Annotated in this window: 60 protein-coding genes (2 of these 60 running past the window's edge); 42 read left to right on the top strand and 18 right to left on the bottom strand. The window is 59.5% G+C overall.

Features of this window, described 5'->3' with window-relative positions; all coding sequences use genetic code 11:
* The 3 genes in view from tmpA to ACR0NW_RS20145 are tightly spaced (each overlapping or abutting the next) and all read left to right on the top strand, a layout consistent with a single transcriptional unit that may run on beyond the window.
* On the top strand, nucleotides 1-349 hold the 3' end of the coding sequence (gene tmpA, locus ACR0NW_RS20155) for a 2-trimethylaminoethylphosphonate dioxygenase (protein WP_480452396.1). The gene continues 788 nt to the left of window position 1, outside the view; only the last 349 of its 1,137 coding nucleotides appear in the window; the start codon falls outside the window, past its left edge; it ends in the stop codon at nucleotides 347-349.
* Nucleotides 346-936, top strand: coding sequence for a (R)-1-hydroxy-2-trimethylaminoethylphosphonate oxygenase (gene tmpB, locus ACR0NW_RS20150; RefSeq protein ID WP_170655902.1), 591 nt, complete (start codon nucleotides 346-348; stop codon nucleotides 934-936). Before tmpA ends, tmpB begins: the two co-directional genes overlap by 4 nt.
* The gene (locus ACR0NW_RS20145; RefSeq protein WP_480452395.1) at nucleotides 933-1,601 is read left to right on the top strand and encodes an ureidoglycolate lyase; all 669 of its coding nucleotides are present in this window, start codon (nucleotides 933-935) and stop codon (nucleotides 1,599-1,601) included. The genes tmpB and ACR0NW_RS20145 overlap by 4 nt, the downstream gene beginning before the upstream one ends.
* Here ACR0NW_RS20145 and ACR0NW_RS20140 read toward each other — a convergent pair.
* Both ACR0NW_RS20140 and dapB read right to left on the bottom strand, forming a co-directional pair.
* On the bottom strand, nucleotides 1,588-2,250 hold the full coding sequence (locus ACR0NW_RS20140; RefSeq protein WP_480452394.1) for a DUF2306 domain-containing protein: 663 nt from the start codon (nucleotides 2,248-2,250) through the stop codon (nucleotides 1,588-1,590). The two genes, ACR0NW_RS20145 and ACR0NW_RS20140, sit on opposite strands and share 14 nt — an antisense overlap.
* Before the next feature lie 59 nt (nucleotides 2,251-2,309).
* On the bottom strand, nucleotides 2,310-3,119 hold the full coding sequence (gene dapB / locus ACR0NW_RS20135; RefSeq protein WP_480452393.1) for a 4-hydroxy-tetrahydrodipicolinate reductase: 810 nt from the start codon (nucleotides 3,117-3,119) through the stop codon (nucleotides 2,310-2,312).
* A gap of 92 nt (nucleotides 3,120-3,211) precedes the next feature.
* Here dapB and rbfA point away from each other — a divergent pair, with 92 nt between their 5' ends.
* From rbfA to ACR0NW_RS20070, 13 genes are all read left to right on the top strand, one after another.
* On the top strand, nucleotides 3,212-3,607 hold the full coding sequence (rbfA, locus tag ACR0NW_RS20130) for a 30S ribosome-binding factor RbfA (protein ID WP_170655910.1): 396 nt from the start codon (nucleotides 3,212-3,214) through the stop codon (nucleotides 3,605-3,607).
* Nucleotides 3,604-4,344, top strand: coding sequence for a phosphodiester glycosidase family protein (locus ACR0NW_RS20125; protein WP_480452391.1), 741 nt, complete (start codon nucleotides 3,604-3,606; stop codon nucleotides 4,342-4,344). The genes rbfA and ACR0NW_RS20125 overlap by 4 nt, the downstream gene beginning before the upstream one ends.
* 91 nt (nucleotides 4,345-4,435) lie before the next feature.
* On the top strand, nucleotides 4,436-5,347 hold the full coding sequence (gene truB, locus ACR0NW_RS20120) for a tRNA pseudouridine(55) synthase TruB (protein ID WP_480452390.1): 912 nt from the start codon (nucleotides 4,436-4,438) through the stop codon (nucleotides 5,345-5,347).
* A 122-nt stretch (nucleotides 5,348-5,469) separates the two neighbouring features.
* Nucleotides 5,470-6,036 (top strand): hypothetical protein, encoded by a 567-nt coding sequence (locus ACR0NW_RS20115; RefSeq protein ID WP_480452388.1) that lies wholly within the window; start codon nucleotides 5,470-5,472, stop codon nucleotides 6,034-6,036.
* A gap of 109 nt (nucleotides 6,037-6,145) precedes the next feature.
* The gene (locus tag ACR0NW_RS20110; RefSeq protein ID WP_480452387.1) at nucleotides 6,146-6,652 is read left to right on the top strand and encodes a DUF1643 domain-containing protein; all 507 of its coding nucleotides are present in this window, start codon (nucleotides 6,146-6,148) and stop codon (nucleotides 6,650-6,652) included.
* A gap of 96 nt (nucleotides 6,653-6,748) precedes the next feature.
* Nucleotides 6,749-7,777, top strand: coding sequence for a calcium-binding protein (locus ACR0NW_RS20105; protein WP_480452385.1), 1,029 nt, complete (start codon nucleotides 6,749-6,751; stop codon nucleotides 7,775-7,777).
* Nucleotides 7,778-7,920: 143 nt separating this feature from the next.
* Nucleotides 7,921-8,190 (top strand): 30S ribosomal protein S15, encoded by a 270-nt coding sequence (gene rpsO, locus ACR0NW_RS20100; RefSeq protein WP_170655922.1) that lies wholly within the window; start codon nucleotides 7,921-7,923, stop codon nucleotides 8,188-8,190.
* Nucleotides 8,191-8,492: 302 nt separating this feature from the next.
* Nucleotides 8,493-9,347, top strand: coding sequence for a hypothetical protein (locus tag ACR0NW_RS20095; RefSeq protein WP_480452383.1), 855 nt, complete (start codon nucleotides 8,493-8,495; stop codon nucleotides 9,345-9,347).
* A gap of 226 nt (nucleotides 9,348-9,573) precedes the next feature.
* A complete protein-coding gene (gene pnp, locus ACR0NW_RS20090) occupies nucleotides 9,574-11,724 on the top strand; it encodes a polyribonucleotide nucleotidyltransferase (RefSeq protein WP_480452381.1) in 2,151 nt (716 codons plus the stop codon).
* Nucleotides 11,725-11,832: 108 nt separating this feature from the next.
* The gene (locus ACR0NW_RS20085; RefSeq protein WP_480452379.1) at nucleotides 11,833-12,336 is read left to right on the top strand and encodes a hypothetical protein; all 504 of its coding nucleotides are present in this window, start codon (nucleotides 11,833-11,835) and stop codon (nucleotides 12,334-12,336) included.
* 12 nt (nucleotides 12,337-12,348) lie between these two features.
* The gene (locus ACR0NW_RS20080) at nucleotides 12,349-12,708 is read left to right on the top strand and encodes a hypothetical protein (RefSeq protein WP_170655929.1); all 360 of its coding nucleotides are present in this window, start codon (nucleotides 12,349-12,351) and stop codon (nucleotides 12,706-12,708) included.
* A gap of 211 nt (nucleotides 12,709-12,919) precedes the next feature.
* Complete coding sequence (locus ACR0NW_RS20075) at nucleotides 12,920-13,609, top strand: outer membrane protein (protein ID WP_480452377.1); 690 nt, start codon at nucleotides 12,920-12,922, stop codon at nucleotides 13,607-13,609.
* A 70-nt stretch (nucleotides 13,610-13,679) separates the two neighbouring features.
* Nucleotides 13,680-14,411, top strand: a complete 732-nt coding sequence (locus ACR0NW_RS20070) for a glycosyltransferase family 25 protein (RefSeq protein ID WP_480452376.1) — start codon at nucleotides 13,680-13,682, stop codon at nucleotides 14,409-14,411.
* 69 nt (nucleotides 14,412-14,480) lie between these two features.
* On the opposite strand, the gene ACR0NW_RS20065 is transcribed toward ACR0NW_RS20070, so the two are convergent.
* Nucleotides 14,481-15,131 carry a peroxiredoxin gene (locus ACR0NW_RS20065; RefSeq protein ID WP_170655935.1) on the bottom strand — a complete coding sequence of 217 codons (651 nt, stop codon included), beginning with the start codon at nucleotides 15,129-15,131 and terminating at the stop codon, nucleotides 14,481-14,483.
* 252 nt (nucleotides 15,132-15,383) lie between these two features.
* Between ACR0NW_RS20065 and ACR0NW_RS20060 the strand changes: the two genes are divergently transcribed.
* Nucleotides 15,384-16,823: an aldehyde dehydrogenase family protein gene (locus ACR0NW_RS20060; RefSeq protein ID WP_480452375.1), complete on the top strand. Its 1,440-nt coding sequence runs from the start codon at nucleotides 15,384-15,386 to the stop codon at nucleotides 16,821-16,823.
* A gap of 132 nt (nucleotides 16,824-16,955) precedes the next feature.
* Here the strand turns inward: ACR0NW_RS20060 and ACR0NW_RS20055 are convergent, their stop codons facing one another.
* From ACR0NW_RS20055 to ACR0NW_RS20040, 4 genes are read right to left on the bottom strand one after another with little or no spacing between them, the layout of a single operon-like run.
* Nucleotides 16,956-17,744 carry a heme ABC transporter ATP-binding protein gene (locus tag ACR0NW_RS20055; protein WP_480452373.1) on the bottom strand — a complete coding sequence of 263 codons (789 nt, stop codon included), beginning with the start codon at nucleotides 17,742-17,744 and terminating at the stop codon, nucleotides 16,956-16,958.
* A gap of 3 nt (nucleotides 17,745-17,747) precedes the next feature.
* On the bottom strand, nucleotides 17,748-18,797 hold the full coding sequence (locus tag ACR0NW_RS20050) for a FecCD family ABC transporter permease (RefSeq protein WP_480452458.1): 1,050 nt from the start codon (nucleotides 18,795-18,797) through the stop codon (nucleotides 17,748-17,750).
* A 23-nt stretch (nucleotides 18,798-18,820) separates the two neighbouring features.
* Nucleotides 18,821-19,699: a heme/hemin ABC transporter substrate-binding protein gene (locus tag ACR0NW_RS20045; protein WP_480452371.1), complete on the bottom strand. Its 879-nt coding sequence runs from the start codon at nucleotides 19,697-19,699 to the stop codon at nucleotides 18,821-18,823.
* A complete protein-coding gene (locus tag ACR0NW_RS20040; protein ID WP_480452370.1) occupies nucleotides 19,699-20,754 on the bottom strand; it encodes a hemin-degrading factor in 1,056 nt (351 codons plus the stop codon). Before ACR0NW_RS20040 ends, ACR0NW_RS20045 begins: the two co-directional genes overlap by 1 nt.
* Before the next feature lie 230 nt (nucleotides 20,755-20,984).
* Here ACR0NW_RS20040 and ACR0NW_RS20035 point away from each other — a divergent pair, with 230 nt between their 5' ends.
* The 16 genes from ACR0NW_RS20035 to rarD all read left to right on the top strand — a co-directional run bounded on the left by ACR0NW_RS20035 (nucleotide 20,985) and on the right by rarD (nucleotide 37,175).
* Complete coding sequence (locus tag ACR0NW_RS20035; RefSeq protein WP_480452367.1) at nucleotides 20,985-22,997, top strand: TonB-dependent receptor domain-containing protein; 2,013 nt, start codon at nucleotides 20,985-20,987, stop codon at nucleotides 22,995-22,997.
* Between the two features lie 20 nt (nucleotides 22,998-23,017).
* On the top strand, nucleotides 23,018-23,464 hold the full coding sequence (locus ACR0NW_RS20030) for a hypothetical protein (protein WP_480452366.1): 447 nt from the start codon (nucleotides 23,018-23,020) through the stop codon (nucleotides 23,462-23,464).
* Nucleotides 23,465-23,468: 4 nt separating this feature from the next.
* Nucleotides 23,469-24,137, top strand: coding sequence for a MotA/TolQ/ExbB proton channel family protein (locus ACR0NW_RS20025; RefSeq protein ID WP_480452365.1), 669 nt, complete (start codon nucleotides 23,469-23,471; stop codon nucleotides 24,135-24,137).
* Complete coding sequence (locus tag ACR0NW_RS20020) at nucleotides 24,127-24,498, top strand: ExbD/TolR family protein (protein ID WP_480452363.1); 372 nt, start codon at nucleotides 24,127-24,129, stop codon at nucleotides 24,496-24,498. The genes ACR0NW_RS20025 and ACR0NW_RS20020 overlap by 11 nt, the downstream gene beginning before the upstream one ends.
* The gene (locus ACR0NW_RS20015; RefSeq protein WP_480452362.1) at nucleotides 24,495-24,890 is read left to right on the top strand and encodes an ExbD/TolR family protein; all 396 of its coding nucleotides are present in this window, start codon (nucleotides 24,495-24,497) and stop codon (nucleotides 24,888-24,890) included. Before ACR0NW_RS20020 ends, ACR0NW_RS20015 begins: the two co-directional genes overlap by 4 nt.
* Complete coding sequence (locus tag ACR0NW_RS20010) at nucleotides 24,887-25,711, top strand: TonB family protein (protein WP_480452360.1); 825 nt, start codon at nucleotides 24,887-24,889, stop codon at nucleotides 25,709-25,711. Before ACR0NW_RS20015 ends, ACR0NW_RS20010 begins: the two co-directional genes overlap by 4 nt.
* Nucleotides 25,712-25,998: 287 nt before the next feature.
* Nucleotides 25,999-26,568, top strand: a complete 570-nt coding sequence (locus ACR0NW_RS20005) for a helix-turn-helix domain-containing protein (protein ID WP_480452358.1) — start codon at nucleotides 25,999-26,001, stop codon at nucleotides 26,566-26,568.
* Complete coding sequence (locus ACR0NW_RS20000) at nucleotides 26,568-27,191, top strand: LysE family translocator (RefSeq protein WP_170655951.1); 624 nt, start codon at nucleotides 26,568-26,570, stop codon at nucleotides 27,189-27,191. Before ACR0NW_RS20005 ends, ACR0NW_RS20000 begins: the two co-directional genes overlap by 1 nt.
* Nucleotides 27,192-27,195: 4 nt before the next feature.
* Nucleotides 27,196-27,576 carry a GFA family protein gene (locus tag ACR0NW_RS19995; protein WP_170655953.1) on the top strand — a complete coding sequence of 127 codons (381 nt, stop codon included), beginning with the start codon at nucleotides 27,196-27,198 and terminating at the stop codon, nucleotides 27,574-27,576.
* 15 nt (nucleotides 27,577-27,591) lie between these two features.
* Nucleotides 27,592-30,039, top strand: coding sequence for a GcvT family protein (locus tag ACR0NW_RS19990; RefSeq protein WP_480452356.1), 2,448 nt, complete (start codon nucleotides 27,592-27,594; stop codon nucleotides 30,037-30,039).
* Between the two features lie 19 nt (nucleotides 30,040-30,058).
* Nucleotides 30,059-30,535, top strand: coding sequence for a cupin domain-containing protein (locus ACR0NW_RS19985; RefSeq protein ID WP_480452355.1), 477 nt, complete (start codon nucleotides 30,059-30,061; stop codon nucleotides 30,533-30,535).
* Nucleotides 30,536-30,538: 3 nt separating this feature from the next.
* On the top strand, nucleotides 30,539-31,591 hold the full coding sequence (locus tag ACR0NW_RS19980; protein ID WP_480452353.1) for an alcohol dehydrogenase family protein: 1,053 nt from the start codon (nucleotides 30,539-30,541) through the stop codon (nucleotides 31,589-31,591).
* A 13-nt stretch (nucleotides 31,592-31,604) separates the two neighbouring features.
* Complete coding sequence (locus ACR0NW_RS19975; RefSeq protein WP_480452351.1) at nucleotides 31,605-32,498, top strand: homocysteine S-methyltransferase family protein; 894 nt, start codon at nucleotides 31,605-31,607, stop codon at nucleotides 32,496-32,498.
* A 13-nt stretch (nucleotides 32,499-32,511) separates the two neighbouring features.
* Entirely contained in the window at nucleotides 32,512-33,468 is a 957-nt protein-coding gene (locus tag ACR0NW_RS19970) for a helix-turn-helix domain-containing protein (RefSeq protein WP_170655963.1), read from the top strand.
* An 89-nt stretch (nucleotides 33,469-33,557) separates the two neighbouring features.
* Entirely contained in the window at nucleotides 33,558-36,011 is a 2,454-nt protein-coding gene (locus ACR0NW_RS19965; RefSeq protein ID WP_480452350.1) for a GcvT family protein, read from the top strand.
* A gap of 258 nt (nucleotides 36,012-36,269) precedes the next feature.
* Nucleotides 36,270-37,175, top strand: coding sequence for an EamA family transporter RarD (gene rarD / locus ACR0NW_RS19960; protein WP_480452348.1), 906 nt, complete (start codon nucleotides 36,270-36,272; stop codon nucleotides 37,173-37,175).
* On the opposite strand, the gene ACR0NW_RS19955 is transcribed toward rarD, so the two are convergent.
* Nucleotides 37,166-37,879, bottom strand: a complete 714-nt coding sequence (locus tag ACR0NW_RS19955) for an SGNH/GDSL hydrolase family protein (RefSeq protein ID WP_480452347.1) — start codon at nucleotides 37,877-37,879, stop codon at nucleotides 37,166-37,168. The two genes, rarD and ACR0NW_RS19955, sit on opposite strands and share 10 nt — an antisense overlap.
* A gap of 2 nt (nucleotides 37,880-37,881) precedes the next feature.
* Nucleotides 37,882-38,292 carry a nuclear transport factor 2 family protein gene (locus tag ACR0NW_RS19950; RefSeq protein WP_480452345.1) on the bottom strand — a complete coding sequence of 137 codons (411 nt, stop codon included), beginning with the start codon at nucleotides 38,290-38,292 and terminating at the stop codon, nucleotides 37,882-37,884.
* 96 nt (nucleotides 38,293-38,388) lie between these two features.
* Here ACR0NW_RS19950 and ACR0NW_RS19945 point away from each other — a divergent pair, with 96 nt between their 5' ends.
* From ACR0NW_RS19945 to ACR0NW_RS19935, 3 genes are all read left to right on the top strand, one after another.
* Complete coding sequence (locus ACR0NW_RS19945; protein WP_480452344.1) at nucleotides 38,389-39,036, top strand: RluA family pseudouridine synthase; 648 nt, start codon at nucleotides 38,389-38,391, stop codon at nucleotides 39,034-39,036.
* A gap of 184 nt (nucleotides 39,037-39,220) precedes the next feature.
* Entirely contained in the window at nucleotides 39,221-39,655 is a 435-nt protein-coding gene (locus ACR0NW_RS19940) for a glyoxalase superfamily protein (protein WP_480452343.1), read from the top strand.
* Between the two features lie 227 nt (nucleotides 39,656-39,882).
* Nucleotides 39,883-40,299 (top strand): VOC family protein, encoded by a 417-nt coding sequence (locus ACR0NW_RS19935; RefSeq protein WP_170655977.1) that lies wholly within the window; start codon nucleotides 39,883-39,885, stop codon nucleotides 40,297-40,299.
* A gap of 39 nt (nucleotides 40,300-40,338) precedes the next feature.
* Here the strand turns inward: ACR0NW_RS19935 and ACR0NW_RS19930 are convergent, their stop codons facing one another.
* Together ACR0NW_RS19930 and ACR0NW_RS19925 are read right to left on the bottom strand one after the other, a co-directional pair.
* Nucleotides 40,339-40,794: a GAF domain-containing protein gene (locus tag ACR0NW_RS19930; RefSeq protein ID WP_170655979.1), complete on the bottom strand. Its 456-nt coding sequence runs from the start codon at nucleotides 40,792-40,794 to the stop codon at nucleotides 40,339-40,341.
* A 97-nt stretch (nucleotides 40,795-40,891) separates the two neighbouring features.
* Entirely contained in the window at nucleotides 40,892-42,064 is a 1,173-nt protein-coding gene (locus ACR0NW_RS19925) for a thiolase family protein (protein WP_480452341.1), read from the bottom strand.
* Between the two features lie 102 nt (nucleotides 42,065-42,166).
* On the opposite strand from ACR0NW_RS19925, the gene ACR0NW_RS19920 reads away from it, so the two are divergent.
* The 3 genes from ACR0NW_RS19920 to ACR0NW_RS19910 all read left to right on the top strand — a co-directional run bounded on the left by ACR0NW_RS19920 (nucleotide 42,167) and on the right by ACR0NW_RS19910 (nucleotide 44,765).
* Nucleotides 42,167-42,505, top strand: a complete 339-nt coding sequence (locus ACR0NW_RS19920) for an STAS domain-containing protein (protein ID WP_480452340.1) — start codon at nucleotides 42,167-42,169, stop codon at nucleotides 42,503-42,505.
* Nucleotides 42,495-42,989 carry an ATP-binding protein gene (locus ACR0NW_RS19915; protein WP_480452339.1) on the top strand — a complete coding sequence of 165 codons (495 nt, stop codon included), beginning with the start codon at nucleotides 42,495-42,497 and terminating at the stop codon, nucleotides 42,987-42,989. Before ACR0NW_RS19920 ends, ACR0NW_RS19915 begins: the two co-directional genes overlap by 11 nt.
* 198 nt (nucleotides 42,990-43,187) lie before the next feature.
* Complete coding sequence (locus ACR0NW_RS19910) at nucleotides 43,188-44,765, top strand: gamma-glutamyltransferase family protein (RefSeq protein WP_480452337.1); 1,578 nt, start codon at nucleotides 43,188-43,190, stop codon at nucleotides 44,763-44,765.
* 35 nt (nucleotides 44,766-44,800) lie between these two features.
* Here the strand turns inward: ACR0NW_RS19910 and hspQ are convergent, their stop codons facing one another.
* A complete protein-coding gene (gene hspQ / locus ACR0NW_RS19905) occupies nucleotides 44,801-45,127 on the bottom strand; it encodes a heat shock protein HspQ (RefSeq protein WP_170655988.1) in 327 nt (108 codons plus the stop codon).
* Between the two features lie 80 nt (nucleotides 45,128-45,207).
* Between hspQ and ACR0NW_RS19900 the strand changes: the two genes are divergently transcribed.
* Complete coding sequence (locus tag ACR0NW_RS19900) at nucleotides 45,208-46,089, top strand: AEC family transporter (RefSeq protein ID WP_480452335.1); 882 nt, start codon at nucleotides 45,208-45,210, stop codon at nucleotides 46,087-46,089.
* Between the two features lie 63 nt (nucleotides 46,090-46,152).
* Nucleotides 46,153-46,734 (top strand): transglycosylase SLT domain-containing protein, encoded by a 582-nt coding sequence (locus ACR0NW_RS19895; protein WP_170655992.1) that lies wholly within the window; start codon nucleotides 46,153-46,155, stop codon nucleotides 46,732-46,734.
* 15 nt (nucleotides 46,735-46,749) lie between these two features.
* Here ACR0NW_RS19895 and ACR0NW_RS19890 read toward each other — a convergent pair whose 3' ends face one another.
* The 4 genes from ACR0NW_RS19890 to ACR0NW_RS19875 form a co-directional block, all read right to left on the bottom strand.
* Nucleotides 46,750-47,346, bottom strand: coding sequence for an outer membrane lipoprotein carrier protein LolA (locus ACR0NW_RS19890; RefSeq protein ID WP_170655994.1), 597 nt, complete (start codon nucleotides 47,344-47,346; stop codon nucleotides 46,750-46,752).
* Between the two features lie 40 nt (nucleotides 47,347-47,386).
* Complete coding sequence (locus ACR0NW_RS19885) at nucleotides 47,387-50,317, bottom strand: DNA translocase FtsK (RefSeq protein WP_480452334.1); 2,931 nt, start codon at nucleotides 50,315-50,317, stop codon at nucleotides 47,387-47,389.
* A gap of 14 nt (nucleotides 50,318-50,331) precedes the next feature.
* Entirely contained in the window at nucleotides 50,332-51,513 is a 1,182-nt protein-coding gene (locus tag ACR0NW_RS19880; RefSeq protein WP_480452332.1) for an aminotransferase class I/II-fold pyridoxal phosphate-dependent enzyme, read from the bottom strand.
* Nucleotides 51,514-51,621: 108 nt separating this feature from the next.
* Nucleotides 51,622-52,950, bottom strand: coding sequence for an amidase (locus ACR0NW_RS19875; RefSeq protein WP_480452331.1), 1,329 nt, complete (start codon nucleotides 52,948-52,950; stop codon nucleotides 51,622-51,624).
* 88 nt (nucleotides 52,951-53,038) lie between these two features.
* On the opposite strand from ACR0NW_RS19875, the gene ACR0NW_RS19870 reads away from it, so the two are divergent.
* Nucleotides 53,039-54,265: an FAD-dependent monooxygenase gene (locus ACR0NW_RS19870; RefSeq protein ID WP_480452457.1), complete on the top strand. Its 1,227-nt coding sequence runs from the start codon at nucleotides 53,039-53,041 to the stop codon at nucleotides 54,263-54,265.
* Here ACR0NW_RS19870 and ACR0NW_RS19865 read toward each other — a convergent pair.
* The gene (locus tag ACR0NW_RS19865) at nucleotides 54,262-54,447 is read right to left on the bottom strand and encodes a Trm112 family protein (protein ID WP_170656004.1); all 186 of its coding nucleotides are present in this window, start codon (nucleotides 54,445-54,447) and stop codon (nucleotides 54,262-54,264) included. The two genes, ACR0NW_RS19870 and ACR0NW_RS19865, sit on opposite strands and share 4 nt — an antisense overlap.
* Nucleotides 54,444-54,617, bottom strand: the 3' end of a protein-coding gene (locus tag ACR0NW_RS19860; RefSeq protein ID WP_170656006.1) for an LON peptidase substrate-binding domain-containing protein. Its footprint extends 468 nt past the window's final position; 174 of the gene's 642 nt are visible here — the last part of the coding sequence; its start codon lies beyond the right edge, outside the window — the gene reads right to left on this strand; the stop codon is at nucleotides 54,444-54,446. The genes ACR0NW_RS19865 and ACR0NW_RS19860 overlap by 4 nt, the downstream gene beginning before the upstream one ends.

Below are 54,617 nucleotides of genomic sequence, written 5' to 3'. Positions count from 1 at the left end.
GCGCTCGCGCCGCCCGATGATCGAGCTGTCGCCGGACGGTGAACTGGTCGGCATCCGCTTTAACAATCGCTCGTCGGCCCCATTCGTGGACATCCCCTTTGACCAGATGGAGGCCTACTACGCCGCCTATCGCCAACTGGGCGAGATCATCGACGATCCGGCCATGGGCGTGTCGTTCAAGCTGGAACCGGGTGAAAGCTTTATCGTGGACAACACCCGCGTATTGCACGCGCGTCTGGGCTATTCCGGCGCAGGCTCACGCTGGTTGCAGGGGTGCTACGCCGACAAGGACGGGTTGCTGTCGACGCTGGCCGCGATGGAGATGGTACAGCCGGAGGCAGCGGAATGAAGCCGGATTTCTCAACCCTGAACCGCGACAACATCGTGGCCTTCATCGGAGACATTTTCGACCGCCGCGGTGGTGAGGAATATCTGGGCGAACCTGTCACCATGGCCGAACACATGCTGCAAGGCGCCACAATCGCCGAACAGAACGGCCAGCCCGAGGAAATCATCGTCGGCGCGTTGCTGCACGATATCGGCCATTTCACCTCCGAGTTTGGCACCTATCACCCCGACGACACCGAAGACCGTCATCACGAGGACGCGGGCGCTGAAGTGTTGGAACAGTTCTTCCCTTCGGTCATCACCGACTGCTGCCGTTATCACGTGGCCGCCAAGCGGTATCTCTGCGCCACCAAGCCCGAATACTTCAATCGTCTGTCTACGGCTTCGGTCCATACACTGGAACTGCAAGGCGGTCCGATGAATGCCGAGGAGGTCGCCGAATTCGAAGCCAATCCGAACCTGAAAGAGATCATTCAGGTGCGCTATCTGGACGAGGCGGGCAAACGCGCAGACATGGAAACACCCGATTTCGCGCATTTCGCACCGATGGTGCAACGCATGGTCGACAGACATCTGGGTGCAGCATGAACGCACCGGAGTACATCTTCGAGGCCAGCTCGAAACCGTCGCTGCCCTGGCATGAGGTTCCCCTGATCCGGGCAACGGACGATTCAGTCAAGGGCTATGGCTGTCTGGTCGATGACCCCGAGGGGTTCGAGATCGAAATCGCCCGCTGGCCGCAGCAGGGCTGGCGGCCAATCGACGAGGGTACCGGCGACGAAGGCGGCTGGGTCGAGGGTACGTTCAAATGCGACTGGCAGGGCGATGTGCTCTATGGCGAAAACGAAGCGGTCAAAGGCCATTATGTCCTCGGCTGGTCTGCTGATCCTCAGCAGGCACAAACGGACCGGCAAACCGCGCCGCGCGATCAGGTGCTGTTGTGGCACATGAACTATCACCCGGATGGCGGGCAGATGTTCTGGCCGCTGGACAACAAACCCTTCATCGTGCCCGCCGCCCTGCCTGGCGACAACCTGACCCCTGAAAAGGTGGTGGCGTTCTGGTGCGACGGCTCACGCGGCCTCTATATCCATCCCGGCATCTGGCATGAGGGGATTTTCCCGGTCGAGGACAACCAGCGTTTTCTGGATCGTCAGGGCCGGGTCCACGCGCGGGTCAGCGCCGATGTCGGCAAAGAGTTCGGCGTTTATCTATCCTGCCCGCTACGCGCGGATAAGGTCAGGGATTTGTGACCAACGCCCCCTGATGACCCGGGCGCTTGCGCGCAATCCAGATCTGCACGGCCAGCAGATAAGGCACAAAGAACGCGAAATTCTGCACCAGATCAAAAGGGCCCGAGAAATCGGGCTCTGACCCCACCCCTCCGGTCAGCAGATACCAAATCGTATAGTGGACGCGGTAAAGCCACGACCCCAACGCCAGCCAGAACAGCCGCAATCCCCAAGCCCAATGGCCTGCGCGGTCGCCAGTCAAAGCCATCCGCGCCAGCATCAGTGCCGCAGTAAACAGGCACAACCCATAAATGAAAAAGCCCACGGACATCACCGGTCCGCCAATCGTTCCACGCAGGGGTATATAAGTTATCCCGGTCAAACCGGTGACCAGCGCCAGTGTGATCAACACCGTACCCAGCGCACGATGAAAGCGGTTGTAGTACTGCCGAAGCCCTCTGATCAGTTGCAGCGGCACCAATGACACCAGAACCGTTCCGGTCAGGATATGCAGCAGCATGGCTGCGTTACCGACTCTTTGACCATCCACAAACAAATAACTTTGTTTGGCCGCATCATCAGACAGCCCAGTGCCGATCATACCAAATCCATGCGCAACAAAAGGCAGGAGTGTCAGATAAAACACTGCCAGCAATACTCCGGTTGCCACGCGAGATTTCAGGGTCCGCATACCCGAACTGTAGCGTCGACTGACGGGCCGTCTACGGCTTAAAGGCCCAGCACATCCACCATATCATACTGGCCGGGGGCCTTGCCCTGTCCCCACAGCGCCGCCTTCAGCGCGCCGCGGGCAAAGATGGCGCGGTCCGAGGCCAGATGGCGCAGTACGATACGTTCTCCGGGGGCGGCGAACAGCACGTCATGTTCGCCGACGATGTCGCCTCCGCGAATGGCGTGGAACCCAATGTCCCCACGTTTTCGGGCGCCGGTAATGCCGTCACGGCCCCGATCAGACACATCGTCCAGCTTGACACCTCGGCCTTCGGCAGCGGCTTCGCCCAACATCAGCGCGGTGCCCGAGGGCGCATCGACCTTGTGATGGTGGTGCCCCTCGATGATCTCGATATCGAAATCCTCGTCCAATGCGGCCGCGACCTTTTTGGTCAGTTGCACCAGCAGGTTTACGCCAAGGCTCATGTTGCCCGCCCGCACAATGACGGCATGGCGTGATGCCGGTTCCAAAGCCGCTATCTGCTCATCCGTCATACCTGTGGTGCCGATTACATGCACACAGCGCGCCTGCGCAGCCAGCGCCGCGAATTCCAGCGTTGACTCGGGCGCGGTGAAATCAATGACAGCCTGCGCCTGAACGAACGCCTCCAGCGGATCGTCGGTCACGGTCACGCCCAGTGCCTGACCGCCCATCGCTTCGCCTACGTCCTGTCCGATCCAATCATGGCCCTTGCGTTCGACCACGCCAACCAGCCTCGCCTGATCGCTGTCCGTGACAGTCTTGATCAGCATCTGCCCCATACGGCCCGAAGCCCCTGTGATGACGATCCCCGGAATATGGGTCATTGCGCTGGTCCTTTTGTTGAATTCGGCTCAAAGCCTCCTACCCCGTTCGCGCCCGCTTGGCAAAGCCCCGCTTTGCGCTTAGATCGGGGGTTATGGCTAAGAACAAATTCCACGATGGCCCCGGCCCTTCCCAAAGACAACTCCGCGTCGGCGAACTGATCCGCCGCACCCTGTCCGAGGTTCTGGCGCGCGGCGATGTGCACGACCCCGACCTGAACCGTATGTCGATCACCGTGGGTGAGGTACGCACCTCTCCTGACCTCAAGATCGCCACTGCCTATGTGCTGCCGCTTGGCGGCAAAGGGCAGGAAAACGTGATCGAACTGCTTGCCCGTAACAAAAGCGAGTTGCGGCGTATGGTGGGCAAGAAAGTCGGCCTGAAATTCTCGCCCGATCTGCGGTTCCGTCTGGATGACACGTTTGACCGGCTGGACGACACCCGCCGCATGTTCGAACAGGACGCGGTGCGCCGCGATCTGGACGAGTGATCCGTACGGCTCTGACGCTATGCGCGGCCCTGTGGGCGGCGCAAGCCTCTGCGGTCACCTGTGAAAAACTGACCCATGAGGACAAGCGGTATACCATCTGCGAGGTGGATGCCGCCAATGAAGACCTGCGTCTTTTTCTGAACGACGACGATGGCGAGGTTCTGGGTTACTTCTCTTCCGTAAACAACGCGCTGAACCCGGATGGCGAACGGCTGGCCTTTGCGATGAACGCCGGGATGTATCACGACGACCGCTCGCCCGTTGGCTATTATGTTCAAGACGGGCGGGAGATTATGCGCGTGATCCCCAATGCAGGGCCGGGCAATTTTGGTCTACTGCCCAATGGGGTGTTCTGCATCCGCGACGGACGCGCTGATGTGTTTGAAACGCTGAAATTCGTCGAAGATGCCCCCGAGTGCCGCTTTGCAACGCAATCCGGCCCGATGCTGGTGATCGACGGCGAATTGCATCCGCGCTTTCTGGTCGATTCGACCTCGCGCTATGTGCGCAACGGGGTGGGCACCAGCAAGGACGGCGCAAGAGCGGTCTTTGCAATATCCGATGACTACGTGACATTTCATGAATTCGGCAGCCTTTTCCGGGATGTTCTGAAAACCCCGAACGCCCTGTTTTTCGACGGCAATATCTCTCGCCTTTACGCCCCATCTCTGAACCGGTCTGACGTTGGCTTTACCTCTCTGGGTCCCATCGTCGGCGTCGTCGAAAGCCTGGAATAAGCCGCGCTGTTACGCATTCGGCATTCTGTTAGTTTGACAGCGCCCGACCGATCCGTTAGGTCGCGCGCCTCGATAAAATTCAAGGTGAAAAATGGGACGCAAACGCAAGGGTCGCGACATTTCCGGCTGGCTGGTTGTGGACAAGCCCGCAGGCCTGACCTCGACCGCCGTTGTGAACAAGGTCCGCTGGGCCATGGACGCCAAAAAGGCCGGGCACGCAGGCACGCTGGACCCTGAGGCGACCGGCGTACTGGCCGTCGCCCTTGGCGAGGCAACCAAGACCGTTCCCTACATCACCGATGCGCTCAAGGCGTATACCTTCACCGTGCGCCTTGGTCAGGCCACCAACACCGATGACGCCGAAGGCGAGGTGATCGCCAGCAGTGACGCACGCCCGACCGACGATCAAATCAAAGAGGCCCTGCTGCCTTTCGTGGGTGAGATCATGCAGGTCCCGCCGAAATTCTCAGCCGTCAAGATCGACGGTCAGCGCGCCTATAAGCTGGCCCGCGATGGAGAGGATGTCGAAATCGCCGCGCGTCCGCTCTGGGTCGAGGAACTGATTCTGGTCGACCGGCCCGATCCGGATCATGTCGTACTTGAAATGACGTGCGGCAAGGGTGGTTATGTCCGTTCGATCGCTCGCGATCTGGGCGCGGCGCTGGGATGTCATGGCCATGTAAAGGAGCTCCGCCGCATCTGGTCCGGACCTTTCGAGGCCGAAAACGGCCTGAGCATCGAGCAGATCGACGAAATGGCCAAGACCTCAGCGCTGGACGAATACCTGCACCCGCTGGAGGCCGGTCTGGCCGATCTGCCTGAGGTGAAATGCACACCCGAAGGCGCCACCCGCCTGCGCAACGGCAATCCGGGCATGGTTCTGACCTCGGATGTGGAATATGGCGACGAAGCTTGGGCCTCGCTGGATGGCCAAGCCGTGGCCGTGGGCGTCTATAAATCCGGCGAATTGCATCCCAGCCGAGTGTTCGTGCAAAGCACTTGACCGACGACGGGCCCACAGTTCAAACCCAGTGTATCAACGGGATGTTGCCGGGGTGAAATTGGACTGACCACCCGATTTTTGCTATAATAGCATCATTGGTTTAGTTGTCTGGAGGGTCGGTTATGTTTAATTCCTTACGCAGCAAAGCGTTGAAAGCGCTGGCCCTCTCAATCACCGCAGGTATCCTTTCGGCACCAATGGCGAATGCCATAACCGTTGGCTACAATATCACAGTCGGTACCTCGGTTGGCACATTTGAGGCGCCGGATACCGGAGGACTACTTACCAGTTTCAACATCACCATCGACGGCGTCACATTCGACACACTTGGGACTGGCGTTGGCGCGCCTGTTTACGATGCGGTAAGCAATGACATTCGCGGCAACCCCTCCACGGAAGGGTTCATCACGAACTCTGCAGCTGGGTCAGGTTGTCTGGCGATGGAGTGCATCCTGTCCCTGGAGGATTCCGTTAACCCCGGCGTGCAGCCACCTCTTTACGCGATTTTCCCGTTGGTCGGCGGATTTCCGGGCGGTGTAACCAACTCTGGCGAATATTCGATAACTCTAGCCCCACCGATGAGTCCCGTCCCACTCCCAGCGCCACTTGCGATGCTGGCAAGTGCCCTCGTACTCATAGTTATACTAGGTTGGCAGAGGCAAAGGCGCCCTGTCACGCAACCGATTTGATTCCGTCAGAACCGGCTCACTTCGCCCAATAAAACGCATGGCGTGCGCCTGTCACAAACTCCAGTCAGTCGTTATGGCCCCATCTGGTGAAGCATGGTAAGCCAGCGGAATGATTACCCGTTCCCACACCAAGGGCGATGCGCCCTCGACCGCCGTTTACTCGGATTGCGAATGCTATCGCTACAGCCTGACCCGGGTCTGGGATCCGGCCGGGCGCAAGGCTCTGTTTGTAATGCTGAATCCCTCGACAGCAACCGAGGTTCAGAACGACCCCACCGTTGAACGCTGTGAACGGCGCGCGCGGACGCTGGGATTTGGCGCATTCCAGGTCACCAATATCTTTGCCTGGCGCGATACCGACCCGCGAAAGATGCGCGCAGCCGCCGATCCCATTGGCCCCGAAAACGATGATGCCATTCTGGCCGGGGTTGATTGGGCCGACCAGATCGTTGCCGCATGGGGCACCCACGGCACCCATCTGGAACGCGGCCCCGCGGTCGAGCAGCTTTTGCGCGGAACAAAACAGCCCCTGTTCCATCTGGGATTAACCAAGGACGGGCATCCAAAACACCCGCTTTACATTGCTTATTCCCAACAGCCTCAGCATTGGGGCTAAAGACCTATCGTTAACCAACAAAGCGGTTCGGCTTTGACCAACCCCTTGATTCACAGGATATTCTGACCTCACGCACTACTTTGGCAGAGGTGTCCCATGTTTCTGATCGGGTTGCTCAGCATGGCAGCAGTCGGCGGCGCAGCCTATGCGTTGGGCGACGTGTTTTCCGATGAGGAAGACGAACCAGACGTAATTGATGACGGCATCACCGAAGGCAACTACTCCGAAGGAACTTTCATTGAGATCGGGGAGGACGTCGATGAACCGTCCGAGGTATCAGCTGATCAGCCTGTTGACGGGCTGATAAGTGACTACGACGGCAATCTGGTCATTGCTGGTGAGGGCGGTGACGACACTCTTGCCGGGCAGGATGGCAACGATCAAATCAACGGATATGGCGGCGATGACACGGTTGTTGGCAACGGTGGGAATGACGTTCTGCTGGGCGGGGCAGGTGATGACATCCTGAAGGGCGGGAACGGCAAAGATATCCTGCATGGCGAGGACGGCGAGGACCAGCTTTTCGGTGATGGCGAAGACGACAGGTTGTTCGGTCATTTCGGTGACGACCAGTTGAACGGCGGCGATGGCGATGATGAACTGGTGGGCGGTCAGGGCGACGACATTCTGGCCGGAGAACAAGGTCAGGATTCACTTCTAGGCGGGGATGGCGACGACATTCTGGATGGCGGTGCGGGGACTGACACGCTGTTCGGCGGCAGCGGCGATGATGTTCTGTCCGGTCAGGACGCTGACGAGGAAGGACAAGTCACGGACTTCCTCAATGGCGGTGAGGGGGATGACGTGATCGTCGCCGGAGGGGGCGATGTCGTGACCGGAGGGTCCGGCGCAGACGAAATTATCCTGGGCGAAAATGCTGCTGAAAGTGAGGTCACCGTGATGGACTTCACACCGGGCGAGGACAAGTTGCTCGTGACCTGGGAAGACGCAGAGAACCCCGATCCGGACATCGAAATCCAGCCCGACGCACAAAACAGCGACCTTATGCGCGTGCTGGTCGACGGGCAGGAAGTGGCGCATCTGTTTGGTGCGGACGGCCTGTCGGCGGACGACATCGAACTGGTGCGCGAAACCGAATTGCCAACTTTGGGCCTAAGCGGATAAATCCGCAGATTCCCTTTGCAACTTAACAAAATTGCGCCTATACGCGCCCATCCGCATCGGATTCGGTGCGGTTATCTCCATGGGCCTGTGCTGGACGACATCCCGGCCTGCGCCATTCACTCTAACCCTTAAAGGAGACCCCGATGTCGATTACTGCTGACGAAAAAGCACGCGTGATGAAAGAATTCGCAACCAAGGACGGCGACACCGGTTCGCCAGAAGTTCAGGTTGCGATCCTGACCTCGCGCATCAACACCCTGACCGAGCACTTCAAAACCCACAAAAAAGACAACCACGGTCGTCGTGGTCTGTTGAAGATGGTTGCTCAGCGCCGCAAGCTGCTGGACTATCTCAAGGGCAAGGAAGAGGCCCGTTATCAGGACCTGATCAAAAAGCTGGGTATCCGCCGCTAAGCGCTTTTTGCACGGGTTTCCAGGCCCGGGACTCAGATTTGAACGCCCGCCATTTTGGTGGGCGTTTTTTTCGTTCATCCACAGGCAACGTAACAGCTTGCCCGCCTTGTTTCAATTTTTAAGAGAGCTTGCCATTGACAACTCTCGCACCCGCGCCAATATTGAACCCAAGGCGCGCAGCCGAGGCACTCGCAGGCCTAAAACGCGATCACTGAACCCAGAATATTCGAGACTGCCTTCTAACTGAAAGGCTCCCGTCCAACTTGCGAGCATGTGGAGTCGTTTTCAATCAGGAGAAGAGCATGATCCTCGATATGCACACATACCGACAACTGAAAGACTCATTGCGGCCGATCAGAGGCCCTATCAAGTCATCCCATCTGGATCAGGGTCTGGCGCGTGGGTTCGGATTTCCGGATTACCACGCTTTGAAAACCACGCTGGAAAAACAGGCCCCTGACGCATCCGGACAGTTGATGAAACTGAATTTCGACGTCACCGGTTTTCTGAACCGGATGGGTCAGCTTGGCTATATGCCCGGGCCCGACGTAAACGATCCGCACGCGTCGCTTCGCCATGTGGCGGTGACGGCGCTCTCCATCGCTGAACCCGGCACCTTTCTGGAAATCATGAAAGAAACCGGCGTGAGCGGCCCGGTGATACGGCTGGATGTGACCGACGACAACTGGAAACGGCAGGTGGCGGGCTATCGCGCGGCACTGACCCGTCACTGGGGCCCGGGAACATCCGGCTATGTCGAAACCGGTTCCGGAAATCCGTGGGTGTGCTGGACAATCACCCCGCCAATGCGCTGGAAACGCGGCGCGCAGATCGAGATCACGAACACGATGATCAAGGTTCAGCAAGGCCGGGAGTTCGGGCACATTCTTGATGAAAGGGATGCCGGCAGGATCAGGGCGATTCAGGCCGAAACCGGTGAAAGCCCGGATGCGTTCTTCAGTCGGATTCTGACAAAGCTGCGCCCCTGTTTTCCGGGTTTCAACGACACCGATATCGACCCGGTAGACGACATCCTGTTCACGGATGAAGGGCTGATGGTCCGGTGTTCATTCGACAACCGCCGCGCGGTCGATGGGCTGGGTTGTTCTGTTTTCTTTGAAAAAATCCCGTTTCAGCGGCAGAAAACCGCCGCCTGAGGAAAAACAGTTGCTGCCCCGCCCACCAGGTGGGGTAGCACGGCGTTGGGATCGGCGTTCGGTTTCCCTTCCCTTCTGCCGCATTCTCATGTATGCGCGCGGTATCTGAGACGTTGTGCCAAGACCCCGGCACTCGAACGGAAGATAAATGGGGTCGGCGGCAATGGGGCCGCCATGCAAACGGGAGACCCGCAGGGGCGGGAGTGCTCTCATCTAGGATACGCAAATGTTTGATGTAACTAAGAAATCTATGCAGTGGGGCGAAGAGACGCTGACACTGGAAACCGGCAAGGTTGCCCGTCAGGCCGACGGCAGCGTGATTGCCACGCTGGGTGAAACCAGCGTCATGGCGAACGTGACCTTTGCCCGTGCGCAAAAACCCGGTCAGGATTTTTTCCCGCTGACCGTCCACTATCAGGAAAAATACTATGCCGCCGGTAAGGTTCCGGGCGGCTTCTTCAAGCGCGAGGCGCGCCCGACCGAGAAAGAGACGCTGACCGCGCGTCTGATCGACCGTCCGATCCGCCCGCTGTTCGTTGACGGCTTCAAGAACGAAGTTCTGGTGATGTGCACCGTGCTGAGCCACGATCTGGTCAACGACCCCGACATCGTCGCGATGATCGCTGCTTCGGCCGCCCTGACCATCTCGGGCGCGCCGTTCCGTGGCCCGATCGCCGGCGCGCGCGTTGGGTTTGAGGATGGCGAATACGTTCTGAACCCGACCGTCGACGACATGCAGGACCTGCGCCTGAACCCCGAACAGCGTCTGGATCTGGTTGTTGCCGGCACCAAAGACGCCGTGATGATGGTTGAATCCGAAGCATATGAGCTGTCCGAAGCGGAAATGCTGGGTGCGGTAAACTTCGCGCATGAGCAGATTCAGCCGGTCATCGACCTGATCATCTCGCTGGCTGAAGAAGCTGCGAAAGAGCCGTTTGACTTCGAAGCGCCTGATTACTCGGAGCTGTCCGCCGCTGTTAAGGCCGCTGGTGAAGAGCAGATGCGCGCCGCCTTCGCGATCACCGACAAGCAGGAGCGCACCGCCGCTGTTGCCGCTGCCCGTGAAGCAATCAAGGAAGCGCTGACCGAAGAGCAGCTGGAAGACGGCAACCTCGGTTCGGCAATGAAAAAGCTGGAAGCAGGCATTCTGCGCGGCGACGTCGTCAAAGGCGGCAAGCGGATCGACGGTCGTTCGACCACCGATATCCGTTCGATCGTTGCAGAAACCTCGATGCTGCCGCGGACCCATGGTTCGGCCCTGTTCACCCGTGGTGAAACGCAGGCGCTGGCCGTGACCACGCTGGGCACCGGTGACGATGAGCAGTTCATCGACGCGCTGCATGGCAACTTCAAATCGAACTTCCTGCTGCACTACAACTTCCCTCCGTATTCGGTTGGTGAAGTTGGCCGCGTTGGTGGCCCCGGCCGTCGTGAGATCGGCCACGGCAAGCTGGCATGGCGCGCTCTGCAGGCGGTTCTGCCGGCGGCGACTGACTTCCCCTACACGATCCGTATCGTGTCGGAGATCACCGAATCCAACGGCTCCAGCTCGATGGCGTCGGTCTGCGGCGGTTCGCTGTCGATGATGGATGCGGGTGTTCCGCTGAAAGCACCGGTTGCCGGTGTGGCCATGGGTCTGATCCTGGAAGATGACGGTGAATACGCCATCCTGTCGGACATTCTGGGTGACGAAGACCACCTGGGAGACATGGACTTCAAGGTTGCGGGTACCGAAAACGGCATCACCTCGCTGCAGATGGACATCAAGGTTGCGGGCATCACGCCCGAGATCATGGAGAAAGCCCTGGCGCAAGCCAAGGACGGCCGGATGCACATTCTGGGTGAGATGGGTAAAGCCCTGTCCGAGACCAACGAATTCTCGGTCCACGCGCCGCGCATCGAGACCATGAACATCCCGACCGACAAGATCCGCGAAGTGATCGGCTCGGGCGGTAAGGTCATCCGCGAGATCGTGGAAACCTCGGGTGCCAAGGTCGACATCAACGACGACGGCGTGATCAAGATCGCCTCGCCCGATGGTGAATCGATCAAGAAGGCCTATGACATGATCTATTCGATCGTGGCCGAGCCGGAAGAAGGTCAGGTTTACACCGGCAAAGTCGTGAAGATCGTCGATTTCGGCGCCTTCGTGAACTTCTTTGGCAAGCGCGACGGTCTGGTCCACGTGTCCCAGATCGAAAACCGCCGCCTGAACCATCCGTCGGATGTTCTGAAGGAAGGTCAGGAAGTAAAGGTCAAGCTGCTGGGCTTTGACGACCGCGGCAAGGTACGCCTGTCGATGAAAGTGGTCGATCAGGAAACCGGCGAAGAGATCGTTCCCGAGAAAAAAGAAAAGAAAGAGGAAAGCGCGGACTAATCCGCGATCCCTCATGATCACGAAGGCCCCGGTTCTCGACCGGGGCCTTTTTTCTTGCCTGAAAATCAATCGGGATCGTATTCTAGTTGATATTTTCTGGAGAATATTATGCCAAATCCCATTTATCGAACCAGGTCGGTCCTGATTGGCTTCCTACTTGTGGCAACCGCTTGCACGATACAGGCGGTGCCATCGTATGACGCGGAGCTGGAGGAAAAACTGAATGCTACACACGAAAGGACACTTGCCGTATTCAGCGGATTGAGCAGTTGTCCAAACTCTTGCAGTTTCAGCACATACTCGGAAAAATATGATGCGATAATCGGTGCGTTTGGCGCAACGCGGGACAAGGCCAAAGCCCGCCCGACACCTCCGCTGGGTGTTCGGTTCGCGCAGTCACCGCTGCTTGAGGAAGTCTGCCGGGACAGCACACCGCAAAAGTGTCTCAATACCACGCCGGAAAAACTCCAACTGGTTGTCGAAAGTCTTTCTGATCTGCGAGACACCCACCGTCTCGGCACGTTACAATCCGGAACCGTCGAGCTTTTTTTAAAGGATTACACCGCAGCGATCGAACCTACGCTGATCGTTGAAGCAGCATTGAAGCGATAAGGAATTGATCTCATGAAAGTATCTGAAATCGTATCCAACATCTTGGGTGAACTCAGCAACGAACTTGGTAACGGGTTTGCCAGTGTCCGTACATTTGCAAAGAACCAGTCGGAAAACATCGCGGAACTGGCTGTCGTGATTTCGCGCGAGCGGGTTTCTGGAATCCTCAAAACCAACAACCAGATGTTCAATCGTTTCGTCGAGAGGCTCAAAAAACATGTCGAGCTTTTCGCCCGCGACCTGGCACTGTTGACGGTGCTTACCATCGAAAAGGCCTGGAATCTGATTGTGGGCGAAGTATGGGGGGCGATCAACTCGGCAATCAGCAGTGTCGGAGTACCGCTAAAATTGCCGCTGCCGCCGCAGCAATAGCTTTCCGGCAACGGGACAATCGGTCAGGCGCCGGAAAACCGTCAGGAAAGTTTTCATGGTAGCGGCTCACGGTGTCTGAACCGCCACGCCGGACCAGTCCCCTCACACAACCCAAAAAACCTGTGAATCGAAGTGAAGCCTCAGTGGCTTTCCTTCGCGTGTGCGTCGCCCACATGTGCGTCATGTATTTTGCGGAACAAAGGACCTGACCATGCAAACCCGTCTCATTCTCGCCTCTGCGGCCCTGACCCTCAGCGCCTCTACATTGTCGGCGCAAACCCTGCCCGACGGCGTGTATATTCAGGGCTTCGCAGGCTACAGCCAGTTACAGGACAGCGATTTTTCCGGCTCGATCGGGGGCGGAACTCAGTCAGTGGACACCGAATTTGACGGTGGCTTTGGACTGGGTGTGGCCGTCGGTACCGAAATCCCTGCATGGTCGAATGACAGCATCGGCACCCGGATCGAGTTGGAGTTGTCCTATCGCGACAATGACGTGGACGCGGTGAATTTCACCGGCAACGGACCGGGAGCTGAAGGGAATGTATCGGGCGATGTCAGCCAGACCTCGCTGTTCGCCAACCTTCTGTTTGACTTCAAACAAGGCGGCGCGATCACACCCTTTGTCGGGTTTGGTGTGGGTGCGACCTATTCCGATCTGGATTTCGTCTACGGGCCGGGTGTGGCGCTGGACGACAGCGACACAAATTTCGCGGCCCAGCTGATTGCCGGTGTCGCCTATGACATCAGCGACTCGACCGCGTTTACGGTCGACGCCCGGTATTCCCGCGCCTTTGATGTCTCCTCCCAGCGCCTCGCGCCGAATGGTACGTCAACCGGCACGTTTGAAGACGATCTGGATACGTTCAGCCTCAACTTTGGCCTGCGCTACAGCTTCTGAACACAAACGGGGAAGCGTTTCGATCCGGTTTCTCTTCCCCAGCATGTCCCCGTGTTCTATGCACGGGGGCATGCGCTCATTCATCATCCATATGTCGTCCAGCACCAAACGCCGCCCCAACGCCGAGCAGCTATGCGCGGATCTGCCGAATGCCGAATTGTTCGAGGCCGTGAACGGGCGTGATCCCGACCAGATTGCAGGCGTTGAACTCCACTCCGGCAATCTGCACCGGCCCCGCTATCCGTTTCCGCTGCGCCCGGCCGAGATCGGCATCTTTGAAAGCCATCGGCGCATCTGGCGCAAGCTGGTCGAGGACAAGATCGATCTGGCGATTATCACCGAGGACGATCTGCGGGTTGATCCGGCGAAAATCGCCCGGGCGCTGGAACTGCTGCGCCCCCTCGCAACACCGGATCACTATATCCGCCTGCCGGTAAAACAGCGCGAAACCCCGGCCCAGACGATTGCCGGTCAGGACGACATGCGTCTGATCCTGCCGCGCGTGATCGGCCTGCAATGCGTCTGTCAGGTCGTGGGCCGCCACGCCGCCAAACGCCTGCTGGACGCGACTGACCGGATCGACCGCCCTGTGGACACGTTTCTGCAAATGCACTGGATTACAGGCCAGCCCATCCACGCCCTTCTGGGCACAGGCAATCAGGAAGTGGCCGGAGAGATCGGCGGATCAACCATTCAGACTAAACCGCCACTCAGCGACAAGCTGACCCGCGAATTCAAACGCGCGGCCTACCGAGCGCAGCTGCATCTGCATCCGCAGCGCCCGCCTGCTTCATTTGGCTAAAAATACGCTCGGGGGGAATCGTGCCCATGCGCGATGGGGGGCAGACAGCCCCCCTGCCCCGGCCCCGCCTTACGACGGTGCCTTGGTCTTGCGCAGATACGGGAAGATCGTCTCGAACTCACCGAATTTCTCTTTGGCTTCCTCGTTGGACACGGCAGGCGGAATGATCACATCCTCGCCCGGCACCCAGTTCGCAGGTGTCGCCACGCCCTTGGCTGTCATCTGCAGCCCGTCCAGCGCGCGCAGAATCTCGGCAAAATTCCGGCCTACGGTCATCGGGTAGGTCATCGACAGCTTCAGCTGCTTGTCCGGGCCGATAATAAAGACCGAACGCACGGTCGCACTGTCCGCCGGGGTACGACCATCGGGCAGATAGGCCTCGGCTGGCAGCATGTCGAAGGCTTTGGAAACGGCCAGACCATCATCGGCGATGATCGGGAAACCGGGGTTGGCATTGCCATATGCCTCGATATCCTTTTTCCACTTCTTGTGATCCTCAACCCCATCGACCGAGACACCGATCACCTTGGTGTTGCGCTTGGCCCATTCGTCGTTCAACTGGGCCACAGCCGAAAACTCGGTGGTGCAGACGGGGGTGAAATCCTTGGGGTGCGAGAACAGGATCGCCCAGCTGTCGCCGATCCAGTCATGGAACTGAACGGTGCCCTGATCCGTTTCTGCGGTGAAATTCGGGACAGTATCGTTTATACGCAAACCCATGGTTCATCTCCTTTCGCGTGAAATATCCGAGTCGGTTGGTGACAACCTAATCATTCAGACGCCACGTTAAAGCATCCGCACCCGTCTGCGATGAAAAATCGTACTCATTGGCCTAGGAAAAGCCCGATCCCAGTCGGGCATAATATTTGATCATATTCCCAACCCCCACTTGCCCCCTTGTTACGGGGGTGACAGAGTGGCCCCGTAAAACCGACCGCACGGTCGAAAGGATTCTGATCGGGAGGGAGAGCCATGATCGACAAACGCAACTTCTACATCAACGGCAAGTGGGTCGCACCCGCCACACCCAACGACTTTGAGGTCATCAACCCGTCGACCGAGGAACCCTGCGCGGTGATCTCACTGGGGTCGGAAGCAGACACCAATGCCGCCGTTGCTGCCGCCAAGGCCGCCCTGCCCGGCTGGATGGCAACCCCGCCGGAAGAGCGTATCGCGCTGGTCGAAAAGCTGGTCGATATCTACAAGACCCGGGGCGAGGATCTGGCCGGCGCCATGTCGCTTGAGATGGGCGCGCCCATCGACATGTCGCGCACACAACAGGTCGGTGCGGGCATCTGGCACCTGAAAAACTTTATCAGGGCCGCCAAAGAATTTCAGTTCGAGCGCCCGCTTGGTGATCACGCGCCGAACGACCGGATCATCCATGAGGCAGTGGGTGTGGCCGCGCTGATCACACCATGGAACTGGCCGATGAATCAGATCACGCTCAAGGTCGGTGCAGCCGCGATTGCGGGCTGCACGATGGTTCTGAAACCGTCCGAGCAAAGCCCGCTGAACGCGATGATCTTTGCCGAGATGATGGATGAGGCCGGGTTCCCGCCGGGTGTCTTCAACCTTGTGAATGGCGACGGTGTGGGCGTTGGTTCGCAACTGTCGGGCCACAGGGATGTGGATATGGTCAGCTTTACCGGCTCGACCCGCGCCGGCACGGCAATCTCCAAAAACGCCGCCGACACGCTGAAGAAGGTGCATCTGGAACTGGGCGGCAAGGGCGCCAACGTGGTCTTTGCCGATGCGGATGAAAAGGCCGTCAAGCGCGGCGTCCTGCACATGATGAACAACACCGGCCAAAGCTGTAACGCCCCCAGCCGGATGCTGGTGCAGCGCCCGATCTATGATCAGGCGGTCGAGATGGCGGCAGAAGTGGCCGACAAGGTTTCGGTCGGCAACGCGCTGGACGAAGGCCGTCATATCGGACCGGTGGTCAACGAGGTCCAGTGGGGCAAGATTCAGGACCTGATCCAGAAGGGCATCGACGAAGGCGCGCGGCTGGTTGCCGGGGGCACCGGGCGGCCCGAGGGCCTGAACAAGGGCTATTACGTGCGCCCCACCGTCTTTGCAGATGCCAACAACCAGATGACCATCGCGCGCGAGGAAATCTTTGGCCCGGTCCTGACCATGATCCCCTTTGATACCGAGGAAGAGGCTGTCGAGATTGCCAATGACACGCCTTATGGCCTGACCAATTACGTGCAGACACAGGACACCGCGCGGGCCAACCGCATGGCGCGGCAACTGCGGTCCGGCATGGTCGAGATGAACGGCCAGTCCCGCGCTGCGGGATCTCCTTTTGGTGGCATGAAGCAGTCCGGCAACGGCCGCGAAGGCGGTCTCTGGGGGCTTGAGGATTTTCTGGAGGTCAAGGCGGTTGGTGGCTGGGCCGCCGAATAAGCCGAGGGAATTGAATGAATAATTGCAAGGCGTTGTTATACGCCTTGCAAACCTCGTCACCTATGGCGGCAAATCACTGACCTTGATTGTCGCATTCCGATCCTTGCGGGAGTTTTGCGTTCTCGACCGAACTCAGGTGGCACAAACTGCTTTCACTGTTTGCGGCAGCACGAATGGCACATGGGTCGGCGGCAGTTTGTTTATTTTCGCGTTGATCCGATAAACATCTGTCATCATCTCGTCGGTCAGAACATCCGCCGGCGTTCCGAACCCCCAAACCTTGCCCTGAGACAGAACGCAGATCATGTCTGCGAACAATGCGGTCAGGTTTAGGTCGTGCATCACCACAATCACGCCGCCGCCCCGTGCGGCAAAATCCTTGGCGATGTCCAGAACCGTAAACTGATGGGCAATGTCCAGACTGGCGACCGGTTCGTCCAACAGAAGCCATCTGGGCTGGTCATGGCTCTGAGCGTCCCAGATTTGCGCCAGCACTCGCGCCATTTGCACGCGCTGCTGTTCACCTCCGGACAGATCCTGATACGAACGGTGTTCGAACCCTCTGAGGTCAACGTGTGCGAGGGCTCGGGACGGTAGATGGTCGTTTGTCGCGGCCAATCCGTCTGCCAGCCCAAGCCGGACAACTTCTAGAACGTTGAATGGAAAGGCAACAGTCGAGGATTGGGGTAAGACGCCGCGCATTGCCGACAATTGCCACGGCTTCAGCGCCGAAATGTCCCGCCCGTTGAGAAGGACCCTGCCCGAAGTGGCGATTTCACCCGACAAAACCTTGAGGAAGGTAGATTTCCCCGACCCGTTCGGACCAATGATCGCGGTCACCTGTCCGGGCTGCGCTTTGAATTCAATATCACGCAGGATTTCCTTGCCGCCCAGCCGGACGTGAATGTTTTCGGCCTTCATTGCTTACGCTCCCATCATCCCGTGGCGCCGCAGCAGAATCCACAGAAATACCGGCGCCCCGAGTACGGCCGTCACGATACCGATCGGCAACTCGGCGGGTGCGACGACGATGCGGCTGATCATGTCGGCACAGAGCAGCAGACTGGCGCCCAGAAGTGCGGAATTCAGCAGCAGTCTGTGGTGATCGGGGCCCGTTGCGATGCGAAGCAGATGCGGCACGATAATCCCTACGAACCCGATACCGCCCGACACCGCCACGGCGGCACCTGTCGCGGCGGCTACCGCCAGAATGGCAAGGCTTTTGCTGCGTTGGACCGGGATGCCGATATGATGCGCCACGGCCTCTCCCATGGCCATACCGTTCAGCGCGCGTGCCAGAAATTGCGCGGAAATGATGGCGATCAGGATAATCGGCGCGACGGTCACAACCTTGGTCCATGTCGCGCCTGCCAGCGACCCCATTCCCCAAAAGGTCAGATCACGCAGCTGCTGATCATCAGCCATGTAGACCAGAACGCCCGAAACCGCGCCGGACAACGCGCCCAGCGCGATACCGGCCAGCAGCATGGTCGCCACTGATGTCTGACCGCGCCGGGTCGAGACCCGGTAAAGAACAAGGACCGAGGCCCAGCCGCCGAAAAACGCCGCGAAAGCGACCAGCCCGTTGCCGGCCCAGCCCAGTATTGCTGCGGGCAAATAGGCACCAAGTATGATCGCCGAAATTGCCCCCAGACTTGCCCCGGCACTGACGCCCACGATTCCGGGATCTGCCAGCGGGTTTCTGAACAGGCCTTGCATCACCACACCGGACACAGCCAGTGCTGCCCCGACAAGTATACCCATCGCCAGACGCGGCAGTCGGATATCCCACAATACGATCCTGTTCAGATCCGACACATCCCGACCCGCTATCAGGTTCTTTAATGCGTCTCCCAGCGATGCGGATGACGCACCGACGGAAATACTTGCGACACTGACAAGTATCAGCAGCATCACAAGAAATACCGACATCATTCGCGCAGCCGCTCGACGGTCCGCCGAGGGGATGGTCATACCATCATGCCCGGAAACAAGGGTCACAGGCCTTGCCCGTTTCGTTGCAACGCAGCAGACAGTTCAGTGATCGCCGAGGCGGTCCGGGGGCCGAAACCCAGAAGATACAGCCCCTTCATGCGCACCAGTCTTTTGTTCCGACCGGCCGGGGTCAACGCAAGCGCCGGCAACTCGAAAAGCTCGGTCTCGCTGGTTGCATGATCATCGCCCCTGTCCATCATCAAAATGATATCCGGAGCGGCAACGGCCAGAGCCTCGGGGGTGATCGGTTTGAACCCCGAAACATTCGGGACAGCGTTTACGCCACCGGCCAGCCGTATGATGCTGTCCGCCTGTGTCTCGGTACCGCCTACCAGTATCCGGTCATCTCGTGCAGACAGGATAAAAAGAACGCGCATCGGGTTGGACCCGGTCGCAGCCACAGCCGCTGCGTTGGCCGCGTCAATTTCCGCCCCGACCTGATCCGCCAGCGCATTGGCCGCAGACTCCTCATTCAGGGCGGCGCCAACGGCCCTGATCTTGGCCACCACGCCGTCCCGGCTGAATTCATCAGTAATTTCCACGAAGTCCACACCCGCGTCCTTGAGAACGGCAATTGCCTCGGGCGGACCGGCGCCTTCAATCGACAGGATCATGTCCGGGGCGACGGACAAAACGCCTTCGGGTGTCAACGCGCGCATGTAGCCGATGTCCGGCAGGTCCTGCGCCTCGAGGGGGAAGCTTGACGTCCGGTCGCGTCCGACCAGCCTGTCCTGTTGACCCAATGCATAAACAATCTCGGTCACGGATCCGCCAATCGCAATAATGCGATTGGCCTCTGTTTCCTTTGCAGATGCCGCATGTGGTGCAGCCCATCCGGCAACAACAAAGCCGACGCTCAGGACGGTGCGCCACATACCCATCAGGCAACCTCCGACGTTTGAAGCGGCTCGAGACCCGACACGAGCTTGTCCCAGGCAGGGCGGTGGTCCGTCTCACTCGAGCGGCGTCCGAAAATCTGAAAGATCAGGCCCCCATCGGCATCGAAAGCCTCGACCGACACAGCCGGTCCGCGCTGGGTCGGTTTGGTGACGGCCCAGACTTCGGCAATATGATCCGATCTCAGATGCAGGTTGAAACGGGGATCGAGAACATTGAACCAAGGTCCCATCTGTTTGATCGTCCGGACCGGCCCGCCGTGTATCTCGATGCAACCGCGGTTTCCGACAAAGATCATGACCTCAAGTTCCTGAGCCCGCAACTGTTCAAACATCGTTTCAATCGCGCTGACCTCCAGCGCGCGCACCAACGGCTCGCCAGCGATCCGGTATGCGCCCAGGCGATTCATTTTGAGCTTTGAAGTCAGGCGCAGGAATTGGTGGGTATCGGTCATCTTTGCCCATTCGGTGCGCAGGGCGTCGGCCTTTTCGGCGTTGGCCTTTGGCGCTTCGGCCGGTTGGCGGGGCGCGACATCGAGCACCTGTGCCTGATCTTCTGATTTCAGCGCCGCAACAAGGTCGTGCCAATACCCATGGTTTGAATCGTCACGCAGATGAATCTTGTGCACCGCATCGCCCGCGGCATCAAAAAACTGCAAAGACCGCTTTGTTCCCTTGTCGCCGTCGCGTTCAACGGCAAAGGCATGGACCCAGTGTTTTGGGAACATGCGCAGATCAATATCTTCGGTCAGAACCATCGAGGCATGCGCGCCGGAATGATAGCTGTCGTACTGTCCAACTTTTTCGATCACACAGGACGGGTTCCGGGTGAGTGCCAGAACCTCACCCAGCCCGTTGAGGCGCGGGAGAATCTCGTCAAGATCTGCCGACAGCCGAGTCGCACCGTGGCCAACAAACGCGGCAACCAGCTGTGCCTCGGCAAGTCCGAGCGAGTCAGCAAGATCACGGTCACGACGTCCAGGGTTCTCATTGTATGCGGCACGCACCTGTTCTGGTGCCATAAGCGCCTGTTCCATCATGGTTTTCCCATCTTCAAATTTTTGGATTGGATCAGCTGGCGCTGCGAGTGCTGATATCAGCCGCATGCTGGCAGGGGTCGTCAGAACGGCCCCGATTTATTGTTGACTAATTTAGTAAGCTTTATTAACGAACACAAGCCGCCAAATGGTGGATTTAAAAAACAACAAAAAAGACCAGCGCCAGCGCCCTGCCAGCCCTTCCGGTCCTTGTACGTATCGAAGGGACAGATATGCGTGCGCAATTACAGATGATGAGGCTGTGGGGAACAGCCTCAGGCCTCAGCCTTATGGCAGCCGCAGCCTGGGGGCAAGAACAGGACGACGGTTTCCTAGGCACCCTTGAACTGGGCGAAAGCAAACGGGAAATTCAGACGGATACTGCGGTCCCCGTAACCAACATCGATCAGGAAGAGATCAATGACCGGCAGGCGAACACCGTCGCGGAACTGATCGACAGCGTGCCGGGCGTGACCCTGGTGAACGGTTCGACCCCGCAAGGTTCAGGTATCAACATTCGCGGCTTCGGGGCCAACGGCACCTTTGGCACTGACCAGAAAGTGCTTGTCCTGATCGATGGTGCGACGACGGGTGGCGAGGAGCTGTACCGTATCGGCAACCAGCTGTTTACGGACCCGCAGCTGTACAAAAGTGTTTCGGTGATCCGCGGAACCGTGGGGTCGTTCGAATACGGCTCGGGTGTGGTCGGCGGTGTCGTTCAGCTGGAAACCAAGGACGCGTCCGACTTTACCGGAGGCGAGCCGGGCTTCCGGTTCCGTCAAACGCTGGAAGGCTATTCGAACGGCAACGGATTTGCCTCGTCGTCGATCCTGGCCTGGCAGCCGACCGAGCAGGCCGAGTTCCTGTTGAACTATACCTATCGCGATCAGGACATTCAGCAGGACGGCAATGGACAGGACATCGGCAACAGTGCCTTCACGCTGCCGTCCTTTCTGGCCAAAGGTAAATACAGTTTTGGTGACAACCTCGAACATTCGCTGACTGCATCCTGGAACCAGTCCCAGTCAGAAGAGCGCGATGTGCCTTATGACTCGTTTGGCACAACATCCGATGCATTTGGCAACGTTGACCGTGACATCGATACAAAAATTGCCATCTTGCGTTATCAGTACCGTCCGGCAGGCAACGACCTGATCGATCTGGACGTCAACCTCAGCTATTCGGACCAGACAATCGACAGCTCTTATGTCGAGGGGTCCTCGAGTCTGGAGGGAACGCCCTTTTTCCCGTCAATACGGGCTCTGGCCGATGCGGATCATCAATACGAGACGACAAAGCTGACGGTGAAGAACGCGTCGTATTTCCAGACCGGAAACGTATCGCACGACCTGCGTACTGGTATTGAATTTATCAATCGGGACCGGCTTGACGCGGCATCGGCGCCCGGAGGTACCGACCGCCGGATCGCTGTGTTTGCGGTTGACGACATGCAGATCGGTGATCAGCTGACGATCACACCAGCGCTGCGGTATGAGACACAGGATATCAAGGGCAACAGCGACGCGACCCCTCCTGCAAACGCAAGTTATGACAACAACGCCTTGATGGGCGGCCTGTCAGCGCGGTACGAGTTTGCCAGCGGTTTCGCGATTTTCGGGGGCGGCGCATACACCGAAAGCCTGCCGATCATCGACGATCTGGGTACGCCGATATTCATGACGCAACCCGAAAAATCGACGACCTGGGAGGCCGGATTTTCGTATAATCAGGGCGATATCTTTGCCTCGGGCGACGTCGTGCGCGCCAAGGTAAACCTCTATGACACGACCCTGCGGGACATTACGTCCTATTCAGGCGCAGATGAGGTCAACGCGCAGGGTGTGGAAATCGAAGCGTCCTATGCGGTGGCCAGCGGATTCTACGCCGATTTCAACGCCAACATTGTCAAAGCCACGGAAACCAGTGCAACCGGTGCCGAAACACGGTGGCGCAATGAACCGGCAGATACCGCACGGCTGACAGTCGGCAAACGGTTTGGCCGGACACTTGATGTCAGCTGGGAAATCCTGGGGTCCAGAGCGGGCTTTGATTCGTCGGGTAATCCAATCGGCGGCTATGGCCTGAACACACTGCGTGCCACGTATCTGCCGCAAGCGGGCGCATTCCAAGGTTTCGAGGTACGCGTTGGCATCGAGAACATCTTTGACAAAGACTACCAGTCCAGCCTTTCGACCCGTAAATCGCCGGGCCGGAACTTTAAGCTGACACTGGCGAAGACCTTCTGAGGCAAGCGAAAGGGCCGGTCATGTCGACACCCCCAAATCCCATCGTTCGAGCGGCCCTGCTGGCCCTGTCCCCTATCGTGGGGACAGGGCCAGCAGCCGCCGAGGAACCTGCCCCCAACGGTGGCATTTCCCTTGAACTCAGCGCGGCAGAGCTGCGTGGACAAAGCTGCCTTCTGAGTTTCGTGGCCGAGAACACAACCAATGACGACCTCGCCGAGGTGGTTTTCGAAACGGTTCTGTTTGGCGCAGAGGGACAGGTCGCGCTTTTGACATTGCTGGATTTCGAACAATTGCCGGTTGGGCGTCCAAGGGTCCGGCAGTTTCAGTTCGACGGCCTGAGCTGCGACCAAATCAGTCGCGTTCTGATCAACGGGGCCGACCAATGCCAGACCAAAGTCGGCCCGACGGATGCCTGCACGGATGCACTGCGCGTCAAGAGCCGTCTGAACATCGACATGATCGGATAGCGGGATGATAGACATCAAACAATCTCTTCTCAATATTGTCGAACTGGGCGGCCCGGTTGTGGCCGTCCTGATCGCGACATCCGTCGCGACGCTGTCGCTGGTTCTTTACAAACTCTGGCAATACCGGGCGGCGGGCGTCTCTAGACATCTGGAACTTTCTCAGGCCATCGACGCATGGGACAGGGGCAACAAAGGCGAAGCCTGGACCCATCTGGACAAAAGCCGCAGCTATCTGGCGCCGGTGGTACGGATGGCGTTTTCCGGTGACGGGCAAAACCTGTCGGATCGCGCAGATGCCGAGGCCGAAACCCGGTTTGCGCGGTTGGAGCAAGGCCTGAACGTGCTGGACATGGTGGCGCAGCTTGCTCCGCTGCTGGGGTTGTTCGGCACGGTCATCGGTATGATCGACGCATTCCGGACATTGCAGGGGGCGGGCAGCTCCGTTGATCCGTCGCTGTTGGCCGGGGGTATCTGGGTGGCACTGCTGACGACTGCAGCCGGTTTGGCGGTTGCCATGCCCGCATCCATGATCCTGACCTGGTTCGAGGCCCGGATGAGACGCGAGCGCATTTTTGCGAACCGGGCATTTCGCACGGTATTTGCACCCGGTCATACCCTGTCAGAGCCGGAAGCCGGTTCGCCACGTACCGCGCTGGCCGCCAATGGCGCTTGATGTTCTGAAGAAGCGGCGCAAACGCCTTTCGATGACATCGCTTATCGATGTCATCTTTCTGCTGTTGCTGTTCTTCATGCTGAGCTCGACCTTTTCCAAACATGGCGAGATCGAGTTGACGTCTTCGACTGGCGGGGGCGCAGATACGGACCGCACGGTTCGGTTCCTGAAACTGAATGCAGAACAAATTTTGCTTGATGGGCAATCTGTATCGCTGCAGCAGGTCACATCAGTTCTGCAATCCGATAAACCTCAGACCGTTGTGATCAGCCTTGGGCAGGAAACCACCTCGCAGCAATTGATTGACCTGATGGCAGTGCTGCGGCCGGTAAAGCTTCTGCAAACACGGGTGTTGGGATGATGCGGCTGGAATCTAGGCCCAAAAATGCCAGGGAGCCGACGATTGCGTTGATCAACGTTGTTTTCCTGCTGCTGGTCTTTTTCATGATCGCGGGCACGCTGGCGCCGCCGATGAACAGTGATGTGCAGCTTGTGCAAACGCAGGATCTGGACGGGCGTGAGCCGCCGGATGCTCTGGTGATCCGGGCGGACGGCACCATGGAATACCGGGGTGCCGAGCTGACGTCTGCGGCAGCCTATGTGGACCGGGCTTCGATCGATTTGCCTTTGGACGCGGTGCGGATCGTGCCGGATCGGTCCCTGCCGGCAATCCAGCTGGTCCGGGTCAGTTCGGATCTGCGGGCGCTTGGCGCAAAACAGATATTCGTGGTGACTGAAAGAGCGTTGCAATGATCCCTTCATCGTACCGTGTGGCTGTAATCGCAGTCTTCCTTGCCATTGCAACGCATGGTTTGGCCTTGCAGGATTATTCGACATCCGAACCCGCACAAACCGAGGGCAGCGGGTCGGTCGAGGTCGCCGCCTTCGGGTCATCTTTCAAGGATCTTGTCGCCGGAGCGGCCGCATCCGCCCCGCCTCCGTCGCGTCATCAGGCGCAACCGCCGCAGCCAACCCAACCCGCCGAGAAACAGGCGCTCAGCCCAACCGCGAACGCATCGGCCCTGCAGGGTACGACAGGGGCCAGCAAGGTGACGGCGCCTCGTGATTCAAACACTCATTCATCGGCTGTTCCGCGAAAAGCCCTTGCGCCTGCGCAATCGACGAATGTTGTGAGCGCAAAAACAGCGAAGACTGAAATTAGGCCTGAAGCAGAGCCCAAACCCAAGGGTCAGATCGCATCGCAACAGGGAAACGCAAACAAAACCGCCAAAAAGGGCAGCGACGCAGGTCGCAAACGGGACGGTTCCAGCAAGGCCACACAGAACCGGTTCGCGTCGGCCAAGCAGGGCGATGCGGCTGCGGATAATTACAAAGGTCTGGTGTTGCGGAAAATTTCTCGGACGCGGCGCAAAAGTGTCAACATTCGCGGAACTGCCGTGGTCCGGTTTCAAATAGCCGATAGCGGATCACTTGCGTCATTGTCGATCAGCCGCAGCTCGGGCTCAAAGCGTCTGGATCAGGTGGCATTGGCGCAAATCAGAACTGCGGCGCCGTTTCCGCCACCGCCTGCCGGTGCCCGGCGTAACTACACAATCGAGATCGTCGGTCAGTAGCATTCGGATCCTCTGGCAGGCTGACGATGCCTGTTCTCTTCCATCTCTGTTCAAGGAAAACATGCCTCTGACGCGGCATGTGGATGTCATTGAGTGGCCTGCCTGCGGTCCGGTAATTCAGGGCACACACAGCCGGGATCATTTGATCGCCGAAAAGGCCGGCCAACCCGCGTCGCTGGCTCGAAACAGCCGGATTTGGATGCCCCGTGAAAAAACGCTTGGTTTTTTCATCAGATTGCGCCACGGTGAAAAACGAGGAGAAAATTTCACGAGATTCGGAGCGACAGGTGAACGACCAGGCCCCACACAGCGCGACACTTGGTGCCGATATCCGCGCCCTGCGCAAGGCGCGCGGGCTGACGCTTGCCGAAATTGCCGCAAAGCTTGATCGGTCGGTCGGCTGGTTCAGCCAGGTCGAACGCGACATGTCCGAGCCTTCGATCTCTGATCTGCGCCAGATTGCCCAATGTCTGGGTGTGCCGATGTCGATGCTGTTTGCCCATTCCGCGGCACCCGCCGATGAACAGGGATATGTCGTGCGCGCCGGGTCGCGCCGCCCCATGGGATCGGGCGAGGAAGGGCTGATCGAAGAGTTGCTTTCACCCGACCTGACCGACGATTTCGAGATGGTGCATTCGACCTTTCAACCCCATTCCCGCATGCAGACCCCGGCGAACCGGCCCACGCAGGAAGTTGGTTACATGGTCTCCGGTCAGCTTGATCTCAGGATTGGCGGCCGTGCCTACACCGTGGGACCGGGCGACAGTTTCCGGATCAAGCACGAACCCTATCAATGGTCCAACCCATATGACGAGCCCGCCGTTGCGGTCTGGGTCATCGCCCCGCCGGTGTACTGATGAGTTTCGAGGCATGGACCATATTCGCGCTGTTCTGGGTGGTTTTCGTCACCACTCCGGGGCCGAATGCGGTCAATTGCATCTCGAACGGGATGAGCCTGCCGTTTCCCAAGGCGATGCTGGGTGTGCTGGCCATCCTGACACAGGCCAGTGCCTTTCTGATCCTGTCGGCGCTGGGTGTCACTGCCCTGATCGCGGCATCACCAACCGGGTTCTTCATCGCCAAGCTGATCGGTGCAGGGTTCCTGATCTGGCTGGGCGTGCGGGGCTGGATGAATTCCACAAGGCCAGTCCCGGCCACCGAACGCCCCGCGCGGCACATCTATCTGCACGCGCTGGCCGTCGCCACGATCAACCCCAAAAGCGTTGCAGGATACCTCGCGGCGTTTTCGCAATTCGTGCAGCCGGACGTGCCGATCTGGCAGCAGATGGCGGTGATTATGCCCACGGCTCTGATCATCACGACGCTCAGCTATACCGGGTTCACCCTGCTTGGCGCGCTGATGGGAAAAGCCGCGCTGGGGGCCGTCTTCAACACATGGGTGCGCCGGGTGATGGCGACCTGCTTCATCATTTACGGCGTGTTGCTGGGGGCCAGCACCACGCCCACAGCAAGGGGGTAAAGACATGCATACCGGTTCCTGCCTCTGTGGCGCCGTCGCATTCAATATTGACGGAGACCTGTCGCCACCATCCGCCTGCCATTGCGGCCAGTGCCGCAAGCAATCGGGCCATGTCTGGGCCTCGACCTCGACCCATCAGGACAACCTGAGCTTTACCGCCAGCGACACGCTGAGCTGGTTTCGCGCATCCGACATTGCAAAGCGCGGGTTCTGCCGCGCCTGCGGTTCGTTCCTCTTTTGGCAGCACAATGACGAGGACACGATTTCGATTTCCATGGGGGCGCTGGACGCGCCTACCGGACTGAAACTCGCCCGGCACATCTTTGTGGCCGACAAGGGCGATTACTACGACATCACGGACGACCTGCCCCAACGGGCGCAATAACAGGAACTGAAAGACATGAGTGATTTTCCGACAAAAGCCCGCGTGGTTATTATCGGTGGCGGTGTGGTGGGGACCTCCTCGCTCTACCATCTGGCCAAGAAAGGCTGGACCGACTGCGTCCTGCTGGAAAAGAACGAGCTGACCGCAGGCTCGACCTGGCATGCGGCGGGGAACGTGCCGACCTTCTCGACCTCGTGGGCGATCATGAACATGCAGCGGTATTCGACCGAGCTGTATTCCCGTCTGGGGGATGAGGTCGATTATCCGATGAACTATCACCAGACCGGCTCGATCCGTCTGGCGCATACGAAAGAGCGTGTGCAGGAATTCGAACGGGCCTGCGCCATGGGCCGCTATCAGGGCATCGAGATGGAGATGTGGACGCCTGAACAGGCCAAGGAACAGTACCCGTTCCTTGAAACCCACGACCTTGAGGGCGTGCTGTTCGACCCCAGCGACGGTGACATCGACCCAGCGCAGCTGACGCAGGCGCTGGCTAAGGGTGCCCGCGACATGGGCGCAAAAATCCTGCGCTTTACCCCTGCAACCGGCGTGACCCAGCACGACGACGGCACTTGGACCGTCAGCACCGAGAAAGGTGATATTGACTGTGACTATGTGGTGAACGCAGCAGGGTACTATGCCCAGCGCGTGGGTGAGTGGTTCAAGCCCTTTGGCGGGCGCACTGTTCCGATGATGGTGATGAGCCACCAGTACCTGCTGACCGAGGAAATCCCCGAGATCGAGGCATGGTCGAAGCAAAGCGGACAAAAGCTGCCGCTGCTGCGCGATGTGGATGTGTCATACTACCTGCGTCAGGAAAAGCACGGCTTCAACATCGGCCCGTACGAGCCCAACTGCCGCGCGCATTGGGAAACCGAGGCCGACCCGATGCCGGACGATTTCAGCTTTCAGCTGTGGTCCGACGATCTGGACCGGATCGAGGACATCGTTGCCGACGCGATGGAGCGTGTGCCGTTGTCCGGTGAAGCCGGTATCTCGCGCATCATCAACGGCCCGATCCCCTATGCGCCGGATGGCTTGCCTCTGATCGGTCCTATGCCCGGCGTGAAAAACGCGTTCGAAGCCTGCGTCTTTACCTTTGGCATCGCGCAAGGCGGCGGCGCTGGCAAGGTGCTGGCGGAATGGATCGTCGACGGGTTTACCGAGTGGGACATGTGGTCGGTCGATCCGCGCCGTTACACCGATTACACCGATCACGACTATTGCGTGAAAAAAGGTATGGAGGTTTATGGCAACGAATACGCCATGCACTTCCCGCATCACGAATGGCCCGCCGCGCGCGACAAGAAACTGTCGCCGGTGCATGCAAAGGTCAAGGAACTGGGCGGTGTCATGGGCGCCTATAACGGGTGGGAGCGTGCCAACTGGTTCGCACAGCCCGGTGACGACGTGACCGAGGAAAGCACACACACATGGGGCCGGTCCGGCCCTTGGGAGCAGCGGATCAAAGAAGAATGCGAGGCCGTGCGAGACCATTGTGGCGTTTTGGATTTGCCAGGCTTCTCGCGCTTCATGGTCAAGGGAGAGGGTGCCGCCGAGGCACTGCGCGGTCTCGCAACCGGCGGTTTGCCCAAGGTTGGCCGGATGAACCTGATCTATGTCTCCGACGATCGTGGCCGTATCCTGACTGAAATGTCCTGCATTCGTCTGGGCGAGGATGAGTTCGTGATGATCACCGCTGCCACTGCGCAGTGGCATGACCGGGACATCCTGCTGAACGCGATGCCCGAAGGTGTCAGTGTCGAGGATGTGACCACCACACGCGACACGCTGATCGTCACCGGCCCGAAATCGCGCGAGATCCTGTCGGGTCTGACCGATGCGGACCTGTCGACCGGATGGCTGACGCACCAGTCCGCAACAGTTGCGGGCCAGCCCGCCTATCTGATCCGCGTGTCCTTCGCCGGTGAACTGGGTTGGGAGGTTCATGCCCTGAACGAGCATATGCCTGCCATCTACGGCGCCATCATTGACGCAGGCGCCAAGCCGTTCGGCATGTATGCTCTGAACTCCTTGCGTATCGAAAAGGGCTACCGTGCGTGGAAGGGCGATCTGTCGACCGACTTCTCGTTGCTCGAAGGTGGGCTGGGCCGGTTCGTCAAGCTGGACAAGCCGCAGGACTTCCCCGGCAAGGCCGCGATCCAGAACGAAAAGCAGCAGGGCGCGAAAAAGCAGTTCGTTACCCTGCTGGTCGAGGCAAAGGATTGCGACGCGCCTTACATGTCCTGCATCTGGCATGATGGTCAGATCGTCGGTGAAACCACGTCCGGCGCATGGGGCTATCGCATCAATGCCTCGGTCGCGCTGGGCATGGTGCGTCCGGATCTGGCAACCCCGGGTACCGAGCTTGAGGTCGAAATCTACGGCGAAAAGTGTCGCGCTGTGGTACAGGAAGATCAGCCGCTTTGGGACCCAGCGAACGAGCGGCTCCGCGCCTGATCGCGACAAGGAGGCCTCCATGGGCAAGCGCTATGCCAAACTGGGACCCGGTGAGGGTCCCAACTATGACTGGGAAAACGATCATACCTTTGTCAAATTGTCCGGTCAGGACACCGGCGGCGCCTATACGCTCATGGAGGACAACCTCAAATCCAGCTTTGCGCTGGGTTTGCATCGGCATGACAGCCATGCCGAGACATTCTATTTCCTCGAAGGTCAGGTCGATTTCTATGTCGATGGTGACTGGCATCGCTGCACCCCGGGCACCACGATGCACGTGCCACCCGGAGTGCCACATGCCTGCCGTGTCGCGGGCAACGCACCTGCGAAAATGCTCATGATTTTTCAGCCATCGGGTTTTGACGGGTTTCTGGCGGAACTGGCAACGATGGATGAAGCGGATTTTGCAGATGAGGCAAAGATGGCCGATCTCAACGCCTGCTATGACATCGTGCCGATGGGCCCGGTGCCGCCGCATCCGGACGACGGGGGCTAAGCGATGAGCATACCCGCAGTCATGTCCGGCGTTTACCTGACCCGCCACGGCGGGCCGGACGCGCTGGAATGGCGCAACGACATTCCCGTTCCGACCCCCGGCCCCGGACAGGTGCTGGTCAGGGTTGCGGCAGCCGGGGTCAACAACACCGATATCAACACCCGGGTCGGGTGGTATTCGTCCGAAGTGACCGGGGCCACCGATGCCGTCGATCAGGATGTCGAGGCCGGAGGCTGGGGCGGAGCGCTGGTCTTTCCCCGCATTCAGGGCGGTGATCTGTGTGGCATTGTTGAGGCCGTTGGGGCAGGTGTTCCGTTCAAACCCGGTCAACGCGTGACCTGCCCGATCAACCTGCCGCGTCCGCGTCCCGGCAACCCGCACGGGTTCATCGCGCTGGGCTCGGAGATCGATGGCGCATTCGCCCAATATTGCCTCGTCGACGCCGACGATCTGTATGACGTAACCGCTTCTCCGCTTTCCGACGCGGAGATCGCCGCGATCCCCTGCGCATTTGGTACGGCCGAGAACCTTTTGACCCGCGCGGGTGTGACGGCGGGACACAAGGTGCTGATCACCGGTGCATCAGGTGGCGTCGGATTGGCGGCGGTGCAACTGGCCGCCCTGCGCGGTGCCGCCGTCTGGGGCGTGACCAGCCCGGCCAAGGCCGAAGTGGTCAAAGGACAGGGTGCAACGGACACGTTCGGCCGCGATGCCACCCTGCCGCAGGACATGTTCGATGTTGTCATCGACGTAGTAGGTGGCCCGGCCTGGCCTGGCCTCATCCTTGCGCTTAAACCCGGCGGGCACTACGCCGTGTCCGGTGCCATCGCCGGGCCGATGGTTCAGGCCGATCTGCGCGACATCTACCTGCGTGACATCACCATCCACGGATGCACCCATCAGGCATTCGAGGTCTTTGGCCGGTTGGTTACACTGATGAACGAAGGCCGGATCAAACCGCTGATCTCAAAAACCTACCCTTTGCAGGACATTGCCGAGGCGCAGCAGGATTTCCAATCCAAGGCGCTGCCGGGAAAACTGGTCCTGATCCCATGACGGAGGCTGACCCATGGCTGACATAACCCTACTGGATGGTTCGATCGGGCAGGAACTTGTCAAACGCAGCGGCGACCGGGCGACGCCGCTTTGGTCGACCCGCGTGATGATCGACCACCCCGATCTGGTGGGCGATGTCCATGCCGATTATTTCCGGCGGGGCGCCACCATTGCCACGACCAACACCTACGCCGTTCATCGCTCGCGCCTTGTCCGGGTGGGGATGGAGGATCAGGTTCCGGACCTGATCGACGTTGCGCTGTCGCAGGCCGAACGCGCCTGCAAGGGAACCGCCGGTCGTATCGCGGGATCGCTCGGGCCGCTTCTGGCATCCTACCGCCCGGACCTGAACCCCGACCCCGCCGATGCCGCCGACAAATTCGCAGAGCTTGCAACCATGATGGCCCCGCGCGTCGATCTGCTCCTTATCGAAACCGTGTCGTCAGTGCAGGAGGCCGAGGGCGCCCTGCGCGGCACGCAAGGCTGCGGCAAACCGGTCTGGCTGGCGCTGACGGTGATGGATGATGACGGCACCCGACTGCGTTCAGGCGAACCGTTGGACAACATCGCCCCCCTTGTCGAGCGATTTGATCCGCAGGCCGTACTGATCAATTGCTCGCGCCCCGAGGCGATCCCGGCTGCACTGGGGATCATCGCCACGATGGGTCGCCCCTTTGGCGCTTATGCCAATGGCTTTACCCGCATCTCCGAAGGGTTCCTGAAAGACGCCCCAACCGTGGATGCGTTGGAACAAAGAACGGACCTTGGCCCCGGTGCCTATGCCGATCACGCGATGGGCTGGGTCGAGCAGGGCGCCACCATCGTCGGCGGCTGTTGCGAGGTCGGACCCGACCACATCACGGAATTGGCGCAGCGTCTGCGCGCAGCGGGCCACAGGATCGTCTGAGCGGGAGGACACGATGACGACCGAACGGCAATGGCATTTCGACATTATTGTCGCTGACGGTTTCGTCCTCAGCGAACTGGCCGGGATCGTGGACGTGCTGCGCATCGCCAACCGGGTGTGCCCGCAGCCGCCCTTTACTTATCACTATCGGTCCCTGACCGGGGGGGCGGTGTGCAGCAGTGCCAAGGCATCAGTGGAAACCGAACCGGTCTCGTCACAGGCCAGTGCCGACTACGTGTTTGTCATCGGAAATTCCGACCCCGACCATCCCGCCCTGTCCCTGACCCGCGTCGTGTCGGATTATACCTATCGCGGCGCGCAGGTGTTTTTGCTGGCCGAGGCCGCAAGCCGCTATATCAAGGACAAGGGTGCGGACGATCACGCGACGCATTGGGAAAACGCCTCGTTCCTGCGCGAGCGTGGGGCCGGGTTCGACGCCAAGTTCTCAATCGCAACCGAGCACGGTCAGGTCGTCACCTGCGCGGGCATGGGGGCAACAGTCGATGTGGCGCTGGCGGTCATCGGGCGCCATATCTCTGGCGCGGGGAAGATGACCGTGGCGGATATCATGCTGCACGAGAACATCCGCGACTTCAGCTCGATGCAGCCCTTCTCGGGCGTCAAATCAACCACCACCGGCGACAACAAGCTGGACCAGTGTATCAAGATCATGCAGGCCAACATTGAAGAGCCCGTGCCGATCAACGAAATTGTCTCGGCGCTTGGCCTGTCCAACCGCTCGCTGGAACGCAAGTTCAAATCCTATCTGGGCACAACTCCCAACAACTTCTACCGCGAAATGCGGCTGGCCAAGGCCAACAACCTGCTGCTGAACACAACCATGAGCGTGCGCGAGATCGGCTTTGCCTGCGGTTTTCCGAACGGTTTCTCGGCCGTCTATAAAAGTGTCTACGGCATTACGCCATTCACCCTGCGCCGTCAGAGAAGGCGGGTGGATACCGAAGGGTGAAAACCCCAGCCGTTCTGACGCTTTTGATGGATTTCCTGCCGCCTCTACGTGGCAGTATGCGCCAAATCTGAAGAATCGGAGACTTCGCAATGGTTGATCTTCCTACCAAGGCCCGCGTGGTCATCATCGGCGGCGGCGTTATCGGATGCTCGGTCGCGTATCACCTGACCAAAAAGGGCTGGAACGACGTTGTGCTGCTGGAGCGCAAACAGCTGACTAGCGGCACCACATGGCACGCGGCCGGTCTGATCGCGCAGCTGCGGGCGACGGCAAACATGACCAAGCTGGCGAAATACAGTCAGGAGCTTTATGGCTCGCTCGAAGAAGAAACCGGTGTGGCCACCGGGTTCAAGAGGGTCGGTTCGATCACTGTTGCGCTAACCGAAGAGCGCAAGGAAGAGATTTACCGCCAGGCCGCAATGGCGCGTGCCTTTGGCGTCGAGGTCGAAGAGATTTCGAACGAGCGCGTGGCCGAGCTTTATCCGCACCTCAACCTTGAAGGCGTCAAAGGCGCGGTTCATCTGCCGCTGGACGGACAGGGCGATCCGGCGAATATCGCACTAGCGCTGGCCAAAGGTGCACGCCAGCGGGGCGGCATTGTCAAAGAACGCGTGAAAGTCACCGATATTGTCAAGCAGGGCCGCAAGGTCACAGGCGTGGACTGGGTTGCCGACGATGGCAGCGCTTCGGGCCATATCGAATGCGACATGGTGGTGAACTGCGCCGGTATGTGGGGACACGAGGTGGGCCGCATGGCCGGTGTCAACGTGCCGCTGCACGCCTGCGAACACTTCTATATTGTCTCCGAGCCGATCGAGGGCCTGACCCCGCTGCCGGTGCTGCGCGTCCCTGACGAATGTGCCTATTACAAGGAAGATGCGGGCAAGATGATGCTGGGCGCGTTCGAACCCAATGCCAAGCCATGGGCGATGGACGGCATTCCCGACAGCTTTGAATTCGATCAGCTGCCCGAGGATTTCGACCATTTCGAACCGATCCTCGAAGATGCCTGCAACCGGATGCCCATGCTGGCCGAGGCGGGGATTCACACGTTTTTCAACGGCCCGGAATCCTTTACTCCGGACGACGCCTATCATCTGGGTCTGGCGCCCGAGATGGACAATGTCTGGGTGGCTGCCGGGTTCAACTCGATCGGCATCCAGTCCGCCGGTGGTGCGGGCATGGCGCTGGCCGAGTGGATGGACAGCGGTGAAAAGCCCTTTGATCTGGGCGATGTGGATATCGGCCGGATGCAGCCGTTCCAGGGCAACAAGAAGTACCTGTTCGAACGCTCGAAAGAGACGCTTGGCCTGCTCTATGCAGATCACTACCCCTATCGCCAGAAAGCCACGGCGCGCGGTGTTCGCCGGACACCTTTCCACCATCACCTGAAAGAACAAGGCGCCGTATTTGGTGAACTTGCTGGCTGGGAACGCGCCAACTGGTTCGCGAATGAGGGGCAGGAGCGCGAATACCAGTACAGCTGGAAGCGCCAGAACTGGTTCGAAAACTCGGCTGCCGAGCACCGCGCCGTGCGTGAGAATGTCGGCATGTACGACATGTCTTCCTTCGGCAAGATCCGGGTCGAAGGTCCGGATGCCGAGGCGTTCATGAACTATATCGGTGGCGGCGATTACTCGGTGCCGAATGGCAAGATCGTCTATACCCAGTTCCTCAACCGCACCGGCGGGATCGAGGCGGATGTGACCGTCACCCGCCTGACCGAAACCTCCTATCTGGTTGTCACCCCGGCGGCGACGCGACTGGCCGATCAGGCGTGGATGCAGCGCCATGTAGGCGATCATCGTGTTGTCATCACTGACGTCACCGCGGGCGAGGGCGTTCTGGCCGTCATGGGCCCGAATGCGCGTGCGCTGCTGGAAAAGGTTTCACCGGCTGATTTCTCGAACGCCACCAACCCGTTCGGCACCGCGCAGGAAATCGAGATCGGCATGGGACTGGCACGTGCACATCGCGTGACCTACGTGGGCGAGCTTGGCTGGGAGGTCTATGTCTCCTCGGACATGGCGGGGCACGTTTTCGAGACCCTGCATGAAGCCGGTCAGGATATGGGGCTGAAACTGTGTGGCATGCACATGATGGACAGCTGCCGGATCGAAAAAGGTTTCCGCCATTTCGGCCACGACATCACCTGCGAGGATCACGTTGTCGATGCCGGACTCGGTTTTGCGGTCAAGGTCGACAAGGGCAGTGACTTTATCGGGCGCGAGGCGGTGATTGCACGCAAGGAAAGCGGGCCGAAGAACCGTCTGGTCCAGTTCAAACTGACCGATTCCGAACCGCTGCTGTTCCACAATGAACCGATCATCCGTGACGGTGAATATGTGGGCTATCTGAGCTCGGGCAACTACGGTCATACACTGGGCGGTGCCATCGGTATGGGTTATGTGCCCTGCGAAGGTGAAAAGTCCGCCGACGTGCTGGCGTCGAGTTACGAAATCGACGTCTGCGGCGTGAAGGTTAAGGCCGAAGCATCGCTGAAGCCGATGTATGACCCGAAATCGGAACGTGTGAAGGTCTGATCCAATCAGGCAAGGGGGCTCTGCCCCGTCCGCGGCAAGCCGCAACTCTCGTGGAGTATTTTCCGGCCAGATGAACAAGGGTTCCTTCGTTCATCTGGCCTCAAATTCTCCGGAGCGCGAGGCAGAGCCTCGCTATTTCCTTCCCCCTGTATAAGAGATGATCCATCAAGGAATGTGATGGGTCGGCCCACAGTTTACGGAGTTTTCAACGGCCCCCCGTTTGCCGTAGATACCATTGGTGTCAAACGGAGACGGTAAATGTCCGCAACCAGAAACCCAGACGAAAACGCGGATTCGCCAAAGGGGCTGGCGTTGGCGATCACTGCCTATGTTCTGTGGGGGTTTCTGCCGCTTTACATGAAGGCTATGGCGCATATCCCGCCCGTCGAAATTGTTGCTCACAGGATCATCTGGTCCGTCCCGGTCGCCGGGTTTTTGCTGATTGTGCTTGGACGCACACGTGATCTCCAATCTGCGCTGCGTAACCCGAGGATGCTTGGAATGGCCTGCCTGACGGCAGCGCTGATTTCGGTGAACTGGGCGATTTATGTCTGGGCGATTGCCAATGGCAAGGCGCTGGATGCGGCGCTTGGCTATTACATCAACCCGCTTTTCAGCATTGCTCTTGGTGCACTTCTGCTACGCGAGCCGCTGAGCCGCACGCAAATTGCGGCGGTGGCTCTGGCGGCGGTGGGCGTTGTGGTTCTGGTGTTTGAGGCCGGAAAACTCCCCTGGGCGGCCTTGGGTATGATGATCACATGGGGGTTCTACGCGTTTTTCAAACGGTCCCTTCCCATCGGGCCAAATCAGGGCTTCCTGCTGGAGGTTTTGATCCTGCTGATCCCCGCCCTGGCCTATGTCACTTGGATGGGCGCGCAGGGGGCCGGAAATTTCGGAGTGACGACGACAGACACTCTGCTGCTGGCTGGTGCTGGGATTGTCACGGCGGTTCCCCTGCTGGTTTATGCGAACGGTGCCAAACTGGTTCGCCTCTCGACAATGGGTATCTTGCAATACATCGCACCGACGATGATCTTCATTACCGCCATCACCCTGTTCGGAGAGCACATAGACCGGGGCCGCATGATCGCCTTTCCGATGATCTGGGCGGCGCTGATCGTCTATTCAATTCCGATGGTGCGCCAGATGCGGGCTCAGTCCTGACTGCGAATGGCTAACGCCAGTTGCTCGGCCCACAAGGCATAGGCTCTGGGGCTGGGGTGATATCCGTCCGGGGCGGCTAGGGCCGGGTCTTCGGGCAAGTGCAATGACAGGTGCCGGGCCTGCGGAAACTGATTTGCGACCTGCTGCAATCCCTGATCCAACCGGCCCGCCTGCCGGCCCAACACCCAGGCCAGAGGTTGCGGCAAAGCCGGAAACCGGTGCATCTGCGGCACGCCCGAGACCACGATACGGCGCACCCCCAATGTGCCAGTCAGCAAATTCAGCAACTCGGTCTGTCGCTGAATGAACTGCGCTTTTGTCACGGCACGCGTCACGTCGTTCACGCCCAGAGCAGTCACTGCAACATCGAACTCGCCGCCGATGTCGCGCAGCCTATCAATCGTGTCCGCGGTGGTGTGCCCTGTCGTTGCCTCGAGCCGCCATTCAACCGTGTGGTGCCTGCCCAGTTGACGGACCAACTGCCCGGCCAATGCCTGTTGTTGCGTTCCCGCCCCGACCCCGGCGGCCGAACTGTCCCCGGCGATCAGCAACCGCAAACGGGGTCCGCGCCCCTCGCGCCCTTTACGCGGACCTGCCGGTTCGGGCAGTAACTGTGCCTTGCGCCGAACGGAAAGCCCCTGAACCGCCAAAACCGGCAGCAGCGGCACCCGCAAAATCTGATCGGCGGCAACCGGACCGGGCATTGTCAGGACAGCGCGTCGCGATATTCAAGGAAACGGGGATCGGTCATCACCCGCGCATTCATTGCTTCGCGCAACGCTCCAATAGTCTTGTAAGGTCGCATGACCACTTCGAATTCCTGAATCAGCCCGTCATCGTTCAGCGTGATCAGATCGACGCCCACCGCATCCAGATCCCCGACCCTGCACTGAAACTCAAGCGCCCAGTCCTTGCCAGCGCCCATCACCCGACGGTAGCGAAAATCGGAAAACACCTGTCCGACATGTCCCAGCACGGCAGCCACCGGTGCCCGTCCGGTCCATGTCTTGTAGTAGGTCGGCGGCAGAAACCGCACATCCTCGGCCAGAATCTCATGGATCAGGCTTTCGTCGCCCTTGGCGACCACTTCCTGCATTTTCTCGATTGTGGGGTGCATGTCCTCTCCTCTCCGCTACCACAAGATTTGCCCAAGCCCCGCCCACGGGCAAGGACGACGTTGCGGGAGGTGGCGCGCTGCGATAGGCAGGCGCGCATGAGCGAGACTTACGATCCCCCGAAAACGCCGCTGGATGTGCTGCACGAGGATGCGCAGCTGATCGTGGTGAACAAACCTTCGGGCCTGTTGTCCGTGCCGGGCCGGGGGGAACATCTGGCCGATTGCCTGCTGACCCGCGTGCAGGCTGCATTTCCGCAGGCGCTGCTGGTGCATCGGCTGGATCGTGACACGTCGGGCGTGATGGTCTTTGCCCAGACGCCTCATGCGCAGCGGGCGCTGGGGATGCAATTCGAAAAGCGCCAGACCAGAAAAACCTACGTCGCCCGTGTCTGGGGGCTGCTGGAGCCGAAAACCGGCACCGTCGATCTGCCGCTGATCGTCGACTGGCCCAACCGCCCGCTGCAGATGGTCTGCCACGATACAGGCAAGCCCGCCGTCACCGACTGGCGCGTGGTAAAATGCGAGGGAGAGACGACACGCGTTCGCCTGTTTCCCAAAACCGGGCGCTCGCACCAATTGCGGGTGCATATGCAGGCACTTGGCCATCCGATCCTTGGCGATCCGTTCTATGCCAGCGGTGCAGCGCGCGAATTTCCCCGCCTGATGCTGCACTCGGAAGAATTGCGGCTGAAACACCCCGAGGGCGGTGTGTCGATGAAGTTCCGCGCTGCCACGGATTTCTGAGCGTCCGTTGACAAATTTCAGGTGTGGTGCGAAGGATGCCTCAGGTTTGGGTCTCCTGCCGCTCGCGGCCTTCGGGCTTTGGTGAAACCCTGTCAATTTTCATCTGTTGCCCCTTTTCCGGCGCGCGGATGGCAATGCGAGCCCCGTCCATTCCATCGCGCCCGTTTCAGGAAACGAGGCAAGTATGACTGTATCTGAAAACATAGCTCCGGTGGAGGAGCTGAAATCGCAGGCCAGACGCCTGCGGGAAAAACTGCGCGCCAGTGGGGTGGAGGTGTCCCACGGCAAGGCGCTGGAACTGATCGCCCATCAGCACGGTGCGCGCGACTGGAACACCCTGCACGCCATGGCAGGAAATCGCATGATCCTGCGTGTTGGCGACCGGGTCGAAGGCCAATACCTTGGTCAGCCCTTTACGGCGGAAATCCGAGGATTGTCGGTCATGGGCGATGGTTCTTATCGCCGGATCACGCTGCACCTCGACGAGGCGGTCGATGTGGTCACATTCGACAGCTTTTCGTCTTTCCGTCAGCGGGTGAACGGTCAGATCGGGTGGGACGGACGCTCGGCCCGGCATACATCGGACGGTCAGCCGCATCTGGTTGTTCGGCCGATTTGATCGCCAGACAATTGGTCTAGCGACTGCCCTGAGCACTCCGGGCAGTCGCCATAGCGTTAGGGTTTCTTAGTATATGCCGATTTGCTTTTAGCCCTATTGGCGTGTGTTCCGGAAAACCGGTGATGCGTCGTTTCGTATCGCGGTCATTGAGGCGAAGGGTGTGTTGGTCTAGCGTAACCCAATACCTTCGTTGCCATAATCAAACTTACGGAAAGGTAACACGCAGCATGATTGCCTACGTCACCGTTGGTGCCGATGACATCGCGCAAGCAAAGCGGTTTTATTCTGCGTTCCTGCCTGCCCTTGATTACGAACTTGAGGAAGGGCCTGAGGGCCTGAGTTACGCGCTGCCCGTCGAACCGGGCCAATCTCCGGTTCTACCGGATTTTTATGTGAAACCTCCGTTCGATGGACGTCCGGCCTCGGTTGGGAATGGTGGTATGGTCGCATTTGAGGCGCGCAGTCAAAAGCAGGTTCGTGATCTTCACGCCGCTGCACTTGCCGCTGGCGGCTTTGATGAGGGCCAGCCGGGGTTCCGTGACTTGTACGGCCCCCAATTCTATGTTGGCTACCTCCGCGATCCTCAAGGCAACAAGATTGCACTGTTTTCCTGCAACCCGGATGAACCCGGACGAGACGGGTAGCGCGGGCTTTACAGACCGTACATTTACGATTTCGGCGAATTAACAGCGCCCAAAGGCGCTCGACAGGATCTCGCCCAGGCTGCTTGCGTCATATTCCGAAAACGCGTCCGGCTGGTTGCTGTCGATGTCGAAGACAGCAATGATCTCGCCCGCGGCATTCCGGACCGGCAGCACCAGTTCCGACCGCGTGGAAGAGGCACAGGCGATATGGCCGGGAAAGGCGTCCACGTCAGGGACCAGCTGCACGGCACCCGTCCGGGCGGCAGCGCCGCATACGCCACGGTCGAATGGAATGACAAGACAGCCGTGGCCACCCTGATAGGGTCCGATTTTCAGCAGGCCGGGTTCGGTCACCCGGTAGAAACCGGTCCAGTCGAAACGGTCATCGGAATGATGCACTTCGCAGGTGATGGTCGCCATCAAGGCGACCTCGTCTGTTTCACCTTCAGTCAAGGCGGCGATGGTTTTGGCGAGTGTGTCGTAGTCGGCGGTCATGTCGGTGTTCTTTTTCGTGCGAAGGTGAGGGGGCTGTCTGCCCCCTCTTGACCCGGGGGTCAATTCACCCCCGAGAATATTTCAGGCAAGAGGAAGTTCAGAGGCGTTCGATTGCGATGGCGGTACCTTCGCCCCCGCCGATGCAGATGGCGGCGACACCTCGTTTAAGATCGCGCTTTTCCAGCGCGTTCAGAAGTGTAACCATGATACGCGCGCCGGATGCACCGATGGGGTGCCCCAGCGCGCAGGCGCCGCCGTTGACGTTCACCTTGTCGCGCGGCAGGTCCATTTCATGCATGAATGCCATCGGAACCACAGCAAAGGCTTCATTGACTTCCCAGAGGTCCACGTCGTCCTTGCTCCAACCGATACGGTTCAAAAGGTTTTGCGCGGCCGGCACAGGGGCGGTGGTGAAAAGGCCCGGTGCCTGCGCGTGGCTGGCGTGGCCAACGATCCGGGCGCGGATGGTGAGCCCTTGGGCCTCAGCCGCTTCGGCAGAGGCCAATACAAGTGCTGCGGCGCCATCGGAGATCGAAGATGCGTTGGCCGCTGTCACGGTTCCGTCCTTACGGAAGGCGGGTTTCAGGGTCGGAATCTTTTCGGGGCGGGCCGATCCGGGTTGTTCATCGGCGTCCTGCGATATCTCGCCTTTTCGGGTTTTAACGGTGATGGGCGTGATTTCACCTTCAAACGCGCCGTTCTTCTGCGCTGCCAGTGCGTTTGACAACGATTGCAGGGCGTATTCGTCCTGTGCTTCGCGGGTGAACTGATAGGCCTGAGCGCAGTCTTCGGCGAAGGTGCCCATCAGGCGGCCTTTGTCATAGGCGTCTTCGAGACCGTCGAGGAACATGTGATCCACCACCTGACCGTGCCCGATACGGGCGCCACCGCGCATTTTGGGCAGCAGATAGGGGGCATTGGTCATGCTCTCCATCCCGCCGGCGACCATGGTGTCGGCATGGCCCAGAGCGATCTGGTCAAAGGCCATCATCGCCGCCTTCATGCCCGATCCGCACATTTTGTTGAGGGTTGTGGCGGGCACCTCTTCGCCAAGGCCGGCCGCGAATCCTGCCTGGCGCGCGGGGGCCTGCCCCTGACCCGCGGGCAGAACGCAGCCCATCAGAACCTCATCAACCGTTTGCGCACCCGCGCCTTCGAGGGCGGCCCGGATGGCAGCTCCTCCAAGATCCGCAGCAGCGACCCCGTCGAACATGCCCTGAAATCCACCCATCGGCGTGCGGGACGCACCGGCGATCACGACCTCTTTCATCTCAACTCCTCCTCTTTCTGAGATGTTGAATACCGAATGGTAAGAATTGCCGTCTAGCGTATTTCTACCAAGAAAACCCATAATCATCGGAGGGCACCGGAAATGAGCCTGACCAGCAGCACAACCGGCGCAATACAGGTTATCACGGTTCGAGCCGACCGGATCGACGCGGCAATGGCGATTCAGTTCAAGGAAGACATGCGCGCCGAAACCGAAGGCAGGATGGAACGGGTGGTGCTGGATCTGTCAGATGTTGAATTCATCGACTCCAGCGGATTGGGCGCGATCGTGGCGTCGATGAAACAACTCGGCGCGGATCGCACACTGGACCTGGCCGGGCTACATCCGGTGGTGGAAAAGGTGTTTCGCCTGACCCGGATGGACACGGTGTTCCGGCTGTTTCCGTCCCTTGGTGATGCGCTGTCCGCGCGTGCCGAGTGACGTTGAACGGGACGTGATCGACATGGATTGGACCGATGATCAGGACCGTCTGGATTTGTCCTTTCCCGCAACCAGGGATCAGGCCAGCGCAGGAATCGCGAGCCTGAGTAAAGGCCTTGCGGCACAAGGGCTACCCGCCGAGAAAGCCGGGGATGTAAGGATCGCGCTTGCCGAGGCCATCAACAACGTGGTTGAGCACGCATATGCGGGCACGGCACCCGCCAACGTTCAGGTGAACTGCCGCTTGCATCGGGATCGGTTGGACATCCTCGTGTCGGATACCGGCAACCCGATGCCCGATTGTCACCCACCGAGCGGGACGCCCGCACAGATCGGGTCGGTTATTCAGGAACTGCCGGAAGGGGGCTTTGGCTGGTTTTTGATCCGGCAATTGACCAGTGAGATTCGGTATGAACGCCGCAACGGGTGTAATCATCTATCTTTGCGGTTTGATCTGCCAAAACCCCGAAAGTACAGCAAATAGCCACAATAACGCCCAGATCGAACCATTGTCCCGCCGCAAACCGGGGCAATAAAAGCAGGGTAGCTCAGTTAGCTTCCCTCGGCGCCGAGCGTCACAGCCCCCACCCAGTGATCGGCGTCGAGGACCTTACCCCAACAGATGACTGGACAACCGGAACAAGCGTTCTAGTGTCGGATTGTCAAAGGGGAGATCACCCAAATGCGAGATTTGCACAGGCCGGGCCGGTCACAGGTTCTGGCAACTGAGGGCATGTGTGCGACGTCACATCCACTGGCGGCGCAAGCAGCGCTGGACATTCTCAAATCGGGCGGGAATGCGATGGATGCAGCCATTGCCGGGGCCGTGTTGCTTGGCATATGCGAACCTCAGATGACCGGTATCGGTGGGGATTGCTTTGTCCTTTACAACCGCGCCGGAGAAAACACGGTTCGCGCGCTGAACGGATCCGGGCGCGCTCCGGCTGCGGCCCGGGCGGACGTTCTGCGTGATCAGGGGGTGCAGAGCATACCACTGGGCAGCCCGGATGCGGTTACGGTGCCCTGCGCCATTGATGCATTCTGTCATTTGTCCGACCGCGAAGGGCGTCTGGGGCTGGATGCCGTGCTGCAGCCCGCCATTCACTATGCCGAAACGGGGGTTCCCGTCGCGCCGCGCGTGGCGTTTGACTGGGCGACCGGCGCTGCAACCCTGAAGGGGGCGGCACGAGATTTCTATTTGATGGGCGGACAGGCCCCTGAAATCGGGCAAATCTTTCGCGCTCCGAAACAGGCAGAGGTTCTGCGCCGGATTGCCAGGCATGGTCGGGATGCGTTTTACAGCGGCGAAATTGCCGACGACATGGTGGCCGCGCTGAACGCGCTTGGCGGTGTTCACAGCGCAGAGGATTTTGCCTCCAACACGTGCACTGAAACCGAACCTTTGAGCGGCGATTACAAAACCGTCGAACTGGTCGAACATCCACCCAACGGTCAGGGTGCCACGGCCATTTTGCTGCTGAACATCCTGAAACACTTCGATCTGGCCGCCATGGATCCGCTGGGGGCCGAGCGCGTGCATATCGAGGCCGAGGCATCAAAACTGGCCTACGATGCGCGCAACAGGTTCATTGCCGATCCCGACCACACCTCGCGAATCGAGCGGTTTCTGGCACCGGAAACCGCCGCGGAACTGGCCGCTTGGATTGATCCTAGCCGTGCAATGCCTGCCGCAGCGCCGCTAACCGAAGCGGTGCACAAAGACACCGTCTATATCACTGTGGTGGATCGGGACCGGATGGCCGTATCTCTGATCTATTCGATCTTCCACAGTTTCGGGTCAGGCATCGCCTCGGAAAAGTTCGGGATATTGCTTCAGAACCGCGGGGCGGGCTTTACGCTGGAGCCGGGTCATCCGAACGAACTGGCGGGCGGGAAAAGACCGATGCACACGATCATTCCCGGGATGCTGCGCGAAGGCGGCAGGGTCACCATGCCGTTTGGTGTGATGGGCGGCGCCTTTCAGCCGACCGGGCATGCGCGATTTGTGTCGAATCTGCTGGATGCCGGGATGGATTTGCAATCAGCCATCGATGCGCCCCGCGCGTTTGCCGATGCAGGAATTTTAAAAGTCGAAAAAGGCTATTCCAAGCAAGTTCTGAGCCAATTATCCGATTTGGGACACACTGTTGAGCAACCGGAAACACCCTTGGGTGGAGCGCAGGCGATCCGGATCAAAGGGGATGGCGTGTTGGAAGGCGGCAGCGATCCCAGAAAGGACGGCTGTGCGTTGGGGTATTAAAGGCGGGATCGCTAAGGATGTCCGCAGATCCAAATTCAGTTCAGGTTAAAATGCAACGGGTATGCGCCGTCCCGAAATGGGCCGAACATGTCTGGAATATCAGGGTGATCCACCGGTTCACCCGTCCTGTCCTCCACAAGATTTTGTTCGGAAACGTAAGCCACGTAATAGGACTGGTCGTTTTCGGCCAGCAGGTGATAGAACGGCTGCTCCTTGACCGGGCGGCTGTCCTCGGGAATGGCCTGATACCATTCTTCGGTATTGGAGAATTGCGGATCCACGTCAAAGACCACCCCTCGGAAAGGGTGTTTCCTGTGACGAACCACCTGACCCAGATGGTACTTTGCTTGCGTCTTCAACATTGTGTGTGCCCCCACACCATTAATACCTGCAACCAGCCCCCCATGTCCAATATTTGATCAGAAATCCAGGGAAACAGACTGTGAACCTTATCCTGACAGTGTTCGAAATCGTGGCGCCTGTGTTCCTGCTGGCCGGGATTGGATTTGCCTGGGTGAAGCTTGGTTTCGAGTATCGGATTCAGTTCGTCACGCGTTTTGCCATGACCCTTGCAGTGCCCAGTCTCATCTTTGTGGCGCTGATGCAAACGGATATCCCGGGCGGTGACCTGTCCAGGTTCACACTGGCAACAATTGGCGCAAATCTGGCGCTAACCGTGGTGTTCTGGCTGTTCGTGCGGCTGACCGGGCTTGAACAGCGCACCTATCTGTCCCCGCTTGTGTTCGGAAATACCGGGAATCTGGGCCTGCCGCTGTGCATTTTCGCGTTTGGACAGGCCGGGTTGGGTTATGCGGTGATCTTTCTGTCCGTCACGGCGCTGTGGTCCTTTACCTACGGCATCTATCTGGTGGCCGGGCGTGGTTCGTTTGGGAAAGTAATACGCGAGCCCATGGTCTGGGCCACATTGCTGGGGGCACTGTTTCTGTGGCGGGATTGGGAAACGCCGCTGTTTCTGACCAATACACTGGAATTGCTGGGCCAGATGGCGGTTCCGATGATGCTGATCACACTTGGCGTGGCCGTCGCGCGCCTGACGACCCGCAAACTGGGCCAGGCCGTGTGGCTGTCGCTGATCAAGGTCGGCATCTGCTTTGTGCTGGGCTGGGCCGTGGCGGATCTGTTCTCTTTGGGAACCATAGCGTTCGGCGTACTGGTCCTGCAGATGTGCACCCCTGTCGCGGTCACGTCCTATCTTCTGGCCGAACGGTTCGGCGCGGATTCGGATGCGGTGGCGGGCATGGTCATGGTGTCGACGATTATGGCTATTGCGACACTCCCCGCTATTCTTGCTATGGTTTTGTAAGGATTATGATTTTCTATCTGCGTAAATTGCGCTAAACTGCCAAAAAAAACAGGCACGAGACAAATGAGCAGATTTATCTATGCACTCCTTGGGGTGTTGCTTGTGGCATCCTGTGGCGGCGGGTCAAAGACTCCGCCCAGCAACCTAAATGATGCCTGCAGCATCGCCCGCGAGCGGCCCGATTACATGAAAGCGTTCAGAAGCACCGAGCGCAAATGGGGCGTTCCGGTTCATGTTCAGATGGCCACGATCTATCAGGAAAGCCGGTATCGCCACAATGCACGCACACCGCACAAATATGTGCTGGGTGTCATCCCGATGGGCCGTCAAAGCAGCGCCTATGGGTTCAGTCAGGCGCTGGATGGCACGTGGGAGCAGTATCAGCGTGAAACCGGCAAACGCCGCGCCAAGCGGGACCGTATCCGGGATGCGTCGGATTTTGTCGGCTGGTACATGAACAAAAGCCATAAGCGAAACGGCATCCATCCCAGCGACACACGCAACCAGTATCTGGCCTATCATGAGGGCCATACCGGCTTTGCGCGTGGCAGCTATAACAGCAAGTCATGGCTGTTGCGGGTGGCAAACGATGTAGACAGCCGCGCCCAACTGTATCAGGCGCAGCTGGCAAGCTGCAGGTATTAAGACTGTCAGGGTGTCTCAGCGATTGTCCGAGACACCCGGTTCGCCATCCACAAAGAGGTTCTGGTTCAGGCTGTTGCCCTTGGTCAGCGGCCCCAGCAGCACTGTGGTCTGGGACCCAGCGCTGTCATGTACCACCCATTTGCGCAGTTCCACCGGATCGCCGGTGAACATCAGTTCAATCTTGCCATATTCCGGGTTTTTAGGATCCTGCGCGGTCACAACCGTTGCGGTGCCGTCAAAGTCGTGCCCGACCACCATATTGGCCTGACCCAGATCCACCGAACGCGCCAGAACGATAGATAGGGGCGTCCGGCTGAGCGGGTATTGCTCAGGCGGCTGGTTGGATTTGGGATCGTGGATGATCACCGTTCCACCCTTGGCCACCACCACGGCCTGTTGCGGAGGGTCGTATTCGAACCGCATCCGTCCGGGACGTTGCAGCCACAGTTTTCCCGTGCTGAGCGATCCGTCGTCATTGACCTGCGTGAACGAGGTCTGAACCGTCGACAGGCTGTTCAGGTACGCGGAAATTTCCGAAAGCGGCAGCTTGTCGGCCGCCCATGCGGCGGGCGCTGCCAGAGAAAGGACAAGGGCAAAGGCAATCTGTTTCATGAGAAACCAGATAGGCACTCTGCCCCCGTTTGAAAATGCCTTACTGTTCGGGCACCAGAATTTCGCGCTTGCCGACGTGGTTGGCCGGCGAAACTACGCCTTCGTCTTCCATCTGTTCGACCAGACGCGCGGCCTTGTTATAGCCGATGGCAAGCTTGCGCTGGATGTACGAGGTTGAACACTTGCGGTCCTTGATCACGATGGCCACCGCCTGATCATAAAGCGCGTCTTCGCCATTGGTGTTGCCGCCCGTATTCAGGCCCAGAACGGCGTCGATATTGTCAGCCTTTTCTTCGGCTGGCCCATCGACCACCCCACCCACATAATCTGGCGGGCCGTATTGTTTCAGATGGTTGACGACCTCTTCCACCTCTTCATCCGAGACAAACGGGCCGTGACAACGGGTGATTTTGGCGCCACCCGCCATATAGAGCATGTCACCCTGCCCCAGCAGTTGCTCGGCTCCCATCTCGCCCAGAATGGTGCGGCTGTCGACCTTGGACGTGACCTGGAACGAAATCCGTGTGGGGAAGTTCGCCTTGATCGTGCCGGTGATCACGTCAACCGACGGGCGCTGCGTGGCCATGATCAGGTGAATGCCCGAAGCACGCGCCATCTGCGCCAGACGCTGGATGCAGGCCTCGATCTCTTTGCCCGCGACCATCATGAGGTCCGCCATCTCGTCGACGATAACGACGATATAGGGCATGGCCTTGGGCTCGAACTCATCCGTCTCGAACACCGGTTCTCCAGTTTCATCGTCAAAGCCGGTCTGAACCGTGCGGCTGAACATCTCACCCTTGGACAGCGCGTCTTTCACCCGGCCGTTGTAACCGGCGATGTTGCGGACGCCCATCTTGGACATCTTGCGATAGCGGTCCTCCATCTCGCCCACGACCCATTTCAGCGCGACGACCGCCTTTTTCGGATCGGTCACAACAGGCGAGAGCAGATGCGGGATGCCGTCGTAAACGGAAAGCTCCAGCATCTTGGGGTCGATCATGATCAGGCGGCATTCGTCCGGTGTCAGCTTGTAAAGCAGGGACAGGATCATGGTGTTGATCGCCACCGACTTACCCGAACCGGTGGTACCGGCGATCAGAAGGTGAGGCATCTTGGCCAGGTTTGCCACGACCGAGTCGCCGCCGATATCCTTGCCCAGCGCCAACGGCAGCGACTGATTGCCGTCGCCAAAGTCACGGCTGGCCAGAATCTCGCGCAGCACGACCATTTCGCGGTTTTCGTTCGGCAGTTCGATACCGATGACCGAGCGGCCCGGCAGAGTGGAGACCCGTGCCGACAAAGCGGACATCGACCGGGCGATATCATCGGCCAGACCGATCACGCGGCTGGCTTTCAGACCCGGAGCCGGTTCCAGTTCATACATGGTGACAACCGGACCGGGGCGCACACTGACAATCTCGCCCTTGACGCCATAGTCATCCAGCACGTTTTCCAACATCCGCGCGTTTTCTTCCAGCGCCTCATCGCTGAGGTGGTGGCGTTGGATGCCTGCCGGATTGGACAACAGGCCCAGAGGAGGCAGTTCGAAATCGGAATGCTGTTCTTCGAAAGACAGCGCCGGCTGCGCCTCTGCCTGCGCGCGGCGCGACGGCAGAACATTCCGGCGAATGGGCTGAGCCACGACAGGTTTGCGCGGCTCGGCCACGGGGATTTTCATCGTCGGTTTGGCTTGCGGCGCGGGCTGCGGTGCGTCTTCGAACACCTCTTCTTCGTCGTAGTCGGCTTCCGGCTGATAAGGCTGGGCGTATTCCGGCTGTTCGTCATAGTCAGGCGTCGCGGACTCGTACCGGTCTTGCATCGGATCAGCGGTCAGTACAGGTTCAGGCGGCAATCCGGCCGATGTCAGCGGCGGTTCAGGCGGCAGGTCATCCGCAAGCGCGGCGTTCAGAATCAGCGGGTCCGGCCCCCTGCCCCGCCCCTTCGTCAGCGGACGGTTGGGATCGGGTTCGGGCGCCATCTCGCCCGCGGCCACTTTGCGATTGCGCACAGCCGCGGAAATCTTTGAGCGGATGCGATCCTCGCCCGGCATTTCGTCATAGCCATGCACGGGTTCTGGATCGACCAGTTCCGGCTCGGGCATCGGTTCCGGGCGGCGGATCAGGGCGGGCATGCGGGCCAGCAGGCCGGTTTTGGGTGCGGGTTCCGGCGTCTCGATCATCGGTTCTTCGAAAACGGGTTCATCGGCATAAGCCAGTTCGTCATCGAATACGGCCTCGGCGGCCTCTGGTCGCATCGCCCTGCGTTCGGCCCATTGTGCACGACGGTCACGTGCGGCCTGCGCGGTGGCAGATGCCCCGCGCCCCAGCAGGTTCATCAGCATGTCATAGGACATCACCAGTCCCAGCAGGAAGGCACGGAAACCACGCTGCACGTCGGTTTTGGTGAACCCCAGCACAAACACACCCAGCGCCAGCATGCCCAGAGCCATGGCCAGAGACATCAGTTTAACCATGAAATGCGAGGAAATTGGCAATAACGTCAGCAGCGCACCCATCACCGTGTCGCCAAACAGACCGCCCAGACCAAAACTGTGAGTCGCCCGCCACGCGTCACCGGGAACAAGCGTTGCCGCATAGACCGAGACAACGGCGATCCAGATCGGCGCAAAAATCAGGCGGGCGATGGCGCGTTCTTCACCAAAATGCCCGGCAAAACGTACGCCCCAGCCAATGAGGACCAGCGCGATGCCCCAGCTGCCCCAGCCCACGATCATGAACAGCGGCGCCGCGATCGAAGCGCCGATCCGGCCCATCCAGTTCTGTACCGGTGCATCGGTCGAAACCATCCAGTTCGGATCGTCTGGCGTGTAGGACCAGATCATCGCCGCAGCGGCAAGACCAAGCAGGATCAGACCGATACCGATCAGTTCCTTGCTGCGCCGTTCGATGGCCGCCTGTGTGCTGCTGTCAAGCAAAGGATCGCGGTTGCGCGCGTTCAATGATGCCATTTTGCCCTCGTACCTCACGAATAGATGCAGTCGCGGAGCGTGATCAGCCCGCGCTTCATCTCTGTTTTTGGGGCCACCATGGCGACCCTGATAAATTGTTCGCCCGGGTTTTGCCCCGGATCGCCCTGAGAAAGATATGCGCCCGGCAGAACACGGACACCGGTTTCCTGCCACAGCTTCAACGCGGTTTCCTCGCCGTTATCCACCGGCAGCCACAGGAAAAACCCGGCCTCGGGCGGCATATAGCCCTGAACGCCTGCAAACACCTCATCTGCGATGGTGTATTTTTCCTGATAAAGCGCGCGGTTTTCGGCGACATGTTCTTCGTCCGCCCAGACCCGGGCCGCGGCAGCTTGCAACGGCGCAGGCAGCGGAGCGCCTGAATAGGCCCGCAGCTGTTTGACCCGCCTGATCGTCTCGGGGCCACCTGCAATCAGGCCCGAGCGCAGACCGGCAAGGTTCGACCGTTTCGAAAGCGAGTTGAACAGGGTGATCCGTTCGGGATCCGCACCCAATTCCTGCGCGACGGTCAGAACACCTGTGGGGGCCTCGTCGCGGTAAATCTCGGAATAGCACTCATCCGCGAAGATGCGGAAATTGTACTTTTCTGCCAGCCGGATCAGGTCGGCCCAGTATTCACGCGACGCAACCGCGCCCTGCGGGTTCGCGGGCGAGCAGATATAGGCCACTGCTGTGCGGTTCAGCACATCCTCGGGCAAGCTGGCATAATCGGGCAGGTGCCCCGTTGCGGCAGTGGCCGACACGAAATACGGCTGCGCCCCGACCGAGATCGAAGCGACCATGTAGACCTGATAAAACGGGTTCGGGCACAGGATAATCGGCTGCTGTCCGTTTTTCTGTTCAGGGCACAGCGCCATTGCGGCGTTATACAAGCCCTCACGCGTACCGTTCAGCGCCATGACGTTGGTTTCGGGGTCCAGTGCGACACCGTACCTGCGCTTGATCCAGTCAGTGATTGCGCCACGTAGATCGGCTGAACCTTCGTTCGGCGGATATCCCTGAAAATCAGCGGCATTTTCCATGATGACATCCGTCACCCAGCCCGGAAAATCGTGCATGGGTGTCCCAATCGTCATATGCACGACCTCGCCGCCCGGCTGATGGTGATCCAGCAGGGCGCGCAGACGCGGAAATGCATAAGCCGGTAGGTTCGAAAACCGCTCGGGGAAAGTCATAACTACTGCCTCAATACCGGGGTCATTTTCGCCCCGTTTTTTAGCAGATTACAGCCAGTGCCGACTTTCGTCCAGACAAAGAGGTTCCGAATCAGGGGATTGTGGCATTCAGGCCAGTGCTTTTTCTGCAGCCGCCCCGACACGCAACAAGGCCTCTTCAGACCCCGGATAACCCAGCATCATCAGCCCGCAGCCCGGTGTTGAAGTCGGCAGAGTCAGCGCCGCCAGCCCCATCAGGTTGCCGATACGCGTATTGCGCAGCGCCAGCAGATTCTCGGTCACATAGTAGTCGTGATCTGTCATCAGCCGGTCCAGATTCGGTGGCATGATCGGTGCGGTTGGGGCCAGTACCGCATCAAACCCCGCAGTAGCGGCATCCCACGCGCCACGGCAAGCCTTAAGCTTGGACCAAGCGGCCACATAGTCAGGGCCGGAAACGTCTTTGCCTGCGCGGAACCGTTCGAGTATCTCGGGATACATCGCGTCGGGGTTTGCCTCGATCACATCGCCCCACAATCCGTAGGCTTCGGTCGTGTAAAGCGTGCCTGAAAGCCCCATGGCTTCGTTCAGTTCGGGCACCTCGAGCGGCACGATCTCGGCGCCGGCTTCCCGCAAGCGCTGCAAGGCTTCGTCATAGGCCTTACCGGGTGCGTCGCGCAGGTCGTCTTTGGCCACATTCTGCAAATCGGCGAACCGGCGACCTTTCAGCGTTGCACCACGCAGATCAGCGGGGGCGCCGCCCTCCAGCAGTGCCAGCATCTGGGCTGCGTCCTCGACCGACCGGGCCAGTGGACCAACCGTGTCGAACCGCAGGCAGAGGGGTACGACCCCTTCAAGACTTATACGTCCGGCGGTGGTTTTCAGGCCGACCAGATCGTTCCAGGCCGACGGAATGCGCACCGACCCGCCGGTGTCGGACCCGATGCCACAGGCCGCCAGCCCCCAGGCCACCGATGCCGCTGCACCCGAGGATGAGCCGCCGGGTACCGCTGCTTCGTCATTGATACAAGGCGGAGTGTTAGTGATGGGGTTCAGGCCCAGCCCGGAAAAGGCCAGTTCGCTCATGTGGGTTTTGCCCAGACAGACGGTGCCCATTTCCGTCGCGTTACGGACCACCACGGCATCCGCTTCGGGCACGCGGTCTTTCAGCAGGGCCGAACCGGATTCGGTTGCGATTCCGGCGGTATCGAACAGGTCTTTCCAGCTGATCGGAACGCCGTCCAGCAGAGAACGGCGTAGGCCCAGCTCGGCCCGCTTTTGTGCGGCACGGGCTTCGGCGCGAGCGCGGTCATGGGTGACGCGGGCATAGATGCGGTCACGATGCGGATGCGCGTCAATTGCCGCAAGATAGGTTTCAGTCAGTTCGACCGGATCGATCTGGCCCATACCGATGCCGCGGCCCAGATCGCATGCTGTCATCGTCAACCAGTCCTGCATCACACCCTCCCCCGAATTTGCAGTTTCGGAGACGGTAGCGACAGGACCGCACATGGACAATCCCGAAAGGGCGCGCATATTGCACCCCATGGAAAAGGCATCGGATATTCTGATTGTAGGCGGCGGCCTGAACGGCCCTGCCCTGGCGCTGGCACTGGCCCGGACGGGGCATTCCGTCACGGTGATCGATGCACTGGCCGAACAGGTGCGCAAGGATGCGGCCTTTGACGGGCGCGCCTATGCGCTGGCGTTGGCCTCGCAGAGGTTGCTGAAGGCCATAGGCGTCTGGGATGCGGTGGCCAGGAACGCGCAACCGATGCTCGAGATCAAGGTGACGGATGGCCATGCAGGGGCTGGCCCGTCTCCGTTTTTCATGCATTTCGATCATGCCGAAATCGAAGAAGGCCCGATGGGCTACATGGTCGAGGACCGCCACCTGCGCCGCGCGTTTCTGGAGGCGATGGCCAGTGAACCCGGTATCACGCAGCTCAGCGGCAGAACCGTAGTCGCGCAAGAGGTCGATGTTTCAGGTGTGGCCGTGACGCTGGATGACGGAACCGAACTGCGTGGGCAGGTTCTGGTGGGTTGCGATGGCCGCCGAAGCGGCACGGCGACGCGTGCCGGGATCAAGCGGTCCGGCTGGGAGTATGGGCAGACTGCTCTGGTTTGTGCCATTGCGCATGAATTGCCCCATCATGGCATCGCGCATCAGTTCTTTATGCCGCCCGGACCGCTGGCAATCCTGCCGCTGACCGGCAATCGCAGCTCCATCGTCTGGAGTGAACGCACCGAGATGGCGCAGCGTATCAACGCAATGCCCGAGGCAGATTACATGCAGGTTCTGCGGCCGCGTTTTGGCGATTTTCTGGGCGAAATCAATCTTGAAGGCGACCGGTTCACCTATCCGCTGAACCTGACCATCGCCAATTCCTTTGTAGCTGACAGGCTGGCTCTGGTCGGAGACGCCGCGCATGGTATGCACCCAATTGCGGGGCAAGGCCTGAACGCGGGTCTACGGGATGTGGGCGCGCTGGCCGAAGTGCTGACACTGGCGGGCCGACGTGGCGAGGATATCGGATCAACCCTCGTGCTTGAGCGGTATCAGGAATGGCGTCGGTTCGACACCGCCTCGCTGGCGATGGCGACAGATGTGTTCAACCGGCTGTTTTCCAACGACAACCCGATATTGCGACTTGGCCGGGATATCGGCATGGGTATCGTGGGATCCCTTCCCGGACTGCGGCGCGGCTTTGTGCGCGAGGCGGCGGGCCTGACCGGCGATCTGCCCAAACTGCTGCAAGGCCGCGAAATCTAGTCCAGTTCCCGCGCCTCATCTACCAGCATGACCGGAATACCGTTGCGGATCGGAAAGGCCAGACCGGCGGCTTTCGAGACCAGCTCCTGCTTTTCGGCGTCATAATGGAGGGTCGAATGGGTCTGCGGGCAAATCAGCGCCTCAAGCATATGGCGGTCGAAGGCGGGATTGGGTTCGGTCATTGCAGGGTTTCCTCGTTTGAGCCGCCGCGCAGGGAGAACTCGATCAGGGTGACCAGCGTCTCGCGCCGGGTTCTCAGGCAGGGTGCCTCAAGCAGTGCCTGTTTGTCTTCGGGGTCGAACTCCAGCAGCATGGACAGAGAGTTGACCAGCAATTCGTCATCCGCATCTTT

Source organism: Ruegeria sp. CF5, assembly GCF_056537325.1.
The sequence above is the reverse complement of the archived record's forward strand: the minus strand, read 5'-3'. Positions and strand labels throughout refer to the sequence as shown.

What these genes read in the sequence shown, in the direction of transcription:
- tmpB (WP_170655902.1), top strand. Translation starts at nt 346, where the DNA reads ATGAAGCCGGATTTCTCAACCCTGAACCGCGACAACATCGTGGCCTTC.
- ACR0NW_RS20145 (WP_480452395.1), top strand. Translation starts at nt 933, where the DNA reads ATGAACGCACCGGAGTACATCTTCGAGGCCAGCTCGAAACCGTCGCTG.
- dapB (WP_480452393.1), bottom strand. Translation starts at nt 3,119, where the DNA reads ATGACCCATATTCCGGGGATCGTCATCACAGGGGCTTCGGGCCGTATG.
- rbfA (WP_170655910.1), top strand. Translation starts at nt 3,212, where the DNA reads ATGGCTAAGAACAAATTCCACGATGGCCCCGGCCCTTCCCAAAGACAA.
- truB (WP_480452390.1), top strand. Translation starts at nt 4,436, where the DNA reads ATGGGACGCAAACGCAAGGGTCGCGACATTTCCGGCTGGCTGGTTGTG.
- ACR0NW_RS20115 (WP_480452388.1), top strand. Translation starts at nt 5,470, where the DNA reads ATGTTTAATTCCTTACGCAGCAAAGCGTTGAAAGCGCTGGCCCTCTCA.
- ACR0NW_RS20110 (WP_480452387.1), top strand. Translation starts at nt 6,146, where the DNA reads ATGATTACCCGTTCCCACACCAAGGGCGATGCGCCCTCGACCGCCGTT.
- ACR0NW_RS20105 (WP_480452385.1), top strand. Translation starts at nt 6,749, where the DNA reads ATGTTTCTGATCGGGTTGCTCAGCATGGCAGCAGTCGGCGGCGCAGCC.
- rpsO (WP_170655922.1), top strand. Translation starts at nt 7,921, where the DNA reads ATGTCGATTACTGCTGACGAAAAAGCACGCGTGATGAAAGAATTCGCA.
- ACR0NW_RS20095 (WP_480452383.1), top strand. Translation starts at nt 8,493, where the DNA reads ATGATCCTCGATATGCACACATACCGACAACTGAAAGACTCATTGCGG.
- pnp (WP_480452381.1), top strand. Translation starts at nt 9,574, where the DNA reads ATGTTTGATGTAACTAAGAAATCTATGCAGTGGGGCGAAGAGACGCTG.
- ACR0NW_RS20085 (WP_480452379.1), top strand. Translation starts at nt 11,833, where the DNA reads ATGCCAAATCCCATTTATCGAACCAGGTCGGTCCTGATTGGCTTCCTA.
- ACR0NW_RS20080 (WP_170655929.1), top strand. Translation starts at nt 12,349, where the DNA reads ATGAAAGTATCTGAAATCGTATCCAACATCTTGGGTGAACTCAGCAAC.
- ACR0NW_RS20075 (WP_480452377.1), top strand. Translation starts at nt 12,920, where the DNA reads ATGCAAACCCGTCTCATTCTCGCCTCTGCGGCCCTGACCCTCAGCGCC.
- ACR0NW_RS20070 (WP_480452376.1), top strand. Translation starts at nt 13,680, where the DNA reads ATGCGCTCATTCATCATCCATATGTCGTCCAGCACCAAACGCCGCCCC.
- ACR0NW_RS20065 (WP_170655935.1), bottom strand. Translation starts at nt 15,131, where the DNA reads ATGGGTTTGCGTATAAACGATACTGTCCCGAATTTCACCGCAGAAACG.
- ACR0NW_RS20060 (WP_480452375.1), top strand. Translation starts at nt 15,384, where the DNA reads ATGATCGACAAACGCAACTTCTACATCAACGGCAAGTGGGTCGCACCC.
- ACR0NW_RS20055 (WP_480452373.1), bottom strand. Translation starts at nt 17,744, where the DNA reads ATGAAGGCCGAAAACATTCACGTCCGGCTGGGCGGCAAGGAAATCCTG.
- ACR0NW_RS20050 (WP_480452458.1), bottom strand. Translation starts at nt 18,797, where the DNA reads ATGACCATCCCCTCGGCGGACCGTCGAGCGGCTGCGCGAATGATGTCG.
- ACR0NW_RS20045 (WP_480452371.1), bottom strand. Translation starts at nt 19,699, where the DNA reads ATGGGTATGTGGCGCACCGTCCTGAGCGTCGGCTTTGTTGTTGCCGGA.
- ACR0NW_RS20040 (WP_480452370.1), bottom strand. Translation starts at nt 20,754, where the DNA reads ATGATGGAACAGGCGCTTATGGCACCAGAACAGGTGCGTGCCGCATAC.
- ACR0NW_RS20035 (WP_480452367.1), top strand. Translation starts at nt 20,985, where the DNA reads ATGCGTGCGCAATTACAGATGATGAGGCTGTGGGGAACAGCCTCAGGC.
- ACR0NW_RS20030 (WP_480452366.1), top strand. Translation starts at nt 23,018, where the DNA reads ATGTCGACACCCCCAAATCCCATCGTTCGAGCGGCCCTGCTGGCCCTG.
- ACR0NW_RS20025 (WP_480452365.1), top strand. Translation starts at nt 23,469, where the DNA reads ATGATAGACATCAAACAATCTCTTCTCAATATTGTCGAACTGGGCGGC.
- ACR0NW_RS20020 (WP_480452363.1), top strand. Translation starts at nt 24,127, where the DNA reads ATGGCGCTTGATGTTCTGAAGAAGCGGCGCAAACGCCTTTCGATGACA.
- ACR0NW_RS20015 (WP_480452362.1), top strand. Translation starts at nt 24,495, where the DNA reads ATGATGCGGCTGGAATCTAGGCCCAAAAATGCCAGGGAGCCGACGATT.
- ACR0NW_RS20010 (WP_480452360.1), top strand. Translation starts at nt 24,887, where the DNA reads ATGATCCCTTCATCGTACCGTGTGGCTGTAATCGCAGTCTTCCTTGCC.
- ACR0NW_RS20000 (WP_170655951.1), top strand. Translation starts at nt 26,568, where the DNA reads ATGAGTTTCGAGGCATGGACCATATTCGCGCTGTTCTGGGTGGTTTTC.
- ACR0NW_RS19995 (WP_170655953.1), top strand. Translation starts at nt 27,196, where the DNA reads ATGCATACCGGTTCCTGCCTCTGTGGCGCCGTCGCATTCAATATTGAC.
- ACR0NW_RS19990 (WP_480452356.1), top strand. Translation starts at nt 27,592, where the DNA reads ATGAGTGATTTTCCGACAAAAGCCCGCGTGGTTATTATCGGTGGCGGT.
- ACR0NW_RS19985 (WP_480452355.1), top strand. Translation starts at nt 30,059, where the DNA reads ATGGGCAAGCGCTATGCCAAACTGGGACCCGGTGAGGGTCCCAACTAT.
- ACR0NW_RS19980 (WP_480452353.1), top strand. Translation starts at nt 30,539, where the DNA reads ATGAGCATACCCGCAGTCATGTCCGGCGTTTACCTGACCCGCCACGGC.
- ACR0NW_RS19975 (WP_480452351.1), top strand. Translation starts at nt 31,605, where the DNA reads ATGGCTGACATAACCCTACTGGATGGTTCGATCGGGCAGGAACTTGTC.
- ACR0NW_RS19970 (WP_170655963.1), top strand. Translation starts at nt 32,512, where the DNA reads ATGACGACCGAACGGCAATGGCATTTCGACATTATTGTCGCTGACGGT.
- ACR0NW_RS19965 (WP_480452350.1), top strand. Translation starts at nt 33,558, where the DNA reads ATGGTTGATCTTCCTACCAAGGCCCGCGTGGTCATCATCGGCGGCGGC.
- rarD (WP_480452348.1), top strand. Translation starts at nt 36,270, where the DNA reads ATGTCCGCAACCAGAAACCCAGACGAAAACGCGGATTCGCCAAAGGGG.
- ACR0NW_RS19955 (WP_480452347.1), bottom strand. Translation starts at nt 37,879, where the DNA reads ATGCCCGGTCCGGTTGCCGCCGATCAGATTTTGCGGGTGCCGCTGCTG.
- ACR0NW_RS19950 (WP_480452345.1), bottom strand. Translation starts at nt 38,292, where the DNA reads ATGCACCCCACAATCGAGAAAATGCAGGAAGTGGTCGCCAAGGGCGAC.
- ACR0NW_RS19945 (WP_480452344.1), top strand. Translation starts at nt 38,389, where the DNA reads ATGAGCGAGACTTACGATCCCCCGAAAACGCCGCTGGATGTGCTGCAC.
- ACR0NW_RS19940 (WP_480452343.1), top strand. Translation starts at nt 39,221, where the DNA reads ATGACTGTATCTGAAAACATAGCTCCGGTGGAGGAGCTGAAATCGCAG.
- ACR0NW_RS19935 (WP_170655977.1), top strand. Translation starts at nt 39,883, where the DNA reads ATGATTGCCTACGTCACCGTTGGTGCCGATGACATCGCGCAAGCAAAG.
- ACR0NW_RS19930 (WP_170655979.1), bottom strand. Translation starts at nt 40,794, where the DNA reads ATGACCGCCGACTACGACACACTCGCCAAAACCATCGCCGCCTTGACT.
- ACR0NW_RS19925 (WP_480452341.1), bottom strand. Translation starts at nt 42,064, where the DNA reads ATGAAAGAGGTCGTGATCGCCGGTGCGTCCCGCACGCCGATGGGTGGA.
- ACR0NW_RS19920 (WP_480452340.1), top strand. Translation starts at nt 42,167, where the DNA reads ATGAGCCTGACCAGCAGCACAACCGGCGCAATACAGGTTATCACGGTT.
- ACR0NW_RS19910 (WP_480452337.1), top strand. Translation starts at nt 43,188, where the DNA reads ATGCGAGATTTGCACAGGCCGGGCCGGTCACAGGTTCTGGCAACTGAG.
- hspQ (WP_170655988.1), bottom strand. Translation starts at nt 45,127, where the DNA reads ATGTTGAAGACGCAAGCAAAGTACCATCTGGGTCAGGTGGTTCGTCAC.
- ACR0NW_RS19895 (WP_170655992.1), top strand. Translation starts at nt 46,153, where the DNA reads ATGAGCAGATTTATCTATGCACTCCTTGGGGTGTTGCTTGTGGCATCC.
- ACR0NW_RS19890 (WP_170655994.1), bottom strand. Translation starts at nt 47,346, where the DNA reads ATGAAACAGATTGCCTTTGCCCTTGTCCTTTCTCTGGCAGCGCCCGCC.
- ACR0NW_RS19885 (WP_480452334.1), bottom strand. Translation starts at nt 50,317, where the DNA reads ATGGCATCATTGAACGCGCGCAACCGCGATCCTTTGCTTGACAGCAGC.
- ACR0NW_RS19880 (WP_480452332.1), bottom strand. Translation starts at nt 51,513, where the DNA reads ATGACTTTCCCCGAGCGGTTTTCGAACCTACCGGCTTATGCATTTCCG.
- ACR0NW_RS19875 (WP_480452331.1), bottom strand. Translation starts at nt 52,950, where the DNA reads ATGCAGGACTGGTTGACGATGACAGCATGCGATCTGGGCCGCGGCATC.
- ACR0NW_RS19870 (WP_480452457.1), top strand. Translation starts at nt 53,039, where the DNA reads ATGGAAAAGGCATCGGATATTCTGATTGTAGGCGGCGGCCTGAACGGC.
- ACR0NW_RS19865 (WP_170656004.1), bottom strand. Translation starts at nt 54,447, where the DNA reads ATGACCGAACCCAATCCCGCCTTCGACCGCCATATGCTTGAGGCGCTG.